Here is a 43,026-nt window from a genome sequence, read left to right as displayed (position 1 = left end):
CCGTGCCGGGCTGATCCGCACCGACATGGTCGTTGGCCAGGACGCCATTGGCCGCATTCGTCACGATCGCCGCGCCGCCTTCCGTCGCGGCCTGCCCGTCATTCACCGCAACCGGCCCGTCGTCGTTGACCTTGACGGTCAGAGACGCATTGGCCGTGTCGTTGTCACTGTCGGTGACCCTTACCGCGAAGTTCTCCCCGATCGCTTGGTCGGCGGCCCCGGTCTGGTTGGGATTGGCGTTCGCCACGTTGTTCGAGAGCGTGTAGCTGTAGCTATAGATGCCGCCGCTCACGGTCACCGTCAGCACGCCGTTGACGCCTTGGACCGAGCCGCCAGAAGTGACATCCACCAAGGTGCCATTCTTGTCCATCACCTCGAGCTTCTGCAGCGTGTCGCCGCCCGTGCTGATGTTGAACGTGCCCGCCGTGGTTTCCGAGTGATCCGAGTTCAAGGCCGGGTCGGCAAGCTCGCCAGTACCCGTCGGCAGGCCCTTCTCGTCGACAACCGCGGTCGCGTTGACCGACGGCGTCCCGCCCTCCGGCGTCACATCGATCGTCGGTGTCGAGTCCTTCAGCAGGTTGATCGTCACCGTCGCCACCGACGAATCGCCGTCGCCGTCGATGATCTGGTACTGGAACGTCACCGTCCCTTCCTCGCCGGCAGCCGGCGCGTAGGTGAAGGTGCCATCATTGTGGTAGGTAACCGTTCCGGTGCCGCCCGCCAGCGATCCCGCGACATAGCTCACCTTGGTCGGATCGGTGATGTTCACCCCGTCCGCGCCGGGCACGTCGTTGGCGAACACGTTTACCGTCACTGCCGCGTTCTCGGTCGCCTGCGTGGCACTGTCGGCAACCGCCGTAGGCACGTCGTCGATGACGGCGACGGCAAAGGTGGTGCTGGCCGAATCGCCGTCGACGTCCGTGACAGTGATGCTGAAATTGTCCGGAACCGTATCGTTCTCGTTGAATCCGTCCCCCTGCTGGGGATGAGTGACCGATTCGGTCACCGTGTAATTGTATTCGATGGCGCCGGTGCTCGGATTGTAGGAGACGATCGTCAGGAAGCCGAAATCGCCCGGGATCTGCTGGCCGACACCGGTGACGGTGACGCCGTTGATGACGATCGACCCAATTCCGTCCGGGGCGTCGATGCTGATCAATCCGACGCCGGAGGTTTCCGAATGGCTCGGCGCCTCGCTGCCCGGCGATTGACTTCCGCCGCCATCAAGGCCTGTTTCACTGGCCGCTTCGGATGGGGCAAGCAATGACGTGGCCGTCACTGTAACCTGCCTGTCGACGATCGAGGGAAACAGCTCGCGCCGCTCCAGAAGCCCGAACTGCAGAGCCGTCGGGGGCAACAGGGCCGACAGGTCGAACCCGTCGCCGATGCCGCCGGGGGGAACCGAGAAGTCTCCGCCCGCGCTCGAATTCGAACCGCCCGGGCCGGCCGAGATGGAACCGTCGGCACCGAAGGCAACATCGACATGGCTGGCTTCCAGCGCTGCCAGCAACGCCACGCGCGGCACCTCGACGTCGCCAATGATGAAGGTCGGCACGTTCAAGGCGCCATCCTTGACCACGATTACCGAGCCGTCGGCCTGTTCGAGCAGAAGGTTCTGGCCATCGACCTTGATGTTGTCGATGGAGGCGTTGGCGGGAAGCCTCACCACATGGCTGGCGTCGGCTACGTATTCGTGCGGCGCAGCTGCCGGCGGTGCCTTTGCTTCCGCGGGGGCTTCTGGCTTGACAGGCGCTCCGCCGCCGACATCGACCGGCACCGGTTCGGACGCTGCCGGCGCGGGCTGCGTCGAATTTGCCTGTGCGACCCGAATCTCCGCCGGCGATGCCTGATCGCCGTGTTCATTGGACGCGGAATGCTCGTTCAAGGAAGCCGAAAAGCTGTCCAACTCGATATTGTTCGTCATGGCTGAAACCCCTCCGATATTTACCGGATAGAGACAGCGGCCACTTCTACTTTGCAACTGCCCCCTAATCTATTTCATATATTATGATATGCATTGCCCGGCATTTTTTACACGTGGTAAACCGCAACAATATAACCTGATATATGTTGGTTTCTGGAGGTCTGGTTGACGGATGACTAGTCGGGATCTTTTTGGTGAACCAAAGTATAAATTTGAATAAAATTTTAGACAAACTGGATAAAGACAGTTGCTGGATATTTATCCACCTTCCTTTCCAATAATTTGAGACAAGATTGGTAGCGTCCACAGTCAAAGGTGGGCGTTATGAAAAAGCAAAAACCAGTTCCGGGAAAAACCCGGCTCCAGATGCTCCTGCTGGCAATCGGGCTTGTCGGCCTGGCGGGGCCGTCATTCGCGAGCGATATCGCCGCATCCGGCTGGCCTCAGGAGAAGGTCCAGACGCCGCCCTGTCTCGGCGGTGTTTCGCTGGCGAGGCCCCAGCCCAGGCAGCCTGCGGGCGCTTACCGGATCGGTCAGGTCATCAGCAGCTATGGCCCGGCAGATGCTGACCGCGGGGATGGCTCGTCAACGGCGCGAGATGACGCCGGGATAGATCCGGTGCAGACCGCGTCGATCATTCCGGGGGTCTTCGGATCGGTTGCCTTGTCCATGCGCAATTTTCCCGTCGCGGCGCGCTGGGCGCCCGTGTACCGGGCAATCACCGCTTGTTCGGCGGGCAGCCCCTGCGAGCGCAAGAGCACAGCTTTTGCCGGCATGGTCGCCGCCGCTCAAGGCAAGGGATTCAGCGAGAAGCTGTCCTTCGTCAACAGCAGCGTAAATCGCCTGATCGCCTACAGGAAAGATAGCGTCGTCTACGGCAAGCTCGACTATTGGGCGAAGCCTTCGGAGATTCTCGAGCGGCGAGCCGGCGATTGCGAGGATTTCGCCATTCTCAAGATGACGGCCCTGCTGAGGGCCGGCATCCCGACGCAGAGCATGGCGCTTGTCGTCCTCCAGGATCGCAAGCGAGGCTTCTTTCACGCAGTGCTGTCGGTGAGCACAGGCAGCGGCACCTTCATTCTCGACAGCCTCAGCAACACTGTGGTGCGTGACAGCGATCTCCCGGATTATGTTCCGCTTTATTCGTTCAGCACGGACCGGGCCTGGATCCACGGTTCAAGACCGGGCGGAGCCCAGATGGCTGACATCAAAGGCGGTTTCGCAACCGTCGCACCTGGCGAAGGTTTTCAGCCATAAGTTCTCGTTGGATTGGTGGTGATTCAACCGCCGAAGACGAACGCCATCAGCAGCTCTGGCTCGAGCACCGGAGCCCGCACCGCATTCAATTGCCCCCGGTAACGACGGTCACCCGCACCGATGACAAAGCCGGTGGCCACCGGCGATTCGCCATTGGCATCGAGCCGCGCGAAGATGTCGGCTACGTTGAGGTCCAATGCCAGCTTGAGATCGTGCCGTGCGTCATCGCTTGGGGCTATCGGCAATTGACGTTTGACCAGTTGCTGGAACGGCGCGTTGAACGACAGGATCTTCTTCGACGATGCCAGGGCAAAGGCCGGGGACGGGCAAGCGACGAGTATGGCGTTGATGGTGTTGATCGATGCAAGCCTTCGCAAGGTCAGGTTTTCATCCGCCAATCCACGCATGCAGGCCACCCGGATCGCGGATGTCAAATTGCCTGTCTGTGCCTGGCTTTCGGCGATCTCGTCGATGAGCATGCCGATCGTGCATTTCCTGCGTTCGGCCATCTGCTTCAGCGACAACCAGAATGCCCGCTCCAAGCGGATGCCGCGTCTTATGCCGCCACGCGCCACGACCCGAAATTCAAGCCCGAAATCCTCGGCCGCGACTGGCGGAAGCAGTCGCTCGCCATCAGGATGAGGGCTGGCGCTACCGCTCACTCATCGCCTCCTCGCGCGCCTTGTTGATCGGCTTCAGGAGGTAGTGCAGGATCGTCTTGCGCCCGGTCTTGATGTCGACCGAGCAGATCATGCCGGGAATGATCGAATAGGCCTTGCCGTCTCTTTGAAGGGTCGATTTGTCCGTCGCCACGCGCACCTGATAGTAGGGTTCCCCCGTTTTCTGATCGACCAGGCTGTCGGCTGTGATGTTGGAGACCTTGCCCTCGATGCCGCCGAAGATCGAGAAATCATAGGCGGTGACCTTGATAAGGGCCTCCTGGTCGGGACGGATGAACGCGACATCCCGTGGCGAGACCCGTGCCTCCACCAGCAACGTCTCGGAGGTCGGCACGATGCCGGCGACGACGGCGCCGGGCTGGACGAAGGCCCCGACCGTGTTGAGCTCCAGCGTGTTGACGATGCCATCCACGGGAGACCGGATATCGGTGCGCGCGACCTTGTCGGTGGCCCCCCTTATGGTTTCATCCACCACCGAAAGTTCCGCCAGCGCCTGGGTAAGGTCGTCCAACGCCTCCTGCTGCAGTTGCAGGCCGAGTTCCTCGACCTGCAGCTGGGCTTCCGTGATCGCGGCCTTGGCTTTCTTTATTGTTTCGCCGGCCAGGTTCAGCTGGCCGTTGAGTTCGGTCTGTTCGCGCTCTACCCGGAGCTGCTCGGTCCTTGCCATCAGGCCTTTCTTGACCATCGCGTCGACCAGTTTCGCCTCCTGGTCGCTGACGACCAGGTTCTTGGTCAGACGGTCGGAATTGGCCACCGCCTCGGCCAGTTCCCTCTCGCGCTGATCGAGGCGTGACTTGAGCACGGACAGCTTGTTGTCGAAGTTCCCGCGCCGGGCAATGAGCAGCTTCTGTTCATTGTCGCAGATTTGCGGAGCGACCGACTGGATGTCCTGCGGGCACGGAAATGGGCCCGAGAGATTGCCGGCCTGTTCGTATTTCAGCCTTGCTATGCGCACTTCCAGCGCGCGCGCCTTGGCCTGCTGCTCGCCGAGACTGGACGTATTGAGCGTGTTGTCCAGACGAATGATGAGATCGTTCTTCTTGACGACCTGGCCAATCGTCACGGCGATTTCCTGAACGACACCGGCTTCACTCGCCTGGATGATCTGGGTCTTGGAAGCGGGTATGACCTTGCCGTCGCCGCGTGCGATCTCATCGACTTCGGCAAAGGACGCCCAGGCGACAAAGACTACGAAGAGCGCTCCGATGATGAATATGGACGCCGACGCAAACAGCGGCGGTCGATCTTCCCTGGCAAGCATTTCCCACGCCCCAACGCATTGGATGCAGCAATAATTGTTTTGTCAGGCGCTTGTTTTCTGCAACGCCTGTATGACTTGGTCCTTCGGTCCGTCGGCAACGATCTTGCCCCGTTCGATAACGATCAGGCGGTCGGCCAGCTCAAGCATGCTGAACCGATGTGTGGAGACGATCAGCGTCGTGTCGCGGTCGAAAGCGACTTTGAGCTGCTTGATCAACTGGCGTTCCGAGGCAAGATCCATCGAGCCCGACGGCTCATCCAGAAAGACGATTTTCGGTTTGGTCAAAAGCAGGCGTGCGATCGCCACGGTCTGCCTCTGGCCGCCGGAAAGATTGGTGCCGCGCTCGCCGACATTCATGTCGTAGCCGCGCGGGTGGCGTGAAACGAAATCGTCGACGCCGGCCGCCTTTGCAGCTTCGATGATCTGTTCGTCCGTAGCCTCGGGGCATGCCATCAGGAGGTTTTCCTTGATGGTGCCCGAGAACAGGTCGCCGGCCTGCGCAACGATGCCGACCGCGGCGCGAACCTCGGACGGGTGATACTGGCGAATGTCGATCCCATCCAGCAGCAACTCACCGGACGTCGGCAGGAAGAGCCGGCCGATCAGCCGCCCCATCGTCGTCTTTCCCGATCCTATGCGGCCGATGATGCCGATCCGCTCCCCTGGCTTCACCGAGAAATTCAGGCCGGTCAGAACCTCGTTCTCCGAGCCGGGATAGACGAACCCGACATTCCTGAACACCATCGCCCCCTTGCGAATGGGGCGGTTGACGAAACCCACCGTGTCAGGTCGGTCTTCCGGTTGAGCCATGATCGAATTCACCATTCTCAGCGAGAGCATGGCCTGGCGAAACCGGGACAACGTTATGGCGATCTGGCCGAGCGGCGCCACGGCCCTGCTCGCCAGCATCACCGTTCCTATGATTGCTCCTGTCGAAACATGCCCTTCCGAGAAGGCATAGGCGCCGGCCACGACCAGGGCGACGGTCACCAGCTGTTGTATGGACTGGGTGATGTTGCCCGCCGCCGCCGAAAGCTGCTTGATCTTCTCGGACGTGTTGGCGGCGTTCTTGGAGTGCTCCCCCCATTTTCGCAGCAGATACGCCTCGGCGCGCAGCGACTTGATCGTCTCCAGCGTCGAGATGGATTCGACCAGCAGTGCCTGGCGCTGCGATGCTTCGTTCATCGAGGCGGCGACGCGCTTGCCGATGCGGCGCTGGGTGACCAGGCCGACGATGACGGACATCACGAAGGCCAGCGCCGGTATGATCACCAGCCAGCCGCCAATTGCATAGATCACAAGGAGAAAGACGAAGACGAATGCCGTGTCGATGAACACGCTTATGGTGTTGGAGGTGAAGAACTCCCTGACGAATTCATATTGCGTGACCCTGTTTGCGTATTCACCGGTCGATCCGGGGCGCGCCGACAGCGACGAGTTCAGCACTTTCTCGAACAGCAGATAGGATATTCGGAGATCCGCCTTGCGCCCGGCATAGTCGATGAGGGAGGCCCTGGCCGTCTTCAAAAGCAGGTCGAACAGGATGACCGCACCGATGCCGAGAGCCAGCACCCACAGTGTCGATATTGCCTTGTTCGGCAGGATCCTGTCGTAGACGTTCATGGTGAAGATCGGCGAGGCTATGGCCAGCAGATTGATGAACACCGCCGCCAGGACGACTTTCGAATAGGTGCGCCAGAAAGCGCCCATCGTCCCCGTGAGCCAATGTCTCCGCTCGATCCTGGCCGCCGAGCCGACCGACATGGTCTCGGCGGCATTGGCGTAGGTGATCGAGAAGGAAGCGCCGCCGCTGATGTAGCTGGCGGCCAGTTCCGATCGGCCGATCGCGGTGCGGCCGTCTTCCTGGGGCGCGGTGATATACGCATCGTCTTCGCCTAGAGCGAGCAGGGCAACGGGCAATTGGCTGACGCGAAAGACGATTGCGGGCAGATCGATACGCCCCCTGAGAAAATCCCGGTGGTTGAACTCGGTGACTTCCAGGCCGATGCGTTCGGCAAGGTGCCTGATGTCGTCGACCGCAATTCGCGTGTCCGAGAGCGGCACGCCGGCAAACAGCACGGTCTCCGCGCTCGGCCTGCCGAGATATCCGGCAACGGCTGAGAAACAGGCCTTGAACGCCTCCTTGGGGGAGAGGATGTTGGGTTGCTGGTTCACGATCTGCCCGTCAGGACGCTCGCTGGGCCTTGCGTCGTCTTACTTCTTCCTCACCGGGGCGAGAATATCGAATGGCAGGTCGTTCTTCTGCTCCGATGGCGTCCGCGCATAAGTTTCAGTGTCCGCGGTTTCCGGTGCTGCGAACTCGGTGCGTGCATAGGCTGTCGCTTGCTTTGCCGGCTGAAGGTTCATCGTTTTCAGCAACTGTCCGGTCGCGGCCAGAAGCCGGTACTGGGCAAACAGCGATGCGTAGGACGCGGTATCCGCCAGCGTTGCCGTGTTGAACCGCGTATTCTGCGCATCCAGCACGTCGAGCAGCGAGCGCTGTCCAACCTTGAACTGCTCGCGATAGGAAGCGACCAGCTTCTCATTGGCGGCGGCTTGCTGCCTCAGGGTCTTTGCCAGATCGGCTTGCCGGAAACGGCGATCCCATGACGTGCGAACGGCTTCCTCGATTTCGCGCTGCACCTGATGCAGCGCCAGGCGCTGTTCGCTGGTGCGGCGGATCTGCTCCTGCTCGTTGGCCTTGTCAATACCACCGCGGTAGAGATTCCACCGCAGGACCACGCGCGCCTGAAGGTCGCTGGTGTCGCCATCGTCGCCGTCAATGTCAGTTCCCGCCCGGGCGCGACCTTCAGCGATGATGGAGGGGCCGAATTTTGCCCGTGCGGCATCCACGAGGGAAGCCGCCGCGTCGATGTCGCTGTTGGCCATGTGCACGCGCGGATTGCTTTCGCGCGCCAACCCTATTGCCTCGTCGAGCGATCGCGGGAGCGCAGCCGAGACATCGCCCGGCCTCGATGGGCTGGTCAGTGGCTTTCCGACGGTCTTGAAGAAGCGGATCTTGGCCGCTTCCAGTTCCTCGGTCGCCTCCTGCATGCGCGCCTTGGCGGCAAACAGCCGTTCCTCGGCCTGCTGCCGGTCGGCCTCGTTCAGCGCGCCGCCCGAAATGCCTTGCCGGATGTCGCCGAGAATTCCCTGGTGGAAGCCGAGATTTTTCTTCGCTTCGACAACGATCGAAGCCTGCAGCATGTATTCCAGATAGTCCTGGACAACGGACAGCCCGATGAATTCGGACCGTTCCAGCACCCGGAACGAAGCGCCATCGACGCGCGATGCCTGACGGTTCAATTCGGCCCGCCTTGCGCCGCTGTCATAAAGCGTCTGCGAAACGGTAAGATCCGTTTCAGCCGGATAGAGCGCGTCGTCTTCGATGGAAAGGGAGCGCCGGGATGAATTGTCGAGCCGGCGAACGCCGGCCGATGCCTCGACATCGACACTGGGAAGATAAAGGCCCTTGGCCTGCCGCAACTCGAACTCGATTGCTTCGCGATTTTCGATCGCCTGTCCAATCTCGGGATTGGATTCCACCGCGACAGCCATCGCCTCCTTGAGCGTAAGCGCATGAGCACTCCCGCAGGTCAGCATGGTGGCCGCCATCAAAAGACCAAGGCGCCTGCCTATGGTCGACATGGTTGTCGTATTCATCAATCCCACCCTAACGTTTCCCCAGCGTCCTTTTCAGAGCGCTAACCAAGCCAAGGCCTGCCCGTCGGTGGATTATTCACAAATTCACGAAATATGTGAGCGATTATTGATTTAGAGGTCGCTAAATAGCCTTTTTGGGCAACAAGGCTGCGAGATGTAGCAAAAATAGCACATAACGTCGGCTCGCTCCGGTTGTATCCGGACGCCGCACTCTGCGGGATAGCCCGAAAAACGGCAGGTCAGTGGGCCGATATGGCCAGAATCATGCCATGTGGGTATGGCGGCTGTTGATGACCCAACCTGAAGTTGAGCCATTTTCAGGTACGCCCTCTCGGCAGCCGCCCCAAAATACTCCGTCGCGGCGGCCGGCGTGCGCGTCATGTCGCTGATTGCGGCCAAAAGCTGGGTCAGCGCGCACCCTAATTTGCGCTCAACGCCACCATGCGGTCGAGCGCCGCGGTCAGGCCGCGAAGCGAGACCGGGAAGCTCAGCGGGGTCTCGGCGTCCGTCGTCACATTGAGCTTCAGCACCGAGCCTCCCCTCAGCTTTCCAAGCGTCGGCCGATCGACGGTAAAGACGGAGACGCAACCCGTTGGCAGGCAGGTCCTGAAGCGCTGCGGGGACAGTGGCGGTTGATCGTCGATCTGCAGCGTCACGCCCGGATCGAGCAGGATGCCGAAGGGCAGAAGCAAGGTAGCCGTCGTCGAGCCGTCCGGGCGTGCCGCGATCTCAACGGCAAGAAGCCTCTGCCCGTTCTGCTGGACCTGGTCTTGCGCGAGCGAGCACACTCTCGCCTTCTCGCGAACCGAACAGGTCACACTCCAGTCCTGATAGACTTCACGCAGCGATGAGGGTCCATCCGGGACAGCCGCCACCTGTTGCTGGGCAGACACCGGCGACATCAACGAGAATAGAATTGCCCCACATGCGGAGACGGCCTTCGGGCCAGGCTTCATGTGCAGACCCACTCGCGGATCTCGCATTTCTCTCCCGTCGCCTCGCAGTCCTGCAAAGCGAGATCCTCCGCTTCGCGACGGGTCTCGGCCGAGTTCACGCCCCAGGGCGTGAAACGGTTCTCCACCTTGTCTGCCACGGCGAGTGCACCGCAATGCTTGTAGGGAAAGCCGGTCTCGTCGTCATCATTCCAATGGCGATGGTTGCGGAAGACGGTGACGACGTTGCAGGCCTTTCCGCCCGCGTTCTCGCAATATTTCTGTGCGATGTCCTTCGCTTCCTGCCGCTTGTCGGCGCCCCAGAAGAAGCCGTATTTGCTATCGGCCTGCGAATAGGCAATGGCCGCCCAGATGCCTTTTTCCTCCTGTTGCGGCTCCGGTGGGGCCACAAGGTCGGCCGAGACGACTTGTCCGCTCCACAACAGGGTCAAGCCCAAAACTGCCAAAGCCTGCAATCTCATGGTCGGCATCCTTTCCTTAACCTCAATCGCTTCGCGTCCTACTTCGCCGCCGAAGCGAGGGAGATCACCACACAGCTTTTGCCCGTCGGCAGGAGAAGCGCTTCGCCGGCATTGCCGCCGAGTTCGTAGACCTCGACTTGCCCGAGATGGTCGGTAATCTTGCTGCCCTGCGGCAGGATGGATGCGATGTCGGCGCACGGGCTGGCGAATGGCGCCACCCGCACCATCGCCCCTTCGCAACCCGTGGCGGTGGGCGATGCGAAGACGATTCCGGCGGCCGGTCCGCTATAGCGTTCCGACGCATAATCCATGCCGACAAAGGCCTGAATGGCGTGCTTGTCGGCGGCCTGGTCGTTCCACAGGGATTTGACGCTGTATTTCGTGCCGTTCGTCAGAATCTGTCCGAGCGCCGGATAGACGGTCGAGCAGGCCTGCACACCGGCCTGCTTGACATGCTCGAGGAAGGGCGTGTCCGGAAGCACGGGGGCCGCCGCAGTTTCTGCGGGTGCGGCCGTCGCGCCGCCGACCAGATTGGCGATCGCGGCATAGTTCCCGGCGGCGAAGCCAAGCCCCGCCACGACCAATCCCAGCAGTGAATATCCGGCCACGCGTGGCCAACGCCGCCTTGGGGACTCGGCCCGCCTCTGCCGATCCGCCTCGACGGTCGCAGTGCGTTTCGCGGACGTGAACTGGTCCTGCTGGCTCATGGTGATGCCCCGGTTATTTGAGTGGTGAAAGGGCCTCTGACAGCCCCTTGAGCGTTGCGGTCACGGTGATCGTCTGACCGTCGACCGTCGAATAGGAGATCGCCGGTGTCGCATTCTGCGATATCTGTCGGCGCATGACGGGGCCTACCGGCAACATGCCGACGCAGACCATTTCGTTGCAGCCGTTCAGGTGCACGTCGATCGGCTGCTTCTGTCCATCGAACTTCAGCGACACCAGACCATCGCTCCTGGCGTTCGGAGCGGTGCGCAGGATCATGTACGGCTTGCCGTCCTGGGTGGCGGCAAGCGACCAGCTGAAAGCCATCTTGCCTGATGCGTCCTCGATGATCTGCGACACGTTGCAAACCTTCTTGCGAGCCTTGAGGTTCTCGTCGCAGATCAGCGTCCAGTTATCGAATGGGCGGATGGTGCGCTGATAGTCTCCGAGCTTGACCTCGGGCGGCAACACTACGTCCGAAGGCTTGATCCTGTAGGTCGACGCGACCTGCCCGGCGGCCGGCACGAGGCCGCCGCAGAGCGCCAGGCAGATCAGGGCAACAAGTCCTTTCATTCCTGCCTCAGTTCAAGGTGAAGCTGATGCCGGCGCCGACACCGACATGCCCACCCGCCGCCGTGCCCGACAGATTGCCCCGGATGCGGCCGTCTTCACTGGTGTAGCCAGCGCCGAAGGCGAACGCGCCTGCGTCCCGCCACAAGCCGCCACCCGCCGCGACGCTCAGCTTTCCGGGCCGGTCGTCATAGCGCAGCGAGGCGGCCGCAAGGCCTATCGCGGCCGCCTGCCGCGCCTCGTCGCGGATGCCGCTGATGTCCGAATTGAGCTGGCTGAGCTTCTGGTCGGTATAGTCGTTGGCCTGCTGCAAGGTCGTGACCGCCACCTTGTCGGTGTAGTCGTTGGACGTATCGATAGCGTAGGCCACGCGGTTGTCCGTATAGCTCTTGCCCGCGGTCAGGCCCTGGTTCATCTGGTCGACGTTGACCGCATCGGTCCCTTTGACGCCGGGGCCGACATTGGAGATGACGACCGGCGCGTTGACGTCGCCACCTTGCAGCGTGATGGTGTTCGTCTTGTTGCCGCCCTGGGTGTCATAGGTCACCGCGTTCTGGGTAAGGTTTCCGACGCCGGCTTTCAGATCCTCGATCGCCGTGTTGGTGGCGTAGAGCTGCGAGCCGTTGATCGCATCGGTGCTGCCGGCATCGACGCGGCCGGCGGCGACATTGGTGATCGTCCGCTCGGCGCCGGCGTCGCCGACGCTGACGGTTCCGGTCGGCGTCGTCCCGGCATAAGTGTAGGTCTTGCCGTTGATGACGGTGCTGGAGGTCCCGACGGCGGTCTGTGTCACCGAACCGGAACCGAGCGCCACATCGTTGGCGTTGTTGGCCTTGGCGCCTTGGCCGAGCGCGACGGCGCCCTGCCCGGTGGCAGTCGAGCCATGTCCCGCAGCCAGGCTGTCGGTGCCGCTCGCCACACTCTCCGGCCCTATCGCCACGGCGTTGGTGCCGCCGGCGATGCTGTCGGCCAGCGTCGAGTTGGCGTGGAAATATTTGATGCCGCCGCCATTGCTGATGCTGGTCAGCGCATTGTCGACGGCCGTGAAGCCGTCATAGACGGTGGAATAATTGTTGCCCTGGATGGTGTAGGTCGGGCCGGTGATGGAGCCGTCGGGATTGACGGTCGTGCCGCCGCCGAACAGGTTGCTGACGTTTTGCGTCACGCCGCGCAATTGCGAGACGTTGACGCCGTCGGTATCGGCCGAGCCCGCCGCGACGTTGGTGAGCTTGCGTTCGGCCCCGGCGGCGCCGATCGACACCTCGCCGACCGAGGTCTGCGGACCGGCGAGCGCAAAGGCCGTGTAGCCCGCCTGCGCGCCGACGCTGGTGATGGACTGCGCGCCGAGCGCAACGCTGTTGATGAAGGTGCTCTGGGCGCCGGCGCCGAGCGCCACCGACTGGATGCCGGACGCCAATGAATTGGTGCCGAGCGCCAGCCCGTCGGCCAGCATCACATGGGCGCCTTGGCCGATCGCCGTGCCGCCGGGTGCATCCTGCTCGACAGTGGCGCCATTGCCGATGCCGATGCCGTTGTCGCCGTTGACGACCGTCGTCGGGCCGACCGCGACCGATTCCGCGCCGACCGCCAGCGAGTCGCCCGCCGCCGAATTGGCATGGAAGTATTTCGTCGACGTCACCGAGACGGAGGCGATGGCGCCCTGCAGCTGCCGAAGCGTTACCGCATCCTGAGATTGCGTGCCGTCGGCCACATTGGTGATCTGCCGATACGAGGTAGCGTCGCCGACCGAAACGGCGCCGAGCAGCGTCTTGTCGGTCGTGTTGTACTGGATGAAGTTGGCTGGGCCGGCGGGCAGTTGCCCGGTAAGCGGAGCGATCGCGCGATCGGAGACCGAACCCGAGCCAAGCGCCACGCCGCCGTCGATGCTGACATTGCTGTCGCGGCCGAGCGCCAGTGCGCTGACGCCGGTGGCGGTCGCCTGGTAGCCGACGGCGGTGGAGCCGACGCCTTGTGCGAAGGAATCGGTTTGCGCCAAGCCTGCCTCGTTGGTGCGGGCGTAGCGGATGCCCACACCGTTGGCGTCGGTATAGGCGGTCGACGTGTCGCCGGCGATGTTGTTGATCGTGTTGCCGAGATCGGTCACGCCACTGCCGATATTGGCGATATCGGTCGTATTCTGCGTGACCTGCTGGTTGGTGGCGAAGAGCTGCGAACCGTTGACCGCATCGGTCGAACCGCCGTTCAACTGCCCGGCCGCGACATTCTGGATCTGGCGTTCGGCGCCCGCCGAGCCGACCGAGAAGGCACCGGCCGGGGTAGCGCCGGCGAAGGTATAGTTGACGCCGCCGATCGTTGTGCCACCCACGGCGGTCGTTGCGCCCGACGCCGAATTCAGGCCGATCGCCACGTCGCCGGCATTGTTTGCCACCGCATTGGGCCCGACCGCCACGGAATCCGCTCCAAGAGCCTGCGAATCCGCCAGGGTCGAGTTGGCATGGAAATACTTGATGCCGCCGCCGACATTGATGTTGCTGAGCGTGACGCCAATGGCGTCAACGGCCTGGTTGGTGGCGAAGAGCTGAGAGCCGTTGATCGCATCGGTCGAGAGCGCGCTGACGCGCCCCGCCGCCAGGTTGGTGAGCGTGCGTTCCGCACCGACCGCGCCGATGCTGACGGTCGAGAGCGGGTTGGTGCCCTGGAAGGCGTAGGTCGTGCCGTTGACCACGCCGCTCGCCGTGCCGACGGCCGTGGTGGTCACCGAGCCGGAGCCGAGCGCCACGTCGCCGGAGCTCGCCGCCGCTGTCGCGCCATTACCCAGCGCGACATTGCCGGCGAGGCCGGCCGCACCCGCGGTCGAGCCGTTGCCCAGCGCCACCGAGCCCTGCCCGATGGCCTTGTTGTTGTTGCCGATGGCGACGGCGCCGTTGGCCGTATTGGCCGCGGTGGCGCTCGCCGTGCCGTCACTGTTGGCGATGTTGTTGGCGCCACCGGTGAAGGCGCCGGTGCCGCTGGCATAGCTCGGATCGCCTATGGCGACCGCGCCGTCGCCATAGGCAACGTTGCCGTAGCCGATCGCGACCGCCTTGCCGCCATCGGCGGTCGCGCCCGTGCCGATGGCGACGGAGTCGGCGGAGATAGCGCCGGCGGCGGTACCGATGGCAATCGCATTGACGTCTTGTGCCACAGCGCCCGCTCCAACTGCTGTCGAGCTCGCCGCTGTCGCGATGGATGTCGTGCCTATGGCAATGGAGTCGTCGCCTCCCGCAGTGGACGAACGGCCACCGGCGAACGCACGGGCACCGGTGGCCTTGGATGTGGAACCGAGCGAAGTGGCGTACGCTCCGCTGGCCGTGGCGCCCAATCCCAGCGCACTGGCATTTGCGGCGGTCGCCGCGGCGTTGTTACCCACAGCCGTGGTGGAGACGTCCGTGGCCTGGGCTCCAGAGCCCGCCGCGACCGAGCCTACTCCGCTCGATACGGCCGAATTGCCCAGGGCCAGCGCGAATTGGCCCGAAGCCGTGGCGACGTTGCCGAACGCTGCCGAGTTTATCGCCGATGCATTTGCCTGAGGACCAACGGCTGCGGCATTGGTGCCGGCGGCTTGGGCTTGGAAGCCCACGGCTGCCGAACTGGCGCCGCCGGCCGACGTACCGATGCCGAGCGCGGTGCTGCCGACTCCGCCGGCGTTGGCGCTGACGCCGGCTGCGAGAGAATTATTTCCTGCCGCATTCGCTCCAGACCCGAATGAGGAGGCGTTTATGCCGCTGGCAGCGGACGCGTTGCCGACCGCGGTGCTGGCAGAGCCGCTCGCAATCGAGGTCGCGCCCATCGCTATGGCGGACGTTCCCGTTGCCTTGCTCGCGCGCCCGATCGCGGTGGAGTCAACCTGGGACGCCGTCACATCCGTACCAATGGCGATGGCACTCTGGGCCAGCGCTCCGGTTCCGGCGCCAGTACGCGAACCGAGATAGACGGCGTTTATCGCGGTTGCGGTCGACTGGAAGCCGACAGCGATGGCATTCTGGCTGTTTGCAATGGTGTTGGTGCCTTGGGCAACGGTGTCCAGTCCCGACGAGACCGCCTGGCTCCCGATCGCAATGGCGCGCGTCCCGGTGGCCTGGGACCCCCAGCCTCCCGCGAACGATATGTTGCCGCTGGCCAGGGAGCTGACGCCGACTGCGGTGGAGTTGCCACCCGAAGCAACGGAGAAGGTGCCGAGCGCGCTGGCACCGGCACCGGTGGCATTGGCGTTGACGCCGATCGCTACCGTATTGATGTTGTTCGAGACCGTGGCGGAGCCCAATGCTATCGCGCCGCCGGTACCCGTAGCCGATGCTGTGCGACCGATAGCGATCCCGTATTGCGCCGACGAATTGGCCTGGAAGCCGAGCGCTATGGCCCAGGCGTTGCTGGCGGTAGAGCCATTTCCGATCGCCACGGCCTCGCCGGCGGTTGCTGACCCGCCGCCCGCCTGATACTGTGCCTGGGCCGGCGTGGCGAGGCCGAGCGCGACGAGCACCGCCAGGCCGCCGATGATGCTGGCCGGGCTGACGGATGACGCCAGCGCCGAACCTACACTGCCACCAGCGCCCAATGTTCCCAAACCCATATTCTTGCGGCCGAGGCCGAGCACACGGTGCGCCATGCGCAGCACCGCCATTAGGCGGCGGCGCGTCGAGCGTGAGCCATGATCGGCCCCCGCGATCCAGTGCCCGGCGAAATGCGCCGCGCGACGCTGAACAAGAAGCGAGCCGTTCGAAAACTGGTTGTCGGTCATGGTTCCCTCTCCGCTGGCCGGCACGAAATGTCTGACAATTCCGCTCCACCGCAGGAAGACATGATTCCTGCCTACGGTATTTCACGAAATTGCTGCCTTGTGAGAAAAGAGCGCAGCAAAGCTACAGAGGTTAACGGCTTGTTACCTTAGCCAATGCTTTAAAACCAAGAAACAAAGCAATGAAATAAGCGTCGCCTCACCTAACCTTGGCGTTAAGCTTTCCCACCCGTGCCTGCAACGGCGTCCTCTGCCGGTATTTCTTCATCACGGTGGTAAAATGGCTCTGACTTGAAAATCCGCTGGAGTGGGCGATGTCGGCGATCGTCATGCGGCTGTCTGCAAGCAGTCTTTCAGCGAAATCCAGCCGCAGGTCGAGGACGTACTGGTGCGGCGGCATTCCGAACGTCCTCGAGAAAGCCCGCACAAAATGATAGGGGGAAAGCCCGCAAACCGCGGCCATATCAGCCAGCGCCAGCTTGCGCGTAAAGTTCTCGTCCAGGAATTGCCGCACGCGGCGCGCGGCGCGGACGGAAAGCCCGCCTTTCGCGTTGAGCGTCGGCTGTCGCGAGTTGGTTCCGGAAACCGGTCCGGGGAAACCATCATCGCCCGGCATTTTTCGGCCTCCCGATACGTCCCAGATGAGGTTCAACCCAAGGCTTCCTTCCATGTTCCCCTGAAAAACAATTCGTGATTGATCGAAGCTGACCGGCATCGCCACTCATCGGATCGTTCCGGCCGGACGGCGAACAATGCGCGGACTGCATGACATTCCAGAGGACTCCTGCGGAGCTTGGGGCAGATTTGCAGCGGGACGTATTTTGAAAAACTCAGCAAGCCTTGTAGAAAATTCCGGTCTTGCGTCGCGGGTGAGCAGGCGTTGCCATTTTGCCATGGCCGGGCCCTCAGTTCTTGAGGGAAGCATGCCCGGCCCCGGTCGGCGTTCTCACAGGCAGATGGCTCCGATCCGAAGAACCGGCGAGACAGGCGACTTCGGCAATCGGCAACTCACCGCAATGCGGCGGCACGCCGAACGTTGCTATGATATGGTAGGATGAAACCCCTGCGAAGGATGCCAATTCGGCGATGACTTTTCGCACGACGTTTTCGTCGAGATATTCCCGCACGCGCCGCGCCACGTATTCCGTGATCTTGTCGCTGCCGGGCGAGGCTCTCATTCCGCGTGCGGGCCTCAGCACAATTCCGGTGGAATGCTTCTTGGCCAGGAATTTCTGCGGGACGGGATCGCGGACGGAGTATATGATACTCCTCCGCGTGGTGGCCCTCCTGGGACCTGCGCTTTCAGGAATTATGTCCAGGACATATCGAGCTGTCCGTTCTCGATTGACGCCCCGGGAATCGCCGCTGTCCCGAGCATCGTCCGTATTTTTCATGCCTGGCCTCTGCCGCTTTGTCCGCTGCCTGAAATCCCCCTTAGCCCGACCCGGACCCAGCGTAACGCACATGCCGCGGATAGTGAATAACATCCGTACGCAAAGAAAAAATTTTGTTCGGGATAAGAGGAACCAGTCACAAGTGAGGGACTGGAACATTTTTTGACACCTTCGCCGGCGCATTGGCTGACGGAGCATCAACGAAAAACCCGCCTGCGCGGCGGGTCACTGGCGCAAATCAGCACCATGGGCGAATATGTACTATAGCTGAGGTCACCGAGTCAAGAAAAAATTCCTATCGTGAAAAGCTGCGTGCGCAAAAGTTGCCAACTGCCGCGAGGCCTCTGGTTGACCTGAATTCGGAGCCCTGCTTCAGGGGACAGTTTGGCCATTTCGGCGGCCATTCAACAATGTAGAGCTACCGGATTTGCCGCCGGTCATTGCAGATCGTCGCGACGATTCTCATACAAATCCCATGTAAGTTCCACAAAACCCAGAAGAACGTCTTCCTCGCTCCACCCGGCAGCGACGGCTGCCTGAACGATCTCACGGACGAGAGGCAGCAATTGGCGTTGGCATTCTGCCGACGTGTCGGCAGCTGCGTCATCGCCAGGAGGTCCATCGAAGTTGAATTTCATCATTCGGCGCCCCCCTCGCCGTCAATCAAAGTGTTTATATCACTAAAATCATTCCTCCTGATATACAATAGAGGTGGTACCAAAGCATAAGAGGCTTCGGAGGGCCCGGGCAGAACAGGACGATGCCAGGCTCTATGCTTCCCTTGGGTCAGGTTTGTCCTTCTGAACAGGATCTATCGGGGTGCTTCAACCCATCGATCTCTGCGGCTGGTCGAACTCTTCAGCCAGGGCCGCATGCCACCATCCGGCGAATGCGCGGCACGAGCGGCTGCATTGCCTTCTACAACCGCTCGCTGGATAGTCTCGGCATGTTGGAGACCCTGGCGACTCACTGGCCGCAAATTCTGGCGATCATCTCCGTGGTGATGGCGACGGTCGGCATCGTCCATGCCGTCATGACCAAGGAAGATGTCCGCGCCGCCACCGGCTGGGTCGGCGTGATGGTGCTGTCCCCCATCCTTGGCGTGCTGATCTATGCCATCGCCGGCATCAACCGCATCCGCCGCGCCACGATCACCGCCCAGCGCCCGTTTGCCGACGGCGCGGTGTCCGCCAAGCACGAGCGCAACGTCGCTGTCGAAGAGGCCCTGATCGTCGAGCGCTACGGGCAACGGTTCACGGGCTTGCGGACACTGGGCGACAGGGTGGCGCGGCGCACGCTCAATCCTGGAAATGCAATCGATGTGCTGGAGACCGGCGACGAGGCCTATGCCGCCGTGTGCGCGGCGATCGATGGCGCCGAGCGCAGCGTCCTGCTCGAGACCTATATTTTCGACAATGACGCCGTCGGCCTGCTCTTCGTCGAGGCGCTGGCCGGCGCCGTCCGGCGCGGCGTCACCGTCCGCGTGCTGATCGATGCCGTCGGCGCCCGCTACTCGGTGCCGAGCATCCTGGGGCATTTGCGCGAGGCCAACATCCCCGCCGATGTCTTCAACGGCAACATCGTCATGGGCCTGCGCCTGCCCTACGCCAATCTGAGGACCCACCGGAAGATCCTGGTGGTCGACGGCATCGCCGCCTTCACCGGGGGCATGAACATCCGAAAAGGCTTCTCAGCCGAATTCGCCGGCTCCAACAGCGCCAGGGACACACATTTCCGGGTGACCGGTCCGATCGTCGCCGACCTCTTTTCGGTCGCCGCCGAGGACTGGCGCTTCGCCACCAACGAGGCGCTGAAGGGCGACGCCTGGCGCATCGCCCCGCTGTCGCCACCGCCAGGCGCACCGATGATGGTGCGGGCGGTCGCGTCCGGCCCGGATGCCAGCAACGAGACCAACCACAAGCTGCTGATCGGTGCGTTCTCGGTCGCCCGCAAGTCTATACGCGTGATGTCGCCCTATTTCCTGCCGGATCGGGAACTGATCAGCGCGCTGATCACCGCCGGCAGGCGCGGGGTCGAAATCGACATCGTGGTGCCGGCGGTGAACAATCTTTTCCTCGTCGACCGCGCGATGATGGCGCAGTTCGATCAGGTGCTCAAACACTATTGCCGTGTCTGGCGAACCGAGGGACCGTTCGACCATTCGAAGCTGCTTTCGATCGACGGCGTGTGGGCCTATGTCGGATCTTCCAATCTTGATGCCCGATCGCTGCGGCTGAATTTCGAGATCGACCTGGAGGTGCTCGATGCCGGCTTTGCCAGCGAGATCGAGACGCGGATCGGGTCGGCGATTGCCTCCGCCGTGCCGGTGACGCTGGAAGCCTTGCGAGCCCGGCCGTTTCTTATCAGGCTGTTCGACCGGGTATTATGGCTCGGTTCACCCTATCTCTAAGGCGGAGGTGTGCTTGAGGAACTCGTCTGTCATGGAACATACGCCGAAATTGCCTATTTTCACTTTATCCCGCTTCTGAATTGAAATCAGCGAGGACGAGCAGCACAGAGATGCACAGAATTGGACGCAGCCTCCCGGCAAGCATGCTTCTGTCCCTTCGTGACCGCCGGATGCAGAAGGCTAACGCCGCAGCACTCAAGACGACAGCCACCACCGGCACGCTGGTTGCCTCCTACAATGTCCACAAATGCATCGGCGTCGACAGGAAATTCGACCCGGAGCGGATCATCCGCGTCATCCGCGAAATCGATCCGGATGTCATTGCGCTGCAGGAAGCCGACAATCGCTTCGGCGACCGTGTCGGGCTTCTCGACCTGCCCCGGCTCGAGCGGGAAACCGGCCTGATTCCGGTGCCGATTTCGGCCACCGGCAAGGGCCATGGCTGGCATGGCAACGTCCTGCTGTTCAAGAAGGGCGTCGTTCGCGACGTGCACCAGATCAAGCTTCCGGGACTGGAGCCGCGCGGCGCGGTGGTGGCGGAGATCGACCTCGATGGAAGCCGGACGCTGCGCATCATCGCCGCCCATCTTGGCCTGCTGCGCCGCTCGCGCTCCCAGCAGGCGCGCGTCGTGCTCGACCTGATGAACAGCCCGGACGAAAGACCGACCTTGCTGCTCGGCGACCTCAACGAATGGCGGCTCGGCAACCGCTCCGCTCTCAACACGCTGCATGCGACGTTCGGCCCGCAGCCGCCGGCGGTCCCCACCTTCCCGTCGAACCTGCCGCTGCTGGCGCTCGACCGGATCATGGCCAACAGGCACGGCATGATTGCCGCCATCAACGCGCATGACACGCCGCTTTCGCGCGTTGCCTCCGACCACCTGCCGCTGACGGCCTTCGTACGCCTGGAACGGGTGGACGATGACGCCTTGATGTCTTCCGCGTCGCAAAGCGTGTAAAGTTAAGCGGAACGCCCGGTTCTTCCGCGAGTTAACATGTCTTGAACACGCAGGAGGACGAGATGAAAAAGCTGATTCTGGCTTCCCTGTTGGCATTGGCCGCGACAGCGGGGATCACTGCGCCGACGCAAGCGGCAAGCGTGACCATCCAGTCCGACGACGGCGACCGATATTTGCCGGATGACGATTCCGATAGTGGGATCGTTATTCGCCGCCACCACCGCGATCGCTATTATGACAATCAGTATGATGGCGACCAGAACGTTCAATATGACAATGGCGAATACCGGTACGGCGAATATCGCCGCCATCACCGGCATCATCGCTGCCATATCGAACTGGTCAAGCATTGGCGCCACCACCACAGGGTGATCGAAGAGGTCCGCGTCTGCGGCTGATCCCGATCGGAGCAACCGGCCGGCGAAAGCCGGCCCTGCATGATCGGCTGACGAAGTAGCGCTGATGTGAGAGGTGATAATTGACCGCGTCAAATCGTGGTCGCCCGCACGCTCACCGGACCGTGGCAACGCGGCAAGGACGGCCGGGTCCCAAGCGGCCATGGCATTAGGTCATAGGTGATATCGCCGTTCGGATTGGCGGCGTTGGTGATGCCGCCCTGGGCGATGGTATAGCTGCCGACAGTCTCGCCGGCAACGCGGTCAAGGCGCCAACCAGCGCATCCCCATTTCCTACCGGACCGAGGCAACGCTGCAGACGGAAGCTGCGTCCGCCACGCCCTGGCAGAAGGCGGGACCGTCAAGGCGCGGGTCTTCGACCAGCGTTTGCGCATCGCCATCCACCGGCTGCCCGGTGAAGAAAACCCGAGCCGGCCCGCCAGCAGCATGGGCATCGGCGTTGTACGCGACCGTGCTGGCCGCATCCGGTGCCGGCACGGTGTTGGGCGGCGAGACCACCAGATCGGCACCGACATAGGCCAGCTCATAGTTGGCCGAGAGGGTCAGGCTCCCCTGTTCGATGGCATAGTTGCCAGCAGGGCTAGCAGGTGTCGCCTCAGTCGAGAGCGCGCCAAGGAATGTATCCCCGTTGACCAACCCCAGACCGCCGATCGAATAGGTGAGTGGTGGATTGGGCATGCCCTGCGGCCGGCTCTGCGCATCCGCCACTATGGTGATCGCCCGCTTGCCGATGCTGAAGTCGGCACCGGCATAGCTGATCTCGTAGTTCGAATTGGCGCTGTCGGTGAGCGTGCCCTGGCCGATCGCGTAGGCTCCGGCGTTCTCTCCCAAGGCGCGATCGAGAGCGCCGACCAACGCCACACCACTGCCGAGATCGGTGCTGGTGTAGCCATAGGAGGAGGGGTCGGCATCGCCGTAAATCTTGCCCTGGCCCGAATTGGCCGTGACTGTCACGGCACGCCTGCCAATGCTGAAATCGGCGCCGACATAGCTGATGTCGTAGTTCGAGTTGGCCGCGTTGGCGAGTGTGCCCTGCCCGATCTGATAGGCGCCGACATCTTCGCCGGTCGTGCGGTCGAGAGCGCCAACCAGCGCCGCGCCATTGCCGAGATCGGTGAAGGTGTAGCCATAGGACGACGGATCGGCATTGCCGTAGGTCTTGCCCTGACCCGAGCTGGCAGTGACGGTCACGGATCGCTTGCCGATGCTGAAACCGGCACCGACATAGGTGATGTCGTAATTGCCGTTGGCAGCATCGCTGAGGCTGCCGCGGCCAATGGCATAGGTCCCGACATTCTCGCCCTCGGCGCGATCAAGCGTGCCGGCCAGCGCTGCGCCGCTGCCGAGATCGGATACTCCGTAGCCATAAGACAGCGTATCTCCGTCCCCGTAGATCTTGCTCTGGCCCGCATCGGCCGTGACCGTGATCGCGCGCTGCGTCACCGAAAGGTCAGCGCCGATATAGCTGATGGCGTAATTGCCGTTGGCAAGCGTGCCTTGGGTGATGCTGTAGCCGCCGACATCGGATGATGCCGTGGCGGTCGTTGCCAGCGCACCGCTCAGACTGTCGCCATTGGCGAAATCGCCCGAGGTCAGCTGATAGGTCAGCGTTGGATTGTCATCGCCATAGACACGGCTCTTGGCATCGGCCGTCACCGTAATCGCGCGCTGTGCCACTGACAGGTTTCCGCCGACATAGCTGATCGCGTAGTTGCTGTTGGCGAGTGTGCCCTGCGTGATGCCGTAGCTGCCGACACCGGATGCTGTCGTTGCCGAAGTCGCCAGCGCACCGTTCAGGCTGTCGCCATTGACGAAATTGCCTGATGTCAGCTGATAGGTCAGCGCCGGGTTGGCATCGCCATAAATGCGGCTCTTGGCATCGGCCGTCACCGTGATCGCGCGCGGGGTCAACGCGAGATTGCCGCCGACATAGCTGATCGCATAATTGCTGTTGGCGAGTGTGCCTTGCGTGATGCCGTAGCTGCCGACACCGGATGCTGTCGTGGCCGTTGTAGCGAGCGCACCGGCGAGACTGTCGCCATTGACGAAATTGCCCGAGGTCAGCTGATAGGTCAGCGCCGGATTGGCGTCGCCATAGATGCGGCTCTTGGCATCGGCCGTCACCGTGATCGCCCGTTTCGTCACCGACAGATTGGCGCCGGCATAGCTGATCGCATAGTTGCTGTTGGCGAGTGTGCCTTGCGTGATGCCGTAACTGCCGACACCGGATGCTGTCGTGGCCGACGTCGCCAGCGCGCCGCTCAGGCTGTCGCCATTGACGAAATTGCCCGTGGTCAGCTGATAGGTCAGCGTTGGAATGGCATCGCCATAGATGCGGCTCTTGGCATCGGCTGTCACCGTGATGGCGCGCTTCGCCACCGACAGATTGGCGCCGACATAGCTGATCGTATAGTTGCCGTTGGCGAGTGTGCCCTGCGTGATGCCGTAGCTGCCGACACCGGATGCCGTCGTCGCCGTTGTTGCCAGTGCGCCGCTCAGGCTGTCGCCATTGACGAAATTGCCTGATGTCAGCTGATAGGTCAGAGCCGGATTGCTGTCGCCATAGATGCGGCTCTTGGCGTTGGCTGTCACCGTGATGGCGCGCGGCGTCACCGACAAATTGGCGGCGACATAGTTGATCGCATAGTTGTTGTTGTTGTTGAGTGTGCCCTGCGCAATGCCGTAGCTGCCGACACCGGATGCCGTCGTCGCCGATGTCGTCAGAGAACCGCCCAAGCTGTCGCCACTGACGAGGCTGCCTGTTGTGAGTTGATAGGTCAGCGTCGGATTGGAGTTGCCATAGGTACGGCTCTTGGCATCGGCCGTTACCGTGATCGCGCGCTTGGCGATGGTGAAATTGGCGCCGACATAGGTGATGTCGTAGTTCGAATTGCTGGTGTTGGTGATGCTGCCCTGGTTGATGGCATAAGTCCCGGCGCTGTTCCCTGCCGTGCGGCTAAGGCTACCGACCAAGGCCGTGCCAGCGCCGAGATCCGAAACGGTGTATGCATAGGATGATGGATTGGCGTCTCCATAGATATTTCCCTGGCCCGGCGTCACCGTCACCGTCACCGCGCGCTTGCCGATGGTAAGCAGGCCCGCGCTGTTGTAGGCGAAGCCATAGCCGCTCAACGCCGCGAGATTGCCGGCGCCGACGGTGATTGCATAGGATCCTGCTCCGGCCTGTGTATTGCCCGGCGGATTGACGGACGTAACGCTTGGGCCGCCGCTGAAGGTCGTGGCGGCGGTGTCGCCGAGATAGGCGCCGATCACGCCTGCCTGGTAGCCCGCCACTGAATAGGTCAGTGCCGGCAGGGCGGTATCGCCATAGGTTTTGGTCGCATTGCTGGATTTGAAGGTCAGTGTCGGCTGATAGGCAAAGACATAGCGGTTGCCTGTCGCACTCACCGGACCACCCGCCGACGTGTTCCAGACGGCCGTGTTGCCACTGTCCAGATTGCCGAATGTATTGCCGGTGGGATTTGCCGCATAGATCAGCCAGCGTCCGCTGGTGGCGGCGACGGCGTCACTGCCCCGGTTGTTGACGAACAGGCCAGCGGCCGAGAGCACTGGATCCGTTCCGCTGATTGTCGCATTTGCCGCAATGGTCAAATCGCCCGTCGTCTGAAGCTTCACCGAACCGGTGGTGTTCACCCCGGTCGCCATAACCCCACGGGCGCTGGAAGCACTGGCGATCGTCAGGCTTGCACCATCGCGCAGATCGACGGAACCGGCGCTGCCGGCGACGTTGCCGACCTGGTTGCCGGCGTTGGTCAGGGTGAAGCTACCCGTGCCACCGAGAACCAGCGACGCCGCCGTCAGGCCACTAGTCTGCGTCACCACGCCGTTCGACGACAGCGCCAGCGTGCCGGTGCCGACCGACAGCGCCTGGTTGAGGGCGAAGGTGGCTGCTACGGTTTCAATCTGGCGATTGGCGAAGGACAGGCTGCCGACAGAGGCTGACCCAATCGCCGCGCTATAGGCGCTGCTCAGCGCCGACAGCGAGGCGATCGAGCCATCCGCCTCGTCGAGCCGCCAGTCGCCATAGACGTTGAGGTTCGAGACATTGCTGCCGGACAGGCCGGTCCGGAAGGTCACGCCATTCTTGGCGCCCGAGTCCGCTTCGGCAACGGTGTAAGCGAGCACCGAGTTCGAGACCGCGCCGGCCGGCAGAGCGAGATAATAGTAGCCGTTGACGCCGGTCGAGACTGTGCCGAGGTTCACGCCGCCGGAGACGACGGACACCAGCCCGGGATTCTTTGTGTAATAGGGTTGGCCGGTACCGGAAATCAGCGGCGTGTTGCCGGCATCCTTGTAAGCAATTCCGGAGATCGCCTGAACGCCATTGGGGTAGAAGCTCTTCAGATAGGGATAGAGGCCGCCAGTCCCGCCGCCAAAGGCGGCACTCAGTCCATTGGCGCCGCCATTCTGGAAGCTGGAGGTCGACAGGCCGACGACATTGACATTGGGGCCGGTGGTGCCACCGCCGATCGCAGGCTTGGCGCTGGATGTGGTGTTGTAGGGGCCGGATGTCGACGTGTCGTACGCGCCCGTGATCACGCCATCGTAAAGGTTGTTGCCGATGAACGCGCCGACATTCCATCCGCCGCTGACCGCGCCGGTCGAATAGCTGTCGGTTATCCTGCCGCCCTCGCCGACAAACGAATAGCCATAATTCGATCCGACGAGGCCGCCGACGGCCGCGCCGCCGCTGCCGATATCGACAGCGCCCATGGCATAGACGCGATCGATGGTGCCGAAATTGTTGAAGCCCACCGCGCCGCCCGCGGCATTTGTGTCGCGTGCGTTGATGACCACTGTCGAGAAGCTGTCGGAGAGTGCGCCATCGTTCTCGCCGATCAGACCGCCTGAGGTGGACCCGTATTGCGTGGTGAACAGCTGACCAGTCGAATAACTCTGGGCCACCGTGCCGGCATTGAACCCGGCGATCCCGCCAAGGGTCCTAAACCCCCGGACCGTCACATTGGTGACGCCGACATTCTGGACCAGGCCGCCCGCGCCGATATAGCCGAATAGGCCGACATACTGGGCAGCGGACTGCGTCACCGACAGGCTGTCGACGGTGTGGCCGAGCCCGTCGAACGAGCCGGTGAAGCCGTTGCCGCCGTTCTGGATGTTGCTGTTGCCGTCGGTGCCCTGCGATATGAAGCCGAGACCGCTATTCCAGCTGGACGTGGAGCTGGCATCGATATTCTTGGCCAGCGCGTAGCTGCCGGTGAGCCCGCTGTTGATCGCCTGCAGGCCGTTGACATCATAGATCAGCGTGTAGCTCTGGCCGTTGACCGACAGCGCCTGCGCACCGGGCGTGCCGGTGAAGGTCGCCGATGCGCCCAAGGCATAGGAGATCGTGCCGCCGGTGCCGCCATTGTTGGTGATGAGCGCCAGTCCGCCGACGCCGCCGATCGTGGCGTTCGCATTGAAGACGATCGAATGAGAGGCGCTGAGCGTCAGCGTGTTGGTGTTCCAGGCGATCGGTGCTGCAATGGTGATGTCGCCAGCCTGCGAACCGCCACTGCCGGTCGAGATGGTGACGTTTGCCGTTGCAAGAAGGTTCTGCAGCGTGGTGACGTTGATGACGCTGTCATTGGTGTTGGCGGACATGCTGCCGCCGGTGTTGCCGGCAGCGTTCGATATAGTGACGTTGTAGGGATCGAGCAAAAGGTCACCGGTGTCGCCGAAGCGGGCGCGCAGATCGACCTCACCGGTGAAGTCGAGGCGCTGCTTGCCGGACACTTCCGCAAAGCCGCCATTGCCGCCGTCATCACCGCCGCGTGCGGAAATCTTGCCGGCGAACTTTGTTTGCTCGTCCGACCAGACGATGACCGTGCCGCCGGTGCCGTTGCCGGTCGCATCGGCACTGATTGTCGTCTTCGCATCGATCTCGGTTGTGACCGCGCGTTGCAAGGTGCCCTTGCCCTGCTTGTCACCGCCGATCCTGACGCTGCCGCCGCCATCCTTGCCCGAGGCATCGACCTTGGCGGCTTTGAGCTTCAGTTTGCGGCCGGTGACCGTGACCTTGCCGCCCTTGCCGCCGGCCTTGGCCGAAGCGTCGAGCATGCCGGTGATTTCGACCGAGCCTTCATCGCCGCCGAGTACGATGGCGCCGGATTGACCTGACACCGTGCGTGCCTCGATGACACCGGACATGTTGACGGCTTGGCGTGCGGCATCGCGCACCGCAGCCGCCTTGAGTTCGACCAGCCCGCCATCGGCACTGATACGTCCGGAATTGCTGACCAGCGCATTGCTGCCGTCAGCCTTGGTCGGCACGGAGACCTGCAGGAAGCCGTCGCCGGACAAATCAAGCGTCGCCTTCCCACCCGATCCGAGCCCGACCTTTCCAAGCGGCACGGTGATCGAGCCGGCATTGTCGACGCTGCCACCGATCAATGCGGCATAGCCGCCACGCCCGATGCTGATCGCACCCTGGTTGGAGACGGCAGCGGAAGCTCCATTGCCTTCGAACTCCAGCTTTCCGGCCTCAAAATCCTCGTCGCTGATGCCCAGCGAGGACGCGACGAAGCCGGCGGCACTAACCTTGCCGGTCTTGGAGATGGCAATGCCGTTGGGGTTGACCAGGAACACCTGGCCATTGGCATTGAGCTGGCCTGCAATGGTCGATTTGGTACCGCCGGTGACGCGGTTCAGCATCGTTGCCGAGGATGATGGCTGGTCGATAGTGACTGTCGCGCCGGCACCGATCGAAAAACTCTGCCAGTTGACGATCGCCGAACTGGTCGACTGCCTGATGTTCAGTTGCGACGACGATGGGTTGGCGATGGTGACGCCGCCGGATGCTACGCTGCCGCCGGTCGGCAGTTCCTGTGCCCGCGCCGACGTGAAGCCGACAAGCGCCGTCGACGTCAAAAGCAGCGCCATCAACGGCGCGCCGGTGCGGTTCAGGTGCCGCCGTGGGAGGTGGGCTTTGCGCTGCATGGTCATCTCTCTAGAATTGGACGGCGCCGCTGAGCGAAAAGCGATCGCTTGTCGGCAGATGGTTGTCACGATGCTGGCGGCCCCATTCCAGCGTCAGGCTGGCGTTGGTCGCGTCGCCCGCCAGCGCGGTGCCGACCTTCAGGCCAAGCCCGTATGACGCGCCGACGATGTTGGCCGTCTCGAGCGCGGTCGGCATTTCGAGATGGACCTGGCCGACAGCGCCGAACACGTAGGGCGACAACAAAACGATGCCGCCAGTGAACGGCACGTACCAGGGTGAGGACAGCTCGCCGCGCAGCACATAGCCGGCATCGCCCTGCAGCGCGCCCGCGTCGAAGCTCGACAGACCGTTCGCGCCGACCAGCCCGATCTGTTCGGACTGCAGCAGCGGCTTGCCAAACGAGGTCTGCGCGCGGGCGTAGAGATCGAGGCCGAGATGGGTGGCCAGCGGCTGGCTGTAGCTGGCCGAGACCTCCAGCTTCTGGAAATCGGCGTCGGCGCCTTGACGCGACAGTGGCAGCAGCGGCGTCGCATCGGCGGCTGAACGCGCGCCGAGCCCATCGATACCGAAGGACGCAACGACGTTGCCGATGAAGACGCCGCCAAGCGGTGTGAACCAGATGCCGTCGAGACCGAGCCGGGCAATGCGCAGCCGGTCCTCGGCGATCGGCAGCGAAATCGGCGTCACCGCGTCGAGCGTGTCGTTCTGCACGTCGAAGGACAGTTCGGTGCTGATCGTAAGCGCACGGCTGCGGATCCAGGGATATCGAAGCCGCGCCGAATAACGCTCGAAGGCGCTGCCGAAGCCGAGCGTGCCGGGCTCGGCTGTCGGATTGGCCTGCGTGCGGCTGGCTTCCAGGTTGAGCGTCAGCCCGTCATAGCCGATCGGCACGACGATGCCCGCGGCATAGTTGCGATTGCGTGGGCCATCCGTGAACAGGCCACTCTCGCCGCCATCGGGGTAGCCGCCTGCCCTGACATAGACGAGTTCGCCGAGGCCGAGCAATGAGTTGAAATCGACGCCGACGCCCGTAGACCAGCGCTGCAACGACGGCGATAGCGAGTTGTCCCCGGTCGCCTGGCCGCCGATCGGGCGATATTTGCCATCGATGACCAGCACGCTGGCGCCTTTGGCTGTTCCGGCCTGCAAGGTTGAGCGCAGCCGGGCCCCGGGCGTATCGCCAGCCAGCAGCAGCTTGCGTTCGATCGCCGACAGCTTGATGCTCTTTTGTCCAACGAGCGGCGCCAGCGTTGCCTCGACCCGCCCGCGTATGCGCTCGGGCAGATTGCTGGTGTCGATCCGTTCGAGAAAGCCGTCGACGACGACCAGCCGGAGCCCTGCGCCGTCGTTGAGCTTCTGCGCCGGCAGCACCACCCGCGCCAGCGCATAGCCGGCCCGTCCATATTCGGTTTCGAGTTTTCGCGCCGCGGCAAAGATTTCCGCCGCCGTCACCGTGCGGTGCGCAAGGCCGGCAACGATCTTGCGTGTTGCGTCAGCCATGTCGGGCAAGCCGCCTTCGACCCTGACATCCCCGAGCTTGACCCTGAGCTTCCCGGCGCCCGCCGGCGCCTCGAGGCCCTCACCTTCGGGAATGGAAACACCTGCCGTGTTGGCTGCCGGCGGCGGCCGAAAGCTGGGCGGCGTGATCTGGCTGGCTGTCTGCGCAAACGCGCCGGCTTGAAGCCACAGGCACGCCGAGACGGCAAACAGGATCAACCATCCCTTACGGGCTGCCAGCTCACCGAAAACTGGGTGACAGTCGTTATCCCTGCCAACCGCGATCTTGCTTGTATACTTCACTCAATCACTCGTCCTTCGAGGTAGAGTTCGGCAAAACTTCGCCACCGCGCGAGATTTCATCGCTCGTTAATTGGCTTCTGCTTTCGAACTCACTTCCGGGAAGGCGTGCCCCCGCCGCTCGGATGTCGCGGAAACTATGCCGGGCCCTGGTGAAGGTCAATTCAACGGGCGGCCCTCCGGCTGACTATTATGGGGAGGGGTTTTCCAAGCCATAGCAATCGGTTAGCGGATCCCATGAACCGATCGTGGCCGGCCCCATGTTCGGGTTGGGCTTGCTCTTCGCATTTGGTGCCTCTGGACACAGCTATCGAAGGCTGGAAAATGTGGACGCGACTCCGCTGTTGGAGTTAACTCGGAACATGAGGAGGATGGCGCTGAATCTGGAAGACATTGCCGGCCATCCGGCCCTGCATCGCTGTGTCCAGGCACAGTCGTTGGCGCTGATCAACATCTATGAAACGAGCCCGCGACTGGCTTCCATTTTCGCCACGCAGCAGCGTTGGCTGATGGGTCATGTCGGCCTTGCCATGCATTTCAGGCGCGATCCGCACGACCGCCGCAAGGAGCTGACGGTATCGCGTTTCATCGAGTTCGTACACCAGCACGCGGTGGCCAGCCGCAACACGGCGGACGCTTTCATCAAGGAGATGCTGCACTATCATGTCGCCGAGTATGTTTCGGGTGGCGACGGGCGCACGCACCCTTTGCAGCCAACGGCGGCAACCGTGCAGACTTTCACCGGCTGGGTCCTTGCCCATCTGCAGACGCTGGATCATCTCGACGGTGGCAACCGGCTGGCCAGGTTCCTGGAGCGGCCCGACATGGTTGTCAGGCTGCAGCCTCTGGTGGCGGACGGCCTGCTTGCCTCCAAGCCGGTGCGCGAGCCCAACCAGACTTTTTCCCTGTTCATCTGGCTCAACAATGGCGGCATCGTCATGGACTGGCTGATGTCGGGCATCGACCCCGATCATGCCGGCCTGGACCGGATTCCGACCAGCGTGGTTTCGATCGGAGATTTCGCCAGATGGCTCAAGCTGTCGCGGACCCACCTCGCCCGCAAGCTGCGCGCTGCCGAGGAACTCGGCAGCATCGGCTGGCTCGGCCAGCGCGGCCATTCGGTGATGTGGGTATCGAACACTTTCTACCAGGAGTACATGACCGTCCAGGCCGCCAAGCTGGCCATTGTCGATGCGGCCTTCGACGCCTGTTTTCCAGCTCCGGAAGACCGCTGAAGGATCGGCGCGATCGATATCTGCCCGGGCCGTGAACATTGTCTACTGGCGATCATAACCTGTTATAGAGCGGGCGCGTCTGGACACGGGCCTTGAAGGCTGAAAATGTGATCTGCGTCTTCGCGTTGGGGGGCTTGACGCACGGGGGGAGAATGGCGCTGACCTTGGACCATATTGCCGGTCACCCGGCATTGCATCGCTGTGTCCGTGCCCAGGCGCAGGCGCTTATCCAGACCTACGAGACGAACCCGAGGCTTGCCTCGATATTTGCCACCCAGCAGCGTTGGCTGATGGCGCATATCGGCCTTGCCCTGCATTTCAGACGGGAGCCCGATGACTACCGCAAGCAGTTGACGGCGGCGCGTTTCATCGACGTCATCCGGGAGAATTCCGTCGCCAGCCGCAACACCGCCGACGCCTTCCTCAAGGAGATGCTGCACTACAATTTCATCGAGCACCTCTCGGCAGCTCAGGATGGCCGCATCCGCCCCATACAGCCTACAGTGAACACGCTGGACACGCTCGCCGGCTGGATGATGGCTCATCTGCACACACTGGACAGTCTCGACGGCGCGAACCGTCTGGCAACGTTTCTGGAGCGGCCCTATGCGCTCGCCAGGGTGCAACCGCTGGTGGCTGACGGGCTGATCTCCTCCAGTCCCGTGCGCGAGCCCAAGCAGACCTTTTCGCTGTTCACCTGGCTTAACAATGGCGGCGTCGTCATGGACTGGCTGATATCGGGCGTCGATCCCGACCATGCCGGCCTCGCTGCAATACCGACTGGCGTCGTCTCGATCGGCGATTTCGCCAAATGGCTCAAGCTGTCGCGAACCCACCTGGCACGCAAACTGCGGGATGCCGAAGACCTCGGCAGCGTTGGCTGGCTTGGCCAGCGCGGCAATTCGGTGATGTGGGTGTCGGGCGATTTCTACCGGGAGTACATGACCGCCCAGGCCGTCAAGCTGGCTATCATCGATGCCGCGTTCGTCAAGGCCTTTGACTCGCCAGCAGGCAGCTGACCGGTGGGCATCCCCCGTGCGGGATGCCCAAGCCGGCGAGCCCTTCAGTCGATGTCGAACGACACGCCCTGGGCGAGCGGCAGCGCCTTGGAATAGTTCACCGTGTTGGTGGCGCGCCGCATATAGGCCTTCCATGCGTCGGAGCCGCTCTCGCGGCCGCCCCCGGTTTCCTTTTCGCCGCCAAAGGCACCGCCGATCTCGGCGCCCGAGGTGCCGATGTTGACATTGGCAATGCCGCAATCCGATCCGTCGACACCCAGGAAACGCTCGGATTCCTGCAGGTCTCGGGTGAAGATGGACGACGACAGGCCGGCGCCCACCGCATTGTGCTCGTGGAGCACGGCGTCGAAATCCGAATATTTCATCACATAGAGGATCGGCGCGAAGGTCTCTTCCGTCACCGGGGATACCTGGCTTGGCATTTCGACCAGCGCCGGGTGCACGTAGTAGGCATCGGGGTGGCCGTTCTCGACCCGCGTGCCGCCGGTCACCTTGCCGTCATGGGCGGCGGCTTCCTTCAGCGCCTTCTGCATGGCATCGAAGGCCGCCTTGTCGATCAGCGGCCCGACCAGCGAGGAGGTCTCCAGCGGATTGCCGACAGACACACTCTCGTAGGCCTTTTTGAGGCGCGGAACCAAGGCGTCGTAGACGCTGTCATGCACGAACAGGCGCCGCAGCGTCGTGCAGCGCTGGCCGGCCGTGCCCATCGCTCCAAACGCAATCGCGCGCAGCGCCATGTCGAGATCGGCGGTCGGGCAGACGATGCCTGCATTGTTCCCGCCGAGTTCCAGCACCGCGCGCGCAAAGCGCTTGGCCAGCCGCGGACCGACGTCGCGGCCCATGCGGGTCGAGCCGGTCGCCGAAACCAGCGGCACTTTAGGGTGATCGACCAGTATCTCGCCGACGGCGCGATCGCCGATCAGCACCGGCGCCAGGCCATCAGGTGCGTCCGCGCCGAAGCGCTTGACCGCACGTTTGAAGATGGCTTCGCAAGCAAGTGCGGTCAGCGGCGTCTTTTCCGACGGCTTCCACACCACTGCGTCGCCGCAGACCAGTGCCAGGGCGGCATTCCACGACCACACAGCCACCGGGAAGTTGAAGGCGGAAATGACGCCGACGACGCCGAGCGGATGCCAGGTTTCCATCATTCGATGGCCTGGGCGCTCGGTGGCGATGGTCAGGCCGTACAATTGCCGGGAGAGGCCTACGGCGAAATCACAGATGTCGATCATCTCCTGCACTTCGCCGAGCCCCTCGGACGGGATCTTGCCGACCTCGATCGAGACCAGCCGGCCAAGCTCGGCCTTGTGCGTACGCAGCTCCTCGCCGAGCAGCCGCACCAGTTCGCCACGCCGCGGGCCTGGCACCATGCGCCAGGCCTGGAAGGCCTTGTGCGCGGCATCGATCACCTTGGCCGCGTCAGCCGGTGAGATCGTCTTCAGCGCCGCGATCTGCTCGCCCGTCACCGGGCTGCGCACGATCAGGTCGCCGCCGACCAGCGTCTCCTTGGCCACACCCAGTTTCGCCAGCAGTTCGGTCGTTTCCTTGCCTATCGTCATTCTTGTCCCTTTCAGATCCAGTCGCTCATAATGCATGTCGCCCAAAAGTGCCCAGCGGTTTTGGGACAACGACATGCACAAAAGGCACGCCGGTCAAAGCCTGGCGCCATGCTGCCCGCGTGCACAAAGGCACCTCAGGCACGATCATCGCGTGGCATTACTCGGTTCAAGGGAAAATCACCACCCCGGCATGGTCTAAGCCCAAACTGCACGATTGAGCCAGATGGCGCTCAGTTTGCCTTCTTGGCCGCTGGGCGTACCGCACCGTCCTTGATCAGCCGGTCGATATGCATGCGGATATGGGCAGCTTCCGCCGCCGTGTTCGCAAGCGCTATGGCGCGGTCGAAGGCGACGCGCGCCTCATCGCCCCGGTCGAGTTGCATCAAAAGGCCGCCCTTGAGACCGAAAAAATGGAAATAGCCGGAAAGCCGTTCTTCCAGCGGCTCGATCATGGCGAGCGCCTCTGCCGGTCCACGCACCTTCGAGACCGCGACGGCCCGGTTGAGCGTGACCACCGGCGACGGCTGCATCTGCTCGAGCAAGCGATAGAGCAGATCGATCTCGTTCCAGTCGGTGTCCTCGGCCTTTTCGGCCCGCGCATGCAGCGCGGCAATCGCCGCTTGCACCTGGTAGGGGCCGGGCTTGCGATGGCGCAGCGCCTTGTCGACCAGCGCCAGCCCCTCATCGATCATCTTGCGGCTCCACAGGCTGCGATCCTGGTCTTCGAGCAGCACGATCTCGCCGCTCTCGTCGAAACGGGCCGGTGCGCGCGCATGCTGCAGAAGCAACAGCGCCGTCAGCCCCATGATCTCCGGCTCGGTCTGAAACAGCCGCAGCAACAGCCGTGCCAGCCGGATTGCCTCCTCGCACAGCGGTGCGCGGGCCGGCGCCTCGCCGCTGTTGGTCGAATAGCCCTCGTTGAAGACCAAGTAGACCATGGCGGCGACGGCGGCGAGCCGTTCCGACCGCTCGACCGCGCCCGGCGTCTCGAACGGCACGCCGGCGTCCGCAATGCGCGCCTTGGCGCGAGTGATGCGCTGCTCCATGGCACTTTCGCCAACCAGGAAGGCGCGCGCGATCTGCTTGACCGTAAGACCGGAGACGATGCGCAGCGCCACCGCGATCTGCTGCGTTGCCGGCAGATCAGGATGGCAGCAGATGAACAGCAGCCGCAATATGTCGTCGCGGTAGTGCGCCCCGTCCAGCCGCTCGGCGATATCGCTCTCGGCGTCTTCCAGATCGGAAACCTGGTCTTCCTCCGGCATCGGCGCCTGCTTGGCGCGCTTGCGCACCGCATCGATGCCGCTGTTGCGACCGACGAAGATCAACCAGGCCGCCGGGTCGCGCGGCGGCCCGTTCTGCGGCCAGTTCTTCAGCGCCCTGAGGCACGCGTCCTGGAAAGCTTCCTCCGCCGTATCGAGATCGCGGAAATAACGCAGCAGCGCACCCATGGCCTGCGGGCGGGCGGCGCTGATCGCGGAGCTTATCCAGGCCATTTCGGTCATGCGGAAACTCTTGTTGGGTTAAAGACCGAAACCGGCCGGATTTCATACGACCCACCGCTCGGGTTGACCTCGGAAAGCTCGCGGGCGAACTCCACCGCCTCGTCGAGATCAGCGCATTCGAGCGTGTAGAAGCCGAGAAACTGTTCCTTGGTCTCGGCGAACGGCCCATCGATGACGACCGATTCACCCTTGACCTTTCTCAGGGTCGTCGCGGCGGTCGTCGGCAGAAGCCTTGCCACCGGGCCAAGCCGCCCGGCCTTGGCGTACTTGTCCTGAACGTCGAGGAGATTGGCCATGACCTCGTCGTCCTGTGCCTTGCTCCAGGAGCAGACGACATCTTCGGAAGCATAGCAGAGGATTGCGTAGAGCATGGCTGGTCCTTTTCTCTGTCAAAGGACGAAACAGTAAGACCGATCCCGACACGACGTCGATAAAAAAATCCAGATGTGGCGGATTTGGCCACAGCCGGCCGCGCTGGTCAGCTTTCTCGCAGTTTCAGCCATCGCAGCACGAGAGCTTCCTCGTCATCGAGACCATCGATGGAGCGTTTGCGTTTGTTGGCTTGCGCCATTTCATTCAGCAACCGCCCCTGCGACCACGCTTCGAAGACCCGCGGATGGATATAGCATTTGCGGCAGACGGCACGCGTATTGCCCAGCCGCTCGGCAACCTTGTCGATAACGCTGTTCATCGCCCTGTTTCGCTGCGCCTGGCTTTGCGGCAGTTCCGTTTGGGCAAACAGCGACGCGGCGTGAATGGTGCCGCCCCAGGTGCGGAAATGCTTCGAACTGAAGGCGTCACCGACCGCCTCACGGATATAGCGGTTGACGTCCTCGGAGCGGACCGGCCGCCTGTTGCCGTCCTCATCGAGATACTGGAACAGCTTCTGGCCTGGCAGGTCCTGCGCGCCGCGCACAATCCTGGCGATGCGGCGGTCGACCAGCTTCAGCTTCCACTCCTTGCCCGACTTGCCCTTGAAGGCAAAGCGCAGGCTTGAACCGACAATATCCACATGCCGGTCGCGCAACGTGGTCAACCCGAAACTCTTGTTGTCACGGGCGTAGGCGGCATTGCCGACGCGGATCATCGTGTTGTCGAGCAGCCAGACGACCGCGGCGACGACACGCTCGAACGGCAGGCCACGACGGCGCAGATCGCTGTCGATCCTGTGCCGCAGGTCCGGCAGGCTCTCGGCGAAAGCAACCAGGCTCGAATATTTGGCACCATCGCGCTCTTCGGCCCATTGCGGATGATAGCGGTATTGCTTGCGTCCGCGCTGGTCCCTGCCGGTTGCCTGGATATGGCCGTCCGCGTCCGGCGAAATCCACACATCCGTCCAGGCCGGCGGAATGACGATCGCCTCGATGCGGGCCCTGGTAGTGTCCGAAACTGTCCCTCCGTCCGGTCCCTGGTAGGAAAACCCCTTGCCTGTTTTCAGCCGCCGGATACCGGGCTCAGCATCACTGACATAGCTAAGCGACGCATGGTCGGCCGAGCTTTGTGCCCCGTTTTTGGGCGCGCCATCTGGCGACACAGCATCCTGGCCAGCCGGTCGGCTGGGAGACAATCCGTATTTTTGCAACATGTCGGCTCCACGCGAATTCCGTAGATAAGCCACTGGCCGACCGCTGGTTCCACGCGCCGTCCGAAAAGCGTCTCGCGCCGATATCGTGTTGGCTGGCGCCTACAGAGCGCCTTCCAGCTTGATCGGCGGCGCGGACAAACGCCGCCGCGCCGCGAGCTTGAACCTGTAGCGCAGGCAGCGCCAAGCTTCTGAGCGCCGCTTTGGCGCGGCCGCGGCTACCGCCAGGAAGCGCGCCGCGGTGCCCAGATCGCCGCGCGCATAGTGGACCCGGGCGATCTTGAGGGCGACAAGGCCTTCCCTGGCCTTGAGGGCCGACAACGGGATGTTGCAGTCGGTGAGTGTGCGCAGTTCCCGGCGCCAGTCCAGGAAGCGCCGCACCGGGTTGATGGCAAAGCGGTCATCGGAACGTACCGGCGAAACCTCGTAGACCATGACAGGTTGCGAAACCATGGCGAGCGATGCCTTGCTCATCAGCCGTGCCCAGAACAGCGTGTCCTCGTCATAGGCCATTCCGATCGGGAACCGCGTCTCGCCGATCAGGGTCCGCGATGCCAGAACGCTGCCCACGGCGACCGAACGTATGTCGCCTTTGACATAGGCCGAAGCATTTGCCAGGCACGCAGCCTGGTAGCCGTTCGGCATCTTGATCTGCCGGTCCTGGCCGTTCACCCGTCGCCGGTAGGCACCGACGATCATGTCGGCCTCCGGCTGCTCCCGGGCCTTGCGGAGCAGTGCGCGCAACCCGCCCCGCAGATGCAGGTCGTCGGCATCGATCAGGTAGACCCAGGAATAGACCGCTTCGGCCAGCGCCAAATTGCGGGCACCGCCTGCATCGCGGCATTTGGCCGACAGCACGCGCAGCGGCAACGACAGTTGTGCCGCGGCCTCCCGCGCGATGGTTGCCGTCCCATCGGTCGACGCGTCGTCGACCAGCAAGATCTCGCCGATGATCTCGGCCTCGCTGCGTAGCGACGCCAGCGTTGCAGCGATGGTCGCCGCCGCGTTACAGGCAGGAATGACGACGCTGATTGCTCTCAATTACAAACCCTCGCGCCATGCGCTTGAGGATACAACTACCGTCACCCCGAAACGAATACAGACTAGCGGCCGCATCGGTATTTGAGAAGCAGTCTTGTCCATCCCGAATTGCGGCGCAAATACCGCTGCGTGTACGACCTGCTTCAGGCTCTTTCGAGCACGACGGGAATGACGTCGACAGCTTGCTCGCCAACCTGTCCCCCCGTGGTCTTGAGCACGCCGACGATCGGCGCCACGTCCGAATAGTCGCGGCCGTGGCCGACGGTGATATGGTCGTTGCTGGCCCGCATGCCGTTGGTCGGGTCGAATTCCTGCCAGCCTGCATCGCGCCCGCACCAGACCTTGACCCAGGCATGCATGGCATCGGCGCCTTCCAGCCGGGGCTTGCCCTTCGGCGGGATGGTGCGCAAGAATCCGCTGACATAGCCGGCCGGAATACCGAGCCCGCGCAGGCCGGCGATCATGATGTGCGAAAAGTCCTGGCAAACGCCGCGCTTCAACTTGAAGGCATCACTGGCCCGGGTCCGCACCGTTGTCGCTTCGCCGTCATAGGTGAAATCGCGATGGATGCGATTGCACAGGCTCATGACCGTGCCGGCGGCAGAGCCGGCGATGCTGTCGCGTGCGTAAGCGGTGATCGCATCGTCGATGCCGGCATGGGTGCTGGCCGTCAGGAAATGGTGCGGTGCATCAGGTGCCAGAGACCGCACCGCGGCGAGCTCCTGCCTCAGCCGGGCGATATCGGGCGACACGTCGAGCCCGGGCTCGGGCCGAGACACCGACACGCGGGCGCTCATCCTGATGTCGAGCGCGTCATGCGCGTCGCGAAAGGCGATCGAGGTGACGTTGTTGCCGAAGAAATCGGAAAAGTCGGAACGCTCGTTGGGTGCCGGCGCAAAGGACAGGGATGCGGCGATGACACGCTGCACGCCTGATATCGTCGACGGCAGTACGCGCACCTGATGACGACCGCCGCCGGCCGCCGCAGCGTAATCGTAATGCAGATGAAGCCTGATGTCGTAGAGCATGCTTTATCCGAAATAGGCTTTGGCGAGGCTGTTGTAGAGGCCGCCGATTTCATAGGCGAGGTCGTCCAGCGCCTTTGCGGTCATGTCCGAAGGCTCCTTGATGGCGATCTGGGTGTTGAGCTGCAGGATTTCCTTCGCCGCCGGCGACATTTGCCCCTCCCCGCCGAGCGACGGCAACAGGCCGATTTCGGCCTTCAGCCTTTCAAGTTGGAACAGGATGGAGCGCGGGTTAAGCGGATCGAGCGCCAGCAGGTCGATCACCGTGCGCCGACCGGCCTGCACCGGATATTGGCGGCGATGGGTCATCACGCTGTCGCCGATTTCCAGCATCATGTCGAGCGCGCCGTCCGGCGCCTTGGCGCTGGTCAGCCGCGACAGCGTGCGGGAGATCTGGATACCGCGCTCCAGCCGGCGGCCAATCTCGAGGAAGCGCCAACCGGCGAAGCGGTACATGTTCTCGTGCAGCAGGCCGGAAAAGCCGGCGAGCTTACGCAGGATGACTGTCATCGCCCGGGTCGCGTCGTCGCCGGGCGCGACCGTCGTTGCGAACTGATGGATGGTTTTCGACAGGTCCTTCAGCGCCAGCCAGCCATCGGGCGAGAAGCGGTCGCGGATCTGCCCGGCACTGTAGACCGCGCTATCCAGCGTGCCGATCAGCCCTGACGGGATCGCTGTCTCCACATCGATGCCGAAAGGTTCGAGATAATCCCTGATGTCGGCGAGCAGCGGCATATCCGGGTCGGAGGTTTCGGCCAGCCGCACATGGTAGGCGCGCAGGATGCGCACCGTGTCTTCCGAGCGCTCGATATAGCGGCCGAGCCAGGTCAGGTTCTCCGCCGCGCGACTGGGCAGGCTGCCGGGCCTGGTGCGGCTGAAACTGTCGCCTTCTTGCGGCAGCAGCGTCTCGCGCTCCACCGGTTTGTCGCTGACAACCCAGACATCCGCCGCCTGGCCGCCACGCTGCATGGCGATCGCCGTCGGGTCGAGCGACAGGCCGATACGGGCAAAACCGCCCGGCATCACCGTCCAGCCCTCCGGCGTTCGCGCCAGGTAGACGCGCAGGCTCGCTGGCCGCGGCTCCAGCCAGCCGCCGACATAGACGGGCGTCGTCGAAAGCGTCACCGCTTCCTGGCCGACGAAATCGCCGCCATCACGTTCAATGCGCGCCACCAGTTCCGCCCGCTCCCCGGCCGACAGAGCCGAGCCCAGCTTCGTTGAATCGTCGTCCTCGAAGGCAAGCCTCGTCGACAGCGCCGGCCCGATCACCATGCGATCGATATTGGCCAGCACATGCGCGCGCTCGGTAGCTTGCCCGCACCACCATGTCGCGACACTTGGCAGCAGCAATTCCTCGCCACGCAAGGCCCGTGAAATCTTGGGCAGGAAGGCAAGCAGCGCGCGCGTCTCCATCAGGCCGGAGCCCAGCGCATTGACGGTAGCAACCGCGCCCTGGCGGATCGCCTCGACCAGGCCCGGCGTTCCGATCTGCGAATCCGGGCGCAGTTCGAGCGGGTCGGCGAAAGCGGCGTCGAGCCGCCGCCACAACACGCTGATCGGCATCAGGCCGGAAACCGTGCGCACCATCAGCCGGCTGCCGGAGACGGTCAAATCCTCGCCTTCGAGCAGCATGATGCCGAGGTAGCGGGCGATGTAGGCGTGTTCGTAATAGGTTTCGTTGAGCGGCCCCGGCGTCAGGATGGCGACGCGGCCGTCGGTCTCCTTGGCCATGCCGATCAACGCATCGCGAAAACGGCGGAAAAAGCCGGCAAGGCGGTGCACATGCATCTCGCCATAGATGTCGGACAGCGCGCGTGTGGTGGCGACGCGGTTTTCCAGTGCGAAACCGGCGCCGGACGGCGCCTGCGTGCGATCGCCCAGCACCCACCACTGGCCGTCAGGTCCACGGCCGAGCTCGAAGGCGCAGAAATGCAGGAAGTGGCCGCCGGCCGGCCTGGTGCCGACGACAGGCCGCAAATATTCGGGGCTGGCGGCGATCAACCCCGCCGGCAGGATGCCTTTCTCGACCAGCCGGTTCGGCCCGTAGATATCGGCGATGGTTTCCTCGAACAGTTCGGCGCGCTGCACGAGGCCGGCGCTGATCGCCGCCCACTCGCTCTCCTCGATGAGAACCGGGACATGCGCCAGCGGCCATTCGCGCTCATTGGCACCGGCCTTGTCGTAGACGCGGTAATAAACGCCGGCATCGCGCAGATACTGGTCGGCGCGGGCAAAGCGCTGGCCGAGCTTTTCAGCGCCGAGTTCCTCGAGCGCCTCGACAAAATGCTTCCAGACCGGGCGAGGATTGCCTGACGCATCGACCATCTCGTCGACGACGCCGTCGATCGGCTGGTAGTGCTCCAGCAGGCTGTGGGTCCGCGGCTTGCCGTGTCCCCTCTTGTGATTCCCCTTTGCCATCGCTGATCAGAGTCTTGCCGGCCGCCGAAGGTCAAGGGTCATCGGGAAATCTTCCGCCGGTTGTTCTTCACGGATCACATAGGCGGATGGCGTATGGCCGCGCGGTTCGAAGCGGGCGAGCCGCCGAGCTTCCGCCTCGTTGCCATTGACCGGAAAGGTGTCGTAATTGCGCCCGCCGGGATGGGCGACATGGTAGACGCAGCCGCCGACCGCACGCCCCGACCAGCGGTCATAGATGTCGAAGACCAGTGGCGTGTTGACCGGCAGCGCCGGATGCAGGCCCGATGCCGGCTGCCAGGCCTTGAAGCGGACACCCGCCACCGCCACTTCGCGATTATCAGTGACCTTCATCGGCACGATGCGGCCGTTGCAGACGACTGCGTGGCGCTCCGGGTTCAGCCCTTCGGTCTTGACCTGCAGCCGTTCGACCGAGGAATCGACGAAGCGCACGGTGCCGCCGATCGCGCCTTGCTCGCCCATCACATGCCACGGCTCCAGCGCCTGGCGCAGCTCCAGCTTGATGCCGGCATGCTGAACCTCGCCGCAGAACGGGAAGCGGAATTCGAGCTGGGCGTCGAACCATTCGGGCCTGAATTCGAAGCCGTTGAGCTTGAGGTCGTCGAGCACGTCGAGGAAATCGGCCCAGACATGATGCGGCAGCATGAAGCGGTCGTGCAGCGATGTGCCCCAGCGCACGAAACGGCCGTCGAGCGGGCTTTTCCACGCGCGGGCAATGATCGCCCTGACAAGCAGTTGCTGCGCGAGGCTCATGCGTGCATTGGGCGGCATCTCGAAGCCGCGGAATTCGACCAGCCCCAGCCGACCGGTCGGTCCGTCCGGCGAAAACAGCTTGTCGATGCAGATTTCCGAACGATGCGTATTGCCGGTGACGTCGGTCAACAAATTGCGGAACAGCCGGTCGACCAGCCATGGCAAGGGTGCGTTGCCCTGGTCCGGATGCGGCACCTGCGCCATCGCGATCTCAAGCTCGTAGAGCGAGTCGTGACGGGCTTCGTCGAAGCGTGGCGCCTGGCTGGTCGGCCCGATGAACAGGCCGGAGAACAGATAGGACAGCGACGGATGGCGCTGCCATTGCAGCACCAGGCTCTTCAACAGGTCCGGCCTTCGCAGGAACGGGCTGTCATTGGGTGTCGCACCGCCGACCACGACATGGTTGCCGCCGCCGGTGCCGGTGTGGCGCCCATCGATCATGAACTTGTCGGCGCCAAGCCGTGTCTGCCGCGCTTCCTCATAGATCGCCGTCGTCGTCGCCACGCAATCCTGCCAGTTGGAAGCAGGATGGATGTTGACCTCGATGACGCCGGGATCAGGCGCAACGCGGATGACGTTGAGGCGCGGATCGTGAGGCGGGCCGTAGCCCTCGATATGCACGGGAAGGCCGATCGCCTTTGCCGCGTTCTCGGCCGCCGCGACCAGTTCGAGATAGTCTTCCAGCGCCTCGACAGGCGGCATGAACACGCACAGCCGCCCGTCGCGCG

General features: G+C 63.2%; 29 protein-coding genes (1 of these 29 cut by a window edge). 6 read left to right on the top strand and 23 right to left on the bottom strand.

The window, feature by feature from the left end; genetic code table 11:
• A partial coding sequence (locus NKK51_RS17385) for an Ig-like domain-containing protein (RefSeq protein WP_352554062.1) occupies positions 1-1,924 on the bottom strand: 1,924 nt, incomplete at its 3' end.
• Positions 1,925-2,290: 366 nt separating this feature from the next.
• Between NKK51_RS17385 and NKK51_RS17380 the strand changes: the two genes are divergently transcribed.
• A complete protein-coding gene (locus tag NKK51_RS17380; RefSeq protein WP_502895290.1) occupies positions 2,291-3,181 on the top strand; it encodes a transglutaminase-like cysteine peptidase in 891 nt (296 codons plus the stop codon).
• Positions 3,182-3,204: 23 nt separating this feature from the next.
• Here NKK51_RS17380 and NKK51_RS17375 read toward each other — a convergent pair whose 3' ends face one another.
• The 12 genes from NKK51_RS17375 to NKK51_RS17320 form a co-directional block, all read right to left on the bottom strand.
• A complete protein-coding gene (locus tag NKK51_RS17375; protein ID WP_128304952.1) occupies positions 3,205-3,843 on the bottom strand; it encodes a ribbon-helix-helix domain-containing protein in 639 nt (212 codons plus the stop codon).
• Positions 3,833-5,122 carry an HlyD family type I secretion periplasmic adaptor subunit gene (locus NKK51_RS17370; protein ID WP_128304951.1) on the bottom strand — a complete coding sequence of 430 codons (1,290 nt, stop codon included), beginning with the start codon at positions 5,120-5,122 and terminating at the stop codon, positions 3,833-3,835. The genes NKK51_RS17375 and NKK51_RS17370 overlap by 11 nt, the downstream gene beginning before the upstream one ends.
• A 42-nt stretch (positions 5,123-5,164) precedes the next feature.
• Positions 5,165-7,297: a type I secretion system permease/ATPase gene (locus NKK51_RS17365; protein WP_023809953.1), complete on the bottom strand. Its 2,133-nt coding sequence runs from the start codon at positions 7,295-7,297 to the stop codon at positions 5,165-5,167.
• A 39-nt stretch (positions 7,298-7,336) separates the two neighbouring features.
• The gene (locus tag NKK51_RS17360) at positions 7,337-8,785 is read right to left on the bottom strand and encodes a TolC family protein (protein ID WP_352554060.1); all 1,449 of its coding nucleotides are present in this window, start codon (positions 8,783-8,785) and stop codon (positions 7,337-7,339) included.
• Between the two features lie 419 nt (positions 8,786-9,204).
• Positions 9,205-9,768 (bottom strand): invasion associated locus B family protein, encoded by a 564-nt coding sequence (locus NKK51_RS17355; RefSeq protein WP_352554059.1) that lies wholly within the window; start codon positions 9,766-9,768, stop codon positions 9,205-9,207.
• Entirely contained in the window at positions 9,738-10,199 is a 462-nt protein-coding gene (locus NKK51_RS17350; RefSeq protein WP_352554058.1) for a DUF4189 domain-containing protein, read from the bottom strand. The genes NKK51_RS17355 and NKK51_RS17350 overlap by 31 nt, the downstream gene beginning before the upstream one ends.
• Positions 10,200-10,237: 38 nt before the next feature.
• Positions 10,238-10,906 carry a hypothetical protein gene (locus NKK51_RS17345; RefSeq protein WP_023809957.1) on the bottom strand — a complete coding sequence of 223 codons (669 nt, stop codon included), beginning with the start codon at positions 10,904-10,906 and terminating at the stop codon, positions 10,238-10,240.
• Positions 10,907-10,919: 13 nt separating this feature from the next.
• Positions 10,920-11,477 carry an invasion associated locus B family protein gene (locus tag NKK51_RS17340; protein WP_352554057.1) on the bottom strand — a complete coding sequence of 186 codons (558 nt, stop codon included), beginning with the start codon at positions 11,475-11,477 and terminating at the stop codon, positions 10,920-10,922.
• 7 nt (positions 11,478-11,484) lie between these two features.
• Entirely contained in the window at positions 11,485-16,212 is a 4,728-nt protein-coding gene (locus NKK51_RS17335; protein WP_352554056.1) for a YadA-like family protein, read from the bottom strand.
• A gap of 196 nt (positions 16,213-16,408) precedes the next feature.
• Positions 16,409-16,924: a helix-turn-helix transcriptional regulator gene (locus NKK51_RS17330; RefSeq protein ID WP_352554055.1), complete on the bottom strand. Its 516-nt coding sequence runs from the start codon at positions 16,922-16,924 to the stop codon at positions 16,409-16,411.
• A 190-nt stretch (positions 16,925-17,114) separates the two neighbouring features.
• The gene (locus NKK51_RS17325) at positions 17,115-17,603 is read right to left on the bottom strand and encodes a hypothetical protein (RefSeq protein WP_352554054.1); all 489 of its coding nucleotides are present in this window, start codon (positions 17,601-17,603) and stop codon (positions 17,115-17,117) included.
• A 437-nt stretch (positions 17,604-18,040) separates the two neighbouring features.
• Positions 18,041-18,244: a hypothetical protein gene (locus NKK51_RS17320; RefSeq protein WP_164779989.1), complete on the bottom strand. Its 204-nt coding sequence runs from the start codon at positions 18,242-18,244 to the stop codon at positions 18,041-18,043.
• Between the two features lie 305 nt (positions 18,245-18,549).
• Here NKK51_RS17320 and NKK51_RS17315 point away from each other — a divergent pair, with 305 nt between their 5' ends.
• The 3 genes from NKK51_RS17315 (at position 18,550) to NKK51_RS17305 (ending at position 21,370) form a co-directional block, all read left to right on the top strand.
• On the top strand, positions 18,550-20,013 hold the full coding sequence (locus NKK51_RS17315; RefSeq protein WP_352554067.1) for a phospholipase D-like domain-containing protein: 1,464 nt from the start codon (positions 18,550-18,552) through the stop codon (positions 20,011-20,013).
• 110 nt (positions 20,014-20,123) lie between these two features.
• Entirely contained in the window at positions 20,124-20,972 is an 849-nt protein-coding gene (locus NKK51_RS17310; protein ID WP_023809963.1) for an endonuclease/exonuclease/phosphatase family protein, read from the top strand.
• Positions 20,973-21,034: 62 nt separating this feature from the next.
• Positions 21,035-21,370 carry a hypothetical protein gene (locus NKK51_RS17305; RefSeq protein ID WP_023809964.1) on the top strand — a complete coding sequence of 112 codons (336 nt, stop codon included), beginning with the start codon at positions 21,035-21,037 and terminating at the stop codon, positions 21,368-21,370.
• A 291-nt stretch (positions 21,371-21,661) separates the two neighbouring features.
• On the opposite strand, the gene NKK51_RS17300 is transcribed toward NKK51_RS17305, so the two are convergent.
• Positions 21,662-28,345 (bottom strand): MBG domain-containing protein, encoded by a 6,684-nt coding sequence (locus NKK51_RS17300; protein WP_352554053.1) that lies wholly within the window; start codon positions 28,343-28,345, stop codon positions 21,662-21,664.
• 10 nt (positions 28,346-28,355) lie between these two features.
• Positions 28,356-30,146 carry a ShlB/FhaC/HecB family hemolysin secretion/activation protein gene (locus tag NKK51_RS17295; RefSeq protein ID WP_352554052.1) on the bottom strand — a complete coding sequence of 597 codons (1,791 nt, stop codon included), beginning with the start codon at positions 30,144-30,146 and terminating at the stop codon, positions 28,356-28,358.
• Between the two features lie 368 nt (positions 30,147-30,514).
• Here NKK51_RS17295 and NKK51_RS17290 point away from each other — a divergent pair, with 368 nt between their 5' ends.
• Positions 30,515-31,378, top strand: a complete 864-nt coding sequence (locus NKK51_RS17290) for a hypothetical protein (protein ID WP_164893012.1) — start codon at positions 30,515-30,517, stop codon at positions 31,376-31,378.
• A 152-nt stretch (positions 31,379-31,530) separates the two neighbouring features.
• The gene (locus NKK51_RS17285) at positions 31,531-32,397 is read left to right on the top strand and encodes a hypothetical protein (RefSeq protein WP_352441921.1); all 867 of its coding nucleotides are present in this window, start codon (positions 31,531-31,533) and stop codon (positions 32,395-32,397) included.
• Between the two features lie 44 nt (positions 32,398-32,441).
• Here NKK51_RS17285 and amaB read toward each other — a convergent pair whose 3' ends face one another.
• The 8 genes from amaB to NKK51_RS17245 form a co-directional block, all read right to left on the bottom strand.
• Positions 32,442-33,956, bottom strand: coding sequence for an L-piperidine-6-carboxylate dehydrogenase (gene amaB / locus NKK51_RS17280; RefSeq protein WP_502895292.1), 1,515 nt, complete (start codon positions 33,954-33,956; stop codon positions 32,442-32,444).
• A gap of 230 nt (positions 33,957-34,186) precedes the next feature.
• A complete protein-coding gene (locus tag NKK51_RS17275) occupies positions 34,187-35,461 on the bottom strand; it encodes an RNA polymerase sigma factor (protein ID WP_023809970.1) in 1,275 nt (424 codons plus the stop codon).
• Positions 35,458-35,832 carry a YciI family protein gene (locus tag NKK51_RS17270; protein ID WP_352554051.1) on the bottom strand — a complete coding sequence of 125 codons (375 nt, stop codon included), beginning with the start codon at positions 35,830-35,832 and terminating at the stop codon, positions 35,458-35,460. The genes NKK51_RS17275 and NKK51_RS17270 overlap by 4 nt, the downstream gene beginning before the upstream one ends.
• A 107-nt stretch (positions 35,833-35,939) precedes the next feature.
• Complete coding sequence (locus NKK51_RS17265) at positions 35,940-37,046, bottom strand: DNA topoisomerase IB (protein ID WP_352554050.1); 1,107 nt, start codon at positions 37,044-37,046, stop codon at positions 35,940-35,942.
• 99 nt (positions 37,047-37,145) lie between these two features.
• Complete coding sequence (locus tag NKK51_RS17260) at positions 37,146-38,084, bottom strand: glycosyltransferase family 2 protein (protein ID WP_023809973.1); 939 nt, start codon at positions 38,082-38,084, stop codon at positions 37,146-37,148.
• A 143-nt stretch (positions 38,085-38,227) separates the two neighbouring features.
• A complete protein-coding gene (locus NKK51_RS17255; protein ID WP_127290352.1) occupies positions 38,228-39,112 on the bottom strand; it encodes a transglutaminase family protein in 885 nt (294 codons plus the stop codon).
• A gap of 3 nt (positions 39,113-39,115) precedes the next feature.
• The gene (locus NKK51_RS17250) at positions 39,116-41,527 is read right to left on the bottom strand and encodes a circularly permuted type 2 ATP-grasp protein (RefSeq protein ID WP_352554049.1); all 2,412 of its coding nucleotides are present in this window, start codon (positions 41,525-41,527) and stop codon (positions 39,116-39,118) included.
• Between the two features lie 6 nt (positions 41,528-41,533).
• Positions 41,534-43,026, bottom strand: partial view of a transglutaminase family protein gene (locus NKK51_RS17245; RefSeq protein ID WP_352554048.1) — the final stretch only. 1,867 nt of this gene lie beyond the right edge of the window; only the last 1,493 of its 3,360 coding nucleotides appear in the window; its start codon lies beyond the right edge, outside the window — the gene reads right to left on this strand; the stop codon is at positions 41,534-41,536.

Source organism: Mesorhizobium sp. M0011 (genome assembly GCF_040324155.1).
Classification (GTDB): Bacteria; Pseudomonadota; Alphaproteobacteria; order Rhizobiales; family Rhizobiaceae; genus Mesorhizobium.
The sequence above is the reverse complement of the archived record's forward strand: the minus strand, read 5'-3'. Positions and strand labels throughout refer to the sequence as shown.

Excerpts from the sequence above, each read along its gene's own strand:
- NKK51_RS17380 (WP_502895290.1), top strand. The coding sequence starts at position 2,291 with ATGCTCCTGCTGGCAATCGGGCTTGTCGGCCTGGCGGGGCCGTCATTC.
- NKK51_RS17370 (WP_128304951.1), bottom strand. The coding sequence starts at position 5,122 with ATGCTTGCCAGGGAAGATCGACCGCCGCTGTTTGCGTCGGCGTCCATA.
- NKK51_RS17360 (WP_352554060.1), bottom strand. The coding sequence starts at position 8,785 with ATGAATACGACAACCATGTCGACCATAGGCAGGCGCCTTGGTCTTTTG.
- NKK51_RS17355 (WP_352554059.1), bottom strand. The coding sequence starts at position 9,768 with ATGCGAGATCCGCGAGTGGGTCTGCACATGAAGCCTGGCCCGAAGGCC.
- NKK51_RS17350 (WP_352554058.1), bottom strand. The coding sequence starts at position 10,199 with ATGAGATTGCAGGCTTTGGCAGTTTTGGGCTTGACCCTGTTGTGGAGC.
- NKK51_RS17345 (WP_023809957.1), bottom strand. The coding sequence starts at position 10,906 with ATGAGCCAGCAGGACCAGTTCACGTCCGCGAAACGCACTGCGACCGTC.
- NKK51_RS17340 (WP_352554057.1), bottom strand. The coding sequence starts at position 11,477 with ATGAAAGGACTTGTTGCCCTGATCTGCCTGGCGCTCTGCGGCGGCCTC.
- NKK51_RS17335 (WP_352554056.1), bottom strand. The coding sequence starts at position 16,212 with ATGACCGACAACCAGTTTTCGAACGGCTCGCTTCTTGTTCAGCGTCGC.
- NKK51_RS17330 (WP_352554055.1), bottom strand. The coding sequence starts at position 16,924 with ATGCCGGTCAGCTTCGATCAATCACGAATTGTTTTTCAGGGGAACATG.
- NKK51_RS17325 (WP_352554054.1), bottom strand. The coding sequence starts at position 17,603 with ATGAAAAATACGGACGATGCTCGGGACAGCGGCGATTCCCGGGGCGTC.
- NKK51_RS17320 (WP_164779989.1), bottom strand. The coding sequence starts at position 18,244 with ATGATGAAATTCAACTTCGATGGACCTCCTGGCGATGACGCAGCTGCC.
- NKK51_RS17315 (WP_352554067.1), top strand. The coding sequence starts at position 18,550 with ATGTTGGAGACCCTGGCGACTCACTGGCCGCAAATTCTGGCGATCATC.
- NKK51_RS17310 (WP_023809963.1), top strand. The coding sequence starts at position 20,124 with ATGCACAGAATTGGACGCAGCCTCCCGGCAAGCATGCTTCTGTCCCTT.
- NKK51_RS17305 (WP_023809964.1), top strand. The coding sequence starts at position 21,035 with ATGAAAAAGCTGATTCTGGCTTCCCTGTTGGCATTGGCCGCGACAGCG.
- NKK51_RS17300 (WP_352554053.1), bottom strand. The coding sequence starts at position 28,345 with ATGCAGCGCAAAGCCCACCTCCCACGGCGGCACCTGAACCGCACCGGC.
- NKK51_RS17290 (WP_164893012.1), top strand. The coding sequence starts at position 30,515 with ATGGCGCTGAATCTGGAAGACATTGCCGGCCATCCGGCCCTGCATCGC.
- NKK51_RS17285 (WP_352441921.1), top strand. The coding sequence starts at position 31,531 with ATGGCGCTGACCTTGGACCATATTGCCGGTCACCCGGCATTGCATCGC.
- amaB (WP_502895292.1), bottom strand. The coding sequence starts at position 33,956 with ATGACGATAGGCAAGGAAACGACCGAACTGCTGGCGAAACTGGGTGTG.
- NKK51_RS17275 (WP_023809970.1), bottom strand. The coding sequence starts at position 35,461 with ATGACCGAAATGGCCTGGATAAGCTCCGCGATCAGCGCCGCCCGCCCG.
- NKK51_RS17270 (WP_352554051.1), bottom strand. The coding sequence starts at position 35,832 with ATGCTCTACGCAATCCTCTGCTATGCTTCCGAAGATGTCGTCTGCTCC.
- NKK51_RS17265 (WP_352554050.1), bottom strand. The coding sequence starts at position 37,046 with ATGTTGCAAAAATACGGATTGTCTCCCAGCCGACCGGCTGGCCAGGAT.
- NKK51_RS17255 (WP_127290352.1), bottom strand. The coding sequence starts at position 39,112 with ATGCTCTACGACATCAGGCTTCATCTGCATTACGATTACGCTGCGGCG.
- NKK51_RS17250 (WP_352554049.1), bottom strand. The coding sequence starts at position 41,527 with ATGGCAAAGGGGAATCACAAGAGGGGACACGGCAAGCCGCGGACCCAC.